Genomic DNA, 57,671 nt, shown 5'->3' with positions numbered 1-57,671 from the left:
CGATCTGCACGCCGAGAATCCGCCACCACGCCCCGCGAACCAGTTTCGCGCTCCGCCGCAGGGACGCGATGACGCCCTGCTTTTCCAGCATCAGGGCTGTCGGCGCCAGGCAGTAGCGGATCCAGAGCCATACCGCGCCGACCAGTCCCGCCAGTCCGCCGAGCAGTGCGAGGGCGGCGCCCATGGCCTCCACCCCGGCCACGTAGAGCAGCAGTCCGGGGGCGAGGCCCGCTACGAAGATGCCGAGCACCATCAGGGGGAGGAGGCAGAGCAGCCCTGCCATCCGGGTCAGTTGGGGGCGGGCGTTGTGCCAGGCCTCGCCGAGGGAGACGGGACGTCCGAGGACGGCGCGGCTGACGACGACGGTGAGCATTGACGTGGCGAGGATGGAGCCGATGAGGCCGACGATCATGGTGAGGCCCAGGGTTCCCAGGCTGTCGGCCATGGCGTCCAGCACCTGACGTGCGGAGGCGTTGTCCCGGAGCCTGTCGAGGGCCTCGCTGTCCTTCTGCCAGATCCCGGTGGCCGCTGTGGTCACGGCCTGCGTGCCGATGGCCACCCCGAGGGAGATGGGCAGGATCGTCCGCCAGTAGCTCAGCATGGTGGTGAGCGAGCCCTTGAGGATCTCTCCCAGGCCGAGCGGGCGCAGGGGGATCACGCCCGGCTGCGGGGCGCGCGGGGGCGGTGCCCAGGGGTGATGTCCCCAGCCCTGACCGGCCGGCCCGCCGTAGCCGGGCTGCGGGCCCGGGGGGTACTGCGGGCCGGGCGGGGAGGATCCGGGCGAGTGCCGGCCCGGAGAGTCGTTCATCGTGTGTCGCTCCTTCTGGGCCCGCTTGCCGGTCGGCGTCCGAGCCGTACCCGAACATCGTGTCACGGGGGCGTGAAGGGCCCTTGGCCGTTAAAGGCTCGTAAGGGGGAGAGAAGTGAGGGGACCTTCAATAGTCGCCCCGGGAGAGGGCAGACTGGGTGAATGGCCGATCAGTACGCGCGACCTTCGGATGCCGCTGCTTTTCCCGCCGCCTCAGCCCTGCGCTGGGAGGAACCGCCGGAAGGGCCCGTGATCGTCCTCCTGGACCAGCGGCGGCTCCCCGCCGAGGAAGTCGAGCTGGTCTGTACGGACGTCCCCGCCCTCGTCGACGCGATACACACGCTCGCCGTCCGTGGGGCCCCGCTGCTGGGTGTGGCGGGTGCGTACGGTGTGGCGCTCGCGGCGGTGCGCGGTTTCGATGTGGAGGAGGCGGCCGAGCTGCTGGCCCACGCCCGTCCGACCGCGGTGAACCTGGCCTACGGGGTCGGCCGGGTGCGGGACGCGTACCGTGCGGCGGCACGGAAGGGCACCGGTGACGGGCGGGCCGCCGCGGCGGCTCTCGCCGAGGCGCGTGCGGTCCATCGCGAGGACGCGGAGGCCAGCGCCCGGATGGCGGAGCACGGGGTGGCCCTGCTGGAGGAGCTCATGCCCGGGGGCGGGTACCAGATCCTCACGCACTGCAATACGGGAGCGCTGGTCTCGGGCGGTCAGGGGACGGCGTTCGCCGTGGCGGGCGCCGTGCACGCGGCGGGGCGCCTGAGGCGGCTGTGGGTGGACGAGACGCGTCCGCTGCTCCAGGGCGCCCGGCTGACCGCCTACGAGGCGGCCCGCGCCGGGATGGCGTACACGCTGCTGACCGACAACGCGGCCGGCTCACTCTTCGCCGCCGGGGAGGTGGACGCTGTCCTGGTCGGCGCCGACCGGATCGCGGCCGACGGTTCGGTGGCGAACAAGGTGGGCAGCTATCCGCTCGCCGTGCTGGCGCGCTACCACCACGTCCCCTTCGTCGTGGTGGCGCCGAGCACGACGGTGGACCCCGGCACGGAGGGCGGCGCGGAAATCGACGTGGAGCAGCGGCCCGGTCACGAGGTGACCGAAATCCCCGTTCCGCCCCAGTCGACGGGCGGGGGGACGGGGACGGGGGTGCCCGTGGCGCCGCTGGGAGCGCAGGCGTACAACCCTGCGTTCGACATCACACCGCCCGAGTTGGTGACCGCCATTGTCACGGAAAACGGGGTTGTTTCCCCCGTGACGAAGGCCGGTCTGGCGGAGCTGTGTGACAGGTCACGATCGGGTAATGGGATGATGTCGATATGAAGGGACGCGTCCTTGTCGTCGACGACGACACCGCACTGGCCGAGATGCTCGGAATTGTGCTTCGTGGTGAGGGTTTCGAGCCGTCGTTCGTAGCCGACGGTGACAAGGCACTCGCTGCTTTTCGCGAGGCCAAACCCGATCTTGTATTGCTTGATCTGATGCTGCCCGGCCGGGACGGTATCGAGGTGTGCCGGCTGATCCGTGCCGAATCCGGTGTGCCGATCGTGATGCTGACGGCGAAGAGCGACACCGTCGACGTGGTGGTCGGGCTGGAGTCCGGTGCGGACGACTACATCGTCAAGCCGTTCAAGCCGAAGGAGCTGGTGGCCCGGATCAGGGCCCGGCTGCGGAGATCGGAGGAGCCGGCTCCTGAGCAGCTGACCATTGGTGACCTGGTCATCGATGTGGCGGGGCACTCCGTGAAACGGGACGGTCAGGCGATCGCCCTGACGCCGCTGGAGTTCGACCTGCTCGTCGCGCTGGCCCGGAAACCGTGGCAGGTGTTCACGCGCGAGGTGCTCCTGGAGCAGGTGTGGGGCTACCGGCACGCGGCCGACACCAGGCTGGTCAATGTGCATGTGCAGCGGCTGCGCTCGAAGGTCGAGAAGGACCCGGAGCGCCCGGAGATCGTGGTGACCGTGCGGGGCGTCGGCTACAAGGCCGGGCCGAGCTGAGATGACGGACGGCGGTGCCGCTCCGGAGCGGGGCGCGGGGCGGCCCGCCGAGGTGGCGGGCGGGATATCTCTCTTCCGGCGGCTGTGGCGGGCGGGGCGGATGCTCCCCGACGGGGCGGCCACGGCGCCCGTCCATCCGGTCCTGCGGCTGTACGCGCGCTGGGTGCGGCGGCCGCTGTTGCCGGTGATGCGCCTGTGGCTGCGGAATATCCAGCTGCGGGTGGTGGCCACCACGCTGCTGATGTCCCTCGGTGTGGTGCTGCTGCTCGGGATCGTGGTGATCGGGCAGGTGCGCAACGGTCTGCTGGAGGCCAAGCGGAACGCCGCGCAGAGCCAGGCGGAGGGCGGGTTCAAGGCCGCCAGGGACGCCGCCGACGCGCAGGCGACCGGCGCGGACGGCCGCGGCCAGGACACGGCCCAGACGGGGGCCAGGACGCCGGATCCGGGGGCCTGGCTCACGGGGCTCGTGCAGCAGCTCGCCAGTGGTGGCCAGGGCGTCTACTACGTCGTGGCGCTGAGCGACGGCGGCTCCGACGGAGCCCATGTGGGGACGCGGGGGCCGCGTGCGTCGGGGGACATCGACCCCGAGCGCAGCGTGCCGGAGGAGCTGCGCAAGAGGCTGGAGAAACAGGGCGCCTTCGAGGAGCCGACGTCGATCCGGCGGAGCACGTCCGACGAGGGCGAGCCCGCGCTGGTCGTCGGCAAGCGCCTGTACGGCATCGGCGGCACGTCGTACCAGCTGTACTACCTCTTCCCGTTCACGCAGGAGGAGAAGTCGCTGAGCCTGGTGAAGGGCACGCTGGCGACGGCCGGGGTGTTCCTGGTGGTGCTGCTCGGGGCCATCGCCTGGCTGGTGGTGCGGCAGATCGTCACCCCCGTGCGGATGGCGGCCAGTATTTCGGAGCGGCTCGCGGCGGGTGTGCTCCAGGAGCGGATGAAGGTCACGGGCGAGGACGACATCGCCCGGCTGGGCGAATCGTTCAACAAGATGGCGCAGAACCTCCAGGTGAAGATCCAGCAGCTGGAGGAGCTGTCGCGGATGCAGCGGCGGTTCGTCTCCGATGTGTCGCACGAGCTGCGGACGCCGCTGACGACCGTGCGGATGGCGGCCGAGGTGATTCATGAGGCCCGCGACGGCTTCGACCCGGTCACGGCACGCTCGGCGGAGCTGCTGTTCGGGCAGCTGGACCGGTTCGAGTCGCTGCTGGCGGACCTGTTGGAGATCAGCCGGTTCGACGCGGGCGCCGCGGCCCTGGAGGCCGAGCCGATCGATCTGCGCGACGTGGTCAACCGGGTGATCGAGGGCGCGCTGCCGCTGGCGGAGCGCAAGGGCAGCCGGCTGCTCGTCGAGGGTGCCGAGAAGCCGGTGGTCGCGGAGGCGGACGCCCGGCGGATCGAGCGCGTGCTGCGGAATCTCGTCGTCAACGCGGTGGAGCACGGGGACGGGCGGGACGTGGTCGTACGGCTGGCGGTGGCCGGCGGGGCGGTCGCGGTGGCCGTCCGGGACTACGGCGTGGGGCTCAAGCCGGGCGAGGCGACGCGGGTGTTCAACCGTTTCTGGCGCGCCGACCCGGCGCGGGCCCGGACGACCGGCGGGACCGGTCTCGGGCTGTCCATCGCGGTGGAGGACGCGCGGCTGCACGGCGGCTGGCTCCAGGCGTGGGGCGAGCCGGGCGGCGGTTCGCAGTTCCGGCTGACGCTGCCGTGCACGGCGGGTGACCCGTTGCGCGGTTCGCCGATCCCGCTGGAACCGGCGGACTCGCGGCGCAACCGCGGGGTGAACGAGGCGGGGGTGCCGCTGGCGGCGTCCGGCCGGGGAGCGCCCGTACCGTCGCAGACGCGGCAGACGCCCCCGACCGTCGACCCGACGGCGCTGCCGGGCAGTGGGGCGCGGGTGGTGACCCGTCCGGGCGGTGCGCCGGTGGAGGAGTCCAGGGGCGGTATGCAGGAGCGGAGGCGGCCGTGAAGGGTGTGAAGAGCGGCGCGCGGCGCCGGCGTCCGGTGGCGCTGGTGGCGGCGGCCTTCGCCGGGGCGCTGCTGGCCGGCTGTGCGTCGATGCCGGACAGCGGCGAGGTGCACTCCGTGGATTCCTCGCAGCGCGCGGACGCGGACTCGCAGGTGCGGGTGTACGGTGTGCCGCCGCGCAAGAACGAGCAGCCCGCGGAGCTGGTGAAGGGCTTCCTGGAGGCGACGACGAGCGACGACCCGGACTACGGGACGGCGCGGATGTACCTCGCGAAGTCCGTCAAGCGGGGGTGGAACCCGGCTGCGTCGACGACGGTGCTCGCGGAGATGCCGCAGGTCGAGGTGGAGACGCTCACCGGCGGCGACCGGGACCCGGGGCGGACCGTGCGGCTGACCGGCAAGCAGGTCGCCCGGGTGGACGACAAGCACGCGTACAAGCCGGACGTGCAGAAGTACCAGGCGAGCGTGCACATGACGCGTGAGGACGGCCAGTGGCGCATCGACGCGCTGCCGCCCGGGCTGGTCGTGGGGGTGCCGGACTTCCAGCGCATCTACCGGTCGGTCAACAAGTACTACTTCGCCGAGCTGGGGCCCGGCGCGGACGGCAAGGCGCAGGACGTGCTCGTCGCCGACCCGGTGTACCTGCGCAAGCGCATAGACACGGTGACGTCCGCGGTGAAGGCACTGCTGGACGGGCCCACGACGTGGCTGGACCCGGTCACGGCGACGGCGTTCCCGCCGCACACCCGGCTGAAGGACGACCGTCTGTCGCTGGACGACTCCAACAACCTCAAGGTGCGGCTCAGCGAGCAGGCGGCGGGCACCGGGGAGCGGCAGTGCCTGCGGATGGCCGCGCAGCTCTTCCACACGGCGCAGGAGTCCGTCCGCGTCGACAGCGTGACGCTGCAGAGCGGTGACGAGACGCTCTGTTCGCTGAAGCGGGACAAGGCCCGTGAGTACGGCCCCGACCGGACGGCGGCGGGTCGGCCCGACCGGCAGTACTTCCTCGACGAACGGCACCGGGTGGCCGTGGCGGACGCCGAGGACGAGCCGCGGCGCGTGGGCGGTCCCTTCGGCGCGGACGGGCCGCAGCTGCGGGCCGTGGCCGTGGACCGCAGCGAGTACCGGGCCGCGGTGGTGAGCGGCAACGGACAGTCACTGTTCGTGGCGGGTCTGGAGACCGGGGCGCAGCCCGGGGAGGCGAGGCTGGTCTCGCACGGGGGCGCCAAGGCGGGGCTCACCACGCCCAGCTGGGACGGCCTGGGCGATCTGTGGGTGGCAGACCAGGACCCGGATCACCCGCGGCTGCTGCGGCTGCGCGGGGGCACCGGGAAGCCGGAGGAGGTTCCGGTGGCCGGTCTGGGTAACGGGCGGATCACCGGGGTCCGGGTGGCGGCGGACGGGGTGCGGATCGCCCTGGTGGTGACCGAGGGGGATCATTCGGCCCTCCAGCTGGGCCGGGTGGAACGGCGGAGCGGCGACGGGGGGCCGGGTCTCTCGGTGCGCGGTCTGCGTTCCGTGGCACCGAACTTCGTGCACGTCGACGCCGTGTCCTGGGCCGGCGGGAGCCGGCTGCTGGTCGCCGGCAACGAGAAGGGCGGCCTGCAGCAGCTGGAGTTCATAGAGACGGACGGTTCGCTGTCCAGCGTCTCGGCGCTGCCGGGGATCACCGGCGTCGGCGGGGTGGCGGCCTCGGAGGGGCAGGGGCGGGCGTCGGCGTTGCTCGCGGAGCGCGACGGCGAGATCGTGCGGCTGCTGCCGGACACCAACTGGAAGCCGTTGGGGAAGGGGTCGGCTCCGGTCTATCCGGGGTAGGGCCTTCGCTGTCCGGCTCTGTCCGGCTCTGTCCGGCGCTGTTCGGCGCTGTCCGGGGCGGGGTTTTCGCGGGGCCCTCTTCGGGTGAGTTGTCCGGATCCGTCGCGGAGTTGTCCACAGGGGTGGCGGCTCGGGTCGCCCGGCGGGAGAGTGGATTCTGTGCGGGGGTGGTGGCAGGAGATCGCCGGGCTGGTGCTGCCGGCCGAGTGCGCGGGGTGCGGGCTGGCGCGGAGCGTGCTGTGCGCGGAGTGCCGGGAGGAGCTGTCCGGACGGTCGTTCCGGCGTGCCCGGCCGGATCCGGTGCCTGTCGGACTGCCGCCCGTGTACGCCGCCGCCTGGTACGCGGACGCGGTGCGGTCCGTCCTGCTCGCGCACAAGGAGCGGGGAGCGCTGGTGCTGACGGAGGCCCTGGGCGGCGCGCTGGCGGGCGCGGTGCGCAGGGCGGGTGGTAGTGGTGCGCATGGGGGCGCGCGGGCCGGGGGCGAGCCTCTGCTGCTCGTGCCGGTGCCTTCCGCGCGGCATGCCGTGGCGCGGCGGGGGCACGATCCGGTGCGCCGGCTGGCGGTCGCGGCGGCCGGGGTGCTGCGGCGTTCCGGCGAGGCGGCCCGGGTGGCGCCCGTACTGCGGCAGCGGCGCGTGGTGGCGGACCAGGTGGGCCTGGACGGGCGGGGGCGCTCCGCGAACGTTTCGGGTGCCCTGACGGTGGTGGCCGGGGGCGCTGCGCTGTGGGCCGGAGGTGCGGCGGTGGTGCTCGTGGACGACCTGATGACGACCGGGGCGTCATTGGCCGAGGCGGCCCGTGCGCTCGCCGCGGCGGGCGGCCGGGTCGTCGGTGCGGCCGTGGTCGCGGTGCCGCCCAGGGAGGGTCGTCGGAGACGGGTGGCATAGCTGTGGCGGTGGCGGGAAGTCGCCGTAGGAGTGTCTGCGGGGAAGTAAGTGGCGCGCGAGGGCCGGGACACCGACCATGGAGTCAAGCGGAACTCGCAGGTAACGCCCGTCGTTCCTCAGGAAAACGGGTGGAGAACACCTGAATGGAGGTACGGCGGGGAAGGGGGTACCGACGGGCTTCCCGGCGAGATATGTTCGGTTGTGAGGAATGGCGGAAGCTATGACTCATATCTCCGAATGGCGCGTTTTGCGCGCTCTCGAAGAAGCTGGAACCGGGTGGGATGCAGGTCTTGCCGCCGGGGGAGGAGGAGGTGGAACCGCCGTGTCGGTGGCTCCGGTCAGCCCCGGGGCCTGATGCAAGAGGGATGCGCTCCGCACCTTCGGCGGGGCGATCCGGGAACGGAGTTCTGCGTGGACATCGTCGTCAAGGGCCGCAAGACAGAGGTGCCCGAGCGCTTTCGCAAGCACGTGGCCGAGAAGCTGAAGGTTGACAAGATCCAGAAGCTCGACGGCAAGGTGATCAGCCTCGACGTGGAGGTGTCCAAGGAGCCCAACCCCAGGCAGGCGGACCGTTCGGACCGAGTCGAGATCACCCTGCGTGGACGGGGGCCGGTGATCCGGGCGGAAGCCGCAGCGACAGATCCCTATGCCGCGCTGGACCTGGCCACGGCCAAGCTCGAAGCGCGGCTGCGCAAGCAGCACGACAAGCGTCTCGACCGAAGGGGCAACGGACGCATTCCGGCGAGCGCGGTCGGGGTCGCCGTCGACGGCGCCGCCCGGCTCGACGACAGCGGCCGGCTGGCCACGGAGGCCGCGGAGGAAGTGCCGGTCACCCGCATGGGATCGCTGGAGATCCGGGGCGAGGGCCCCGTCGTGGTCCGCGAGAAGACCCACACCGCCGCCGCGATGACGCTCGACCAGGCGCTCTACGAAATGGAGTTGGTCGGCCACGACTTCTATCTGTTCGTCGACTCCGAGACCAAGATGCCCAGTGTCGTCTACCGGCGGCACGCCTACGACTACGGCGTCATCCACCTGAACGCCGACCCCTTCGCCGAGGAGGCGCCCGGCGGCGCCGGCGGAGCGCTCGGCGGCTGACGCCGCCCCGCGGCGCGGCGCGCGCCGCCCGTGATCGCGACACGCCACGGTGACGCAGGGCCGCGGGAGTCACCCGAGACGGTGCCCCGGAGCTCCGAAGGGCTTCCGGGGCACCGTCGTGCGGCCGTGCGGTGACCGCGGCAGCAACGCGTCCCCGCCCGGCATGGAATCATGGGCGGGCGGCAACGGCTGGTCCACCGGGACCGGTTGGGCCGGCGGCAGTGCAACCGCGAGGGGCCATGGCCTTCAGGGGGAGGAACAATGGCGGACAGGTTCGGATCCGTGACCGGTACCGGCGAGGACGACGTCGAGGGTGCCCGCGCGGACCGGGTCGCGGGCACGGCCGCGAGGAGCGAGCCCATTCGGGTCCTGGTCGTGGACGACCACGCGCTCTTCCGGCGTGGTCTGGAGATCGTGCTGGCCCACGAGGAGGACATCCTCGTCGTGGGGGAGGCCGGTGACGGGGCCGAGGCCGTGGACAAGGCAGCCGATCTGCTGCCGGACATCGTGCTGATGGATGTGCGGATGCCCCGGCGCGGTGGCATCGAGGCGTGCACCTCCATCAAGGAGGTGGCCCCCAGCGCCAAGATCATCATGCTGACGATCAGCGACGAGGAGGCCGACCTCTACGACGCGATCAAGGCCGGTGCCACGGGCTACCTGCTCAAGGAGATCTCCACCGACGAGGTGGCCACCGCGATCCGGGCGGTCGCGGACGGCCAGTCGCAGATCAGCCCCTCCATGGCCTCCAAGCTCCTCACCGAGTTCAAGTCCATGATCCAGCGCACCGACGAGCGCCGGCTGGTGCCCGCGCCCCGGCTGACCGACCGAGAGCTGGAAGTGCTCAAGCTGGTCGCCACCGGCATGAACAACCGTGACATCGCCAAGGAGTTGTTCATCAGCGAGAACACCGTGAAGAACCATGTGCGGAACATCCTGGAGAAGTTGCAGTTGCACTCCAGGATGGAGGCCGTGGTCTACGCGATGCGGGAGAAGATCCTGGAGATCCGCTGACGGAGGCGGGCCGGCCGGGCCGGGGAGCGTCCGACGGGCGTCAGTCCGCGAGCGCCTTCCGCAGCGCCTCGCCCAGCCGCGCGTCGTCGCAGCGCTCCACGCGCACGTCGGCGCAGCCGACCCACTCGGCGGCCTCGCGCAGCGCCCGGGCCATGGGTGCCACCGTGCCGACCCCGGCGAGCGAGACCTGGCGGGCCACCAGCGTCCGCCCGTCCCGGGCCGGATCCACCCGGCCCACCAGCTGGCCGCCCGCCAGCAGCGGCATGGCGAAGTAGCCGTGGACCCGCTTCGCCTTGGGCGTGTACGCCTCCAGCCGGTGGGTGAAGCCGAAGATCCGTTCCGTGCGCGGCCGGTCCCAGATCAGCGAGTCGAAGGGGGACAGCAGCGTGGTGCGGTGCCGCTGGCCCTTGCCCGCCGACTCGGCCTCCAGCGCCGCGGGGTCCGCCCAGGCCGGTTTGGACCAGCCGGCCACCTCCACCGGGACCAGGCCGGACGCGTCGAGGGCGGCGTCCACCTGGTCGCCCTTGAGCCGGTGGTAGTCCGCCAGATCCGCCCGTGTGGCCACCCCCATGGCCGCTCCGGCCTGGGCGACCAGCCGTCGTATGCACGCCGCGTCGTCCAGGTCGTCGTGGAAGAGGGCGTCCGGCACCGCGCGCTCCGCCAGGTCGTACACCCGCTTCCAGCCGCGCCGTTCGGTGCAGACCACCTCGCCGGTGTCGAGCAGCCACTCGACGGCGATCTTCGTCTCGGACCAGTCCCACCACGGGCCGCCCTTCTTGGCGCCGCCCAACTCGGTCGCCGTCAGCGGCCCGTCGGCCTTGAGCCGCTCGCGGACGGACGCGCACGAGCCCTCCGCGTCCGCCATCACGTGCCAGCGGTGGCCGCGCGCCCGGAAGGCCCGTCGCCGGAACGCGAAGAGGGGCCACTCCTCGATCGGCAGGATGCACGCCGCGTGCGACCAGTACTCGAAGCTGTGCGGCGGCTCGGCCGCCGCTCCGGCCGTGCGCGGCGTCCAGTACGCGGCCTCCACCGCCTCCCGGCCCGTCGCCCCCAGCCGGGCGTAGGGGACCAGCTCGTGCGAGCGGGCCAGCACCGAGATGGTGTCCAGCTGGACGGCGCCGAGGTGCCGCAGCACGCCGCGCACCCCGGCCCGCCGGTCGGGGGCGCCGAGCAGGCCCTGGGCGCGCAGCGCGATACGGCGCGCCTCGTCGGCGGTGAGGCTGAGGTCGGGCCTACGGCCCTTCGCGGTGGCGGCGGTTGTCATGCGGTCACCCTAGAGCGAGGCACTGACAACGCCCCCTGGGGTCAGGCCCCGGCCGGCCGGTCCCGCCCGGGGTACGGCAGGTAGGGCGTCGCGGAGGGCATGCCCAGGTCCGAGGGGAGCAGCGTGCCCGTCCAGGCGTCGCGGCGCGTCCCGTTGTGCGGGATGAGGGCGCGGACCATGCCGTCCATCTTGAACCCGACCTTCGACGCGACCGCCCGGGAGCCCTCGTTCCCGGCCTCCGCGATCCACTCCAGCCGTTCGGCGCCGAGGTCCTCGAACGCCCACCGGACGATCTCGCGGGCCGCCTCGGCGGTGTAGCCGCGGCCGCGCTGTTCCTTGGCGGTCCAGTAGCCGATCTCGGCCTGCCGCTCGGGGGCGGGCAGTTTGAGCTGTATCAGGGACATCGAGCCGGTGAGCCGGCCCTCGTCCCGGGTGAAGACCCCGAACGTGTACGCGGTGTCGTCGCGCCAGCCGGCCGGGCAGCGCTCCTCCACGAAGAGCCGGGCGTCCTCGCGCGTGTACGGCGAGGGCACCGGGGTGTAGCGCGGGATCTCGGGGTCCTGGCAGGCGGCGTGCACGGCCGGGATGTCGGCCGGGGCGAAGGGGCGGAGCAGCAGGCGTTCGGTGGTGAGGGATGTCGGTTCCATGATCCGAGAGTCTGGTGTGTGGCCGCCCCCGGGCGCGAGGGTCCGGGAGCGTTCTTCGCGCACCAGAACTGGAAGGCAACATTCCGCATCGCGATTACCCCTGTCGGGCACCTCATGGGGGCGTCGTGCGTTTACCGTGCGGGTGATACCCGGCCTCCGCGATGACGGACCTCCCGGCGCGGCGGGGTCCTCGCTTACGATGGCCGTTGCGGCGGGGACTGTCCCGTCGTGCCCGCGCACCCTCCCCCCGCCGGTGGCGGGAGACAGCCAGTGCCAGGCCCGACCGGCAAGGAGTCAGCCTACGTGTCCGTCTTCGGCAAGATCATGCGTGCAGGAGAAGGCAAGATCCTGCGCAAGCTGCACCGCATCGCGGACCAGGTCAATTCCATCGAAGAGGACTTCCTCAACCTCTCCGACGCCGAGCTGCGCGCCCTGACCGAGGAGTACAAGCAGCGGTGCGCCGACGGCGAGAGCCTCGACGACCTGCTCCCCGAGGCGTTCGCGACCGTCCGTGAGGCGGCCAAGCGCGTGCTCGGCCAGCGCCACTACGACGTCCAGCTCATGGGCGGTGCCGCGCTGCACCTCGGCTACGTGGCGGAGATGAAGACCGGTGAGGGCAAGACCCTCGTGGGCACCCTCCCCGCGTATCTGAACGCGCTGTCCGGCGAGGGCGTGCACCTGATCACGGTCAACGACTACCTGGCCGAGCGCGACTCCGAAATGATGGGCCGCGTCCACAAGTTCCTGGGCCTCTCGGTCGGCTGCATCCTCGCCAACATGACTCCGGCCCAGCGCCGCGAGCAGTACGGCTGCGACATCACGTACGGCACGAACAACGAGTTCGGCTTCGACTACCTGCGCGACAACATGGCGTGGTCGCAGGACGAGCTCGTGCAGCGCGGTCACAACTTCGCGATCGTCGACGAGGTGGACTCCATCCTCGTCGACGAGGCCCGTACCCCGCTGATCATCTCGGGCCCCGCCGACCAGGCCACCAAGTGGTACGGCGACTTCGCCAAGCTGGTCGTCCGGCTGAAGCGCGGCGAGCCGGCCAACCTGCAGAAGGGCATCGAGGAGACCGGCGACTACGAGGTCGACGAGAAGAAGCGCACGGTCGGCATCCACGAGGCCGGTGTGGCCAAGGTCGAGGACTGGCTGGGTATCGACAACCTCTACGAATCGGTCAATACGCCGCTCGTCGGGTATCTCAACAACGCCATCAAGGCAAAGGAACTGTTCAAGAAGGACAAGGACTACGTCGTCATGGACGGCGAAGTCATGATCGTCGACGAGCACACCGGCCGTATCCTCGCCGGCCGCCGCTACAACGAGGGCATGCACCAGGCGATCGAGGCGAAGGAAGGGGTGGACATCAAGGACGAGAACCAGACGCTCGCCACGATCACCCTGCAGAACTTCTTCCGCCTCTACGGCAAACTGTCCGGAATGACCGGTACGGCCATGACCGAGGCCGCCGAGTTCCACCAGATCTACAAGCTCGGCGTGGTGCCGATCCCGACGAACCGGCCGATGCAGCGCATGGACCAGTCGGACCTGATCTACCGCACCGAGGTCGCGAAGTTCGACGCCGTCGTCGAGGACATCGCCGAGAAGCACGAGAAGGGGCAGCCGATCCTCGTCGGCACCACCTCCGTCGAGAAGTCGGAGTACCTCTCGCAGCAGCTCGCCAAGCGCGGCATCCCGCACGAGGTCCTCAACGCCAAGCACCACGAGCGCGAGGCGCAGATCGTCGCGCAGGCGGGCCGCAAGGGCGCCGTCACCGTGGCCACCAACATGGCCGGCCGCGGTACCGACATCAAGCTCGGCGGCAACCCCGACGACCTCGCCGAGGCGGAGCTGCGGCAGCGCGGCCTGGACCCGGTGGAGCACGTCGAGGAGTGGGCGGCCGCCCTGCCGGCCGCGCTGGAGAAGGCCGAGGCCGCGGTCAAGGCGGAGTTCGAGGAGGTCAAGTCGCTCGGCGGGCTCTACGTCCTGGGCACCGAGCGGCACGAGTCGCGCCGCATCGACAACCAGCTGCGCGGCCGTTCCGGCCGTCAGGGCGACCCGGGCGAGTCCCGCTTCTACCTGTCGCTGGGCGACGACCTGATGCGCCTCTTCAAGGCGCAGATGGTCGAGCGCGTGATGGCCATGGCCAACGTGCCCGACGACGTGCCGATCGAGAACAAGATGGTCACCCGGGCCATCGCGTCCGCCCAGTCGCAGGTCGAGCAGCAGAACTTCGAGACCCGTAAGAACGTCCTGAAGTACGACGAGGTGCTCAACCGCCAGCGCGAGGTCATCTACGGCGAGCGCCGGCGCGTCCTGGAGGGCGAGGACCTCCAGGAGCAGATCCAGCACTTCATGGACGACACCATCGACGACTACATCCGCCAGGAGACCGTCGAGGGCTTCGCGGAGGAGTGGGACCTGGAGCGGCTGTGGGGCGCGTTCAAGCAGCTCTACCCGGTGAAGGTCACCATCGAGGAGCTGGAGGACGCGGCGGGCGACCGCGCGGGCATCACCGCCGAGTTCATCGCCGAGTCCGTCAAGGACGACATCCACGAGCAGTACGCGGCCCGCGAGGAGCAGCTGGGCTCCGACATCATGCGCGAGCTGGAGCGCCGCGTGGTGCTGTCGGTCCTGGACCGCAAGTGGCGTGAGCACCTCTACGAGATGGACTACCTCCAGGAGGGCATCGGCCTCCGTGCCATGGCGCAGAAGGACCCGCTGGTCGAGTACCAGCGCGAGGGCTTCGACATGTTCCAGGCGATGATGGAGGGCATCAAGGAGGAGTCGGTCGGCTACCTCTTCAACCTGGAGGTCCAGGTCGACCAGCAGCTGGAGGAGGTCCCGGTCCAGGCCGGCGAGGCGCCGTCCCTGGAGAAGGCCCCGGCGGACGCGGTGCCGGCCGCCCGTCCGGAGATCCGCGCCAAGGGTCTGGACGCCCCGCAGCGGCCCGACCGGCTGCACTTCTCCGCCCCCACCGTGGACGGCGAGGGCGGTGTGGTCGAGGGCGACTTCACCAGCGACGAGACCCCGGTCCGGTCCGAGGCGGACGGGATGACCCGCGCCGAGCGCCGTAAGGCGCAGCGGAACGGCGGCGGGGGCCGTCGCCGCAAGAAGTGAGCTGAGGGCCCGGAGGGGCGGGACACCAGGTGTGTCCCGCCCCTCCGGCGTTCTCAGGCACGGGCGCCGCCCAGCTCGACGGCCGAGCAGCGCCAGCGCCGGTCCGTGCCCTGCTCCAGGCGGAAGGCCAGCGCCTGCAACCGGTCCCCGGAGACGATCCGCGCGTACGCCTCGATCACCCCCGGGCTTGGCTGGAACTGGTCGCAGCGGTGCACGGCGGGCGCGCTGCCGCCGGGAGCCGGCGGCCGCAGGGGCGCCCTCGGCGCGAGTTCGGCGAGCAGGTCGTAGGCCGCGGGCAGGGTGTGCCCGATCATCCGGTGCACCGGGCGCTGTCCGCTCAGGGTGAGCAGCAGCTGTTCGGCGAACCAGTAGCGCGGGATGCCCGCGCGGACGTGGCGCGCGGCCGGGCCGGCGCCCGGGCGCCGGGCGTCCGTCCGCCGCGGTGGTGCGGTGCGCCGGCCGGTGGTCCTGCCCGGCCCGGTGGTGCTCTTCAACGCTGATCGCCCCCTTCGTCGGGGGATCTTCTACCGGCGGGTCCGCGGGCCGGACAAGCGGTCCCGGGGATCGGCGCCGATTCACCTATCCGGGGGAGGGGCATCCGGTTTCCGCTGGTCGCGGGGGTGGGCCGGGTGCGGTCCCGGCCGCCGCCGGGGGGCTCCCGGCACTTCGAAGGGGGACGCGTCCCCGTATGCTGGCGGGACCATCCACAGGTACTCCGGAAAGCGGCGGACATGCGCGTCTACGTCCCTCTGACCCTCCCCGGTCTCGCCGAGGCGCACCGGGCGGGCGAGCTCGGCCCCGCCCCGCTCACCGCCTACGCCGTGACCCCCGCGCTGCGCGAGTGGTACCTCTCGGACGACGTGGAGGAGCTGGAGTACGCGGCGCTCGGCCGCGCCGCCCAGGCCTCGCTCCGCGGGCTCGCCACCGACCCCTCGGCGCCGCGCCGCCGCGTGGTCGTCGCGGTCGACGTGCCGGACCGCGAGGCGGCAATGGACCCGGACCGGGGGCTCGACGAGTCGGCGCTCGGCGAGGTGCGGCTGGCGCGGCCGGTCCCGCTGGCGAAGGCGGCCGCCGTGCACCTGGACGCGGACGACGCCGAGGCGGATGTCGCGGCGGCCGCCGCGGCGCTGGGCGCGGCCGACCAGGGGGACGACGACGCCCGGTTCACGGTGGACGGCGCGGAGGACCACGAGCTGATGTGGTTCGGTGTCCAGGAGATCCCCAACCTGATCTGACGCCCGGCGGGCACCGGCCCCCGGGGCGTTGTCAGTGGGGGTCGGTACGGTCTTTCCATGACACAGCACGGCGCTCACATCGTCTGGGACTGGAACGGCACGCTGCTGCACGACGTCGACGCGGTGATGGCCGCGGCGAACGCCTCGTTCGCCGAGGTCGGGCTGCCCCCCATGACCCTGGAGCGGTACCGGGACCTGTACTGCGTGCCCGTCCCGCGGTTCTACGAGCGCCTGATGGGCAGGCTGCCCACCGAGGCCGAGTGGCAGGTGATGGACGCGGCCTTCCACCGGCACTACGCGGCGTACGCGGTGGACGCGGGGCTGGCGGCCGGCGCCCGGGAGCTGCTCGCGGACCGGCAGGCCGCGGGGCACACGCAGTCGCTGTGCTCCCTCGCGCCGCACGACGAGCTGATACCCCTGGTGCGGACGCACGGCATCGAGCGCCACTTCGTCCGGGTCGACGGGCGGACCGGCAGGAGCGACCGGGGCAAGGCCGAGCAGATGGCCCGGCACCTGGCCGCCCTGCGGGGCATGGCGCCCGAGCGGGTGGTCGTCGTGGGGGACGCGGTGGACGACGCCCTCGCGGCGGCGCATGTGGGCGCGAAGGCCGTGCTGTACACCGGGGGGTCGCACAGCAGGGCGAGTCTCGCAACCGCCGGAGTGCCGGTTGTCGACACCTTGACGGAGGCAGTGGAGCTCGCTGAGCGTCTGGTGGAGTGAGGCGGTGCCGGTCGTCGGCCGGCCGCAGGGGAAACGCCGAGGTGGGCAGGGGGAGGACGGGGATGGGTGCGCCGGGATCGACTGCGGGGGTACGGCCGGGGGCGGGTCGCTGTCCAGACCGTCAAAGACACGGGCCGGGTTTTGTACACAATCGGCTCATGACGCGGTCCCCCGGAAGAGCGATAGCCTTACCGGGTGATCAGCGCGATATCCGGCAGGGGCGAGGACGCCTCTGTGCCGCGCCCGGAGCGCCACGGCGCCCGGGCCACCGCTGGTCCCCGGAACCGGACCCGTCCGACGCTCCTGACGTTTCTGACAGAGTTGTCCGAGAACGGCCCGGTCACCCCTCATCCCGGCATACCGTCGAAGTCGACCGGAGAACCGGCGTCGCGGCGTGATGCCTTCACCACCTATGTCACGCAACGGCGCGCGACAGGAGCCAGAGGACATGCAGACCAAGCTGGACGAAGCCAAGGCCGAGCTGCTAGCGCGGGCGGCCCGTGTCGCTGAGAACAGCCCGGCCGGGGGGCAACAACCGACTGGGCCGAACGGTGAGGGCGGGCTTGACCAGGAAACCCTGACCGCGTACCTCCAGCGCTACTACCTGCACACCGCACCGGAGGACCTGACGGGCCGCGACCCCGTCGACGTCTTCGGTGCCGCACTGTCGCACTACCGGCTCGCCGAGAACCGGCCGCAGGGCACCGCCAACGTGCGGGTGCACACCCCCACGGTCGAGGAGAACGGCTGGACCTGCAGCCACTCGGTCGTCGAGGTGGTCACCGACGACATGCCGTTCCTGGTCGACTCGGTCACCAACGAGCTCTCCCGGCAGAACCGCGGCATCCATGTCGTCATCCACCCACAGATGGTGGTCCGCCGTGACCTGACCGGCCGCCTGCTGGAGGTCCTCGGGTCAAGCTGCGACGCCCACGGCACCGGCAAGGACGCCGAGCTGCCGCACGACGCGCTCGTCGAGTCCTGGATCCACGTCGAGATCGACCGCGAGACCGACCGCGACGACCTCAAGCAGATCGGCGCCGACCTGCTCCGCGTGCTCTCCGACGTGCGAGAGGCCGTCGAGGACTGGGAGAAGATGCGCGAGGCCGCACTGCGCCTGGCCGACGGCCTGCAGGACGAGCCCGCCCCCTCCGACCTGCCCGTCACCGAGGTCGACGAGGCCCGTGAGCTGCTGCGCTGGCTCTCTGCCGACCACTTCACCTTCCTCGGCTACCGCGAGTACGAGCTGACGAAGGTCCCCTCCGACGGCGGGGAGGAGGACGCGCTGACCGCCGTCCCCGGCACCGGCCTCGGCATCCTCCGCTCCGACCCGGCGCACACCGTCGACGGACATCACGACGGCCCGCACGCTCCGCTGTCGCGCCCCGCGTCGCCGTCCTTCAGCCGGCTCCCGGCGGACGCCCGCGCCAAGGCCCGCGAGCACAAGCTGCTCGTGCTGACCAAGGCCAACAGCCGCGCCACCGTGCACCGTCCCTCGTACCTCGACTACGTGGGCGTCAAGAAGTTCGACGCCGACGGGAACGTCACCGGCGAGCGCCGCTTCCTGGGCCTGTTCTCCTCGGCCGCGTACACCGAGTCGGTGCGCCGGGTGCCGGTCATCCGCCGCAAGGTGGCCCAGGTCCTCTCCGACGCCGGGTTCACGCCCGACAGCCACGACGGGCGCGACCTGCTCCAGATCCTGGAGACCTACCCGCGCGACGAGCTGTTCCAGACGGCGCCCGACCAGCTGCGCTCCATCGCCACCAGCGTGCTCTACCTCCAGGAGCGCCGCCGGCTGCGGCTGTTCCTGCGCCGCGACGAGTACGGGCGCTACTACTCCGCCCTGGTCTACCTGCCGCGCGACCGGTACACCACCGGCGTCCGGCTGCGCCTGATCGATATCCTCAAGGAAGAGCTCAACGGCACCAGCGTCGACTTCACGGCCTGGAACACCGAGTCCGTCCTCTCCCGGCTGCACTTCGTCGTACGCGTCGAGCCCGGCTCCACGCTGCCCGAGCTGAGCGACGCCGACGAGGAGCGCATCGAGGCCCGCCTGGTGGAGGCCGCCCGCTCCTGGGCCGACGGCTTCGCCGAGACGCTCACCGCCGAGGTGGGCGAGGAGCGCGCCGCCGAGCTGCTGCGCCGCTACGCCCACGCCTTCTCCGAGGGCTACAAGGCCGACCACAGCCCGCGCGGCGCCGTCGCCGACCTCGGCCACCTGGAGAAGCTGGTCGAAGGCGGCCGCGACTTCGCGTTCAGCCTCTACGAGCCGGTCGGCGCGGGCCCCGGCGAGCGCCGCTTCAAGATCTACCGCACCGGTGACCCGGTCTCGCTCTCCGCCGTGCTGCCGCTGCTCAACCGGCTGGGCGTCGAGGTCATCGACGAGCGCCCGTACGAGCTGCGCTGCTCGGACCGGACGACCGCGTGGATCTACGACTTCGGTCTGCGGATGCCCGAGCACGTCGAGGGCGACGACGCCCGCGGCCGCTTCCAGGACGCGTTCGCCGCGGCGTGGACCGGCAGGGCGGAGAACGACAACTTCAACAAGCTCGTGCTGCGCGCCGGCCTCGACTGGCGGCAGGCGATGGTGCTCCGCGCCTACGCCAAGTACCTGCGGCAGGCCGGTACGACCTTCAGCCAGTCGTACATGGAGGACACCCTCAGCAACAACGTCCACACCACCCGCCTGCTGATCAACCTGTTCGAGGCGCGGATGTCCCCGGCGCTCCAGCGCGCGGGCCGCGAGCTGATCGACGGGCTGCTGGAGGAGCTGGACGGCGCGCTCGACCAGGTCGCCAGCCTGGACGAGGACCGCATCCTGCGGGCCTTCCTCACCGTCATCAAGGCCACCCTGCGGACCAACCACTTCCAGCGCGACGAGAACGGGCAGCCGCACGACTACCTGTCGATCAAGCTGGACCCCCAGGTCATCCCCGACCTGCCGGCCCCGCGCCCGGCCTTCGAGATCTGGGTCTACTCGCCGCGCGTCGAGGGTGTGCACCTGCGCTTCGGCAAGGTCGCCCGCGGCGGTCTGCGCTGGTCGGACCGGCGCGAGGACTTCCGCACCGAGGTCCTGGGCCTGGTCAAGGCGCAGATGGTGAAGAACACCGTCATCGTGCCGGTGGGCGCCAAGGGCGGCTTCGTCGGCAAGCGGCTGCCGGACCCGTCGGTGGACCGTGACGCATGGCTGGCCGAGGGCATCGCCTCGTACAAGACCTTCATCTCGGGCCTCCTCGACATCACCGACAACATGGTCGGCGGCGAGGTCGTCCCGCCCAAGGACGTCGTGCGCCACGACGAGGACGACACCTACCTGGTGGTCGCCGCCGACAAGGGCACCGCGACGTTCTCCGACATCGCCAACGAGGTCGCCCAGTCCTACGGCTTCTGGCTCGGCGACGCCTTCGCCTCCGGCGGCTCCGCGGGCTACGACCACAAGGGCATGGGCATCACCGCCCGCGGCGCCTGGGAGTCCGTCAAGCGCCACTTCGGCGAACTGGGCCACAACACCCAGACGCAGGACTTCACGGTCGTCGGCGTCGGTGACATGTCCGGTGACGTCTTCGGCAACGGCATGCTGCTCTCCGAGCACATCCGCCTGGTGGCCGCCTTCGACCACCGGCACATCTTCATCGACCCCAGCCCGGACGCCGCCACGTCGTACGCCGAGCGCCGGCGCCTGTTCGAGCTGCCGCGCTCGTCGTGGGCCGACTACGACACCTCGCTGCTGTCCAAGGGCGGCGGCGTGCACCCGCGGACGGCCAAGTCCATCCCGGTCAACGCGCACGTCCGCGAGGCCCTCGGCATCGAGCCGGGCATCACCAAGATGACCCCCGCCGAGCTGATGAAGGCCATCCTCCGGGCCCCGGTCGACCTGCTGTGGAACGGTGGCATCGGCACCTACGTCAAGGCGTCCACCGAGTCGCACGCCGACGTGGGCGACAAGGCGAACGACGCGATCCGCGTCGACGGCGGGGACCTGCGGGCCAAGGTCGTCGGCGAGGGCGGCAACCTGGGCCTCACCCAGCTCGGCCGCATCGAGTTCGCGCTCGCGGGCGGCCGGGTCAACACCGACGCCATCGACAACAGCGCCGGTGTGGACACCTCGGACCACGAGGTGAACATCAAGATCCTGCTCAACTCGCTGGTCACCGAGGGCGACATGACCGTCAAGCAGCGCAACAAGCTGCTGGCGGAGATGACCGACGAGGTCGGCGAGCTCGTCCTGCGCAACAACTACGCGCAGAACGTCGCCCTGGCCAACGCGGTGGCCCAGGCGCCCAGCCTGCTCCACGCCCACCAGCGGATCATGCGCCGCCTCAGCCGGGACGGCCACCTGGACCGCGCGCTGGAGTTCCTGCCCACCGACCGGCAGATCCGCGAGCGGCTCTCCGCCGGGCGCGGACTGAGCCAGCCGGAGCTGGCGGTCCTGCTCGCCTACATCAAGATCACCACCGCCGAGGAGCTGCTGGCTACCGAGCTGCCGGACGACCCGTACCTCCAGCGCCTGCTCTACGCCTACTTCCCGGGCGCCCTGCGCCAGTCGTTCGGCGAGCAGATCGACAGCCACGCGCTGCGCCGCGAGATCGTGACGACCGTGCTCGTCAACGACACGGTGAACTCGGGCGGTTCGACCTTCCTGCACCGCCTGCGGGAGGAGACCGGGGCCTCCCTGGAGGAGATCATCCGGGCGCAGACCGCCGCCCGCGAGATCTTCGGCCTGAGCGGGGTGTGGGACGCGGTCGAGGCGCTGGACAACGTGGTCGCGGCGGATGTGCAGACCCGAGTGCGGCTGCACTCGCGGCGGCTGGTCGAGCGCGGTACGCGCTGGCTGCTCAACAACCGGCCGCAGCCGCTCCAGCTCGCCGAGACCATCGCGTACTTCCGCGACGGCGTGTCGACGGTCTGGGCCGAGCTGCCCAAGCTGCTGCGCGGTGCCGACCTCGAGTGGTGGCAGTCCATCCACGACGAGCTGACGGAGGCCGGGATCCCCGGCGAGCTGGCCGTGCGGGTCGCGGGCTTCTCGTCCGTCTTCCCGGCGCTGGACGTCGTCGCCATCGCGGAGCGCACGGGCAAGGAGCCGCTGTTCGTGGCGGAGGTCTACTACGACCTCGGCGACCGGCTGCACATCACCCAGCTGATGGACAAGATCATCGACCTGCCGCGGTCCGACCGCTGGCAGTCCATGGCCCGCGCCTCGATCCGCGAGGACCTGTACGCGTGCCATGCCGCGCTGACCGCCGACATCCTCTCGGTGGGCAACGGGTCCTCGACGCCGGAGCAGCGCTTCGCGGCGTGGGAGGAGAAGAACGCCCCGATCCTCACCCGGGCGCGGACCACGCTCGACGAGATCCGCGGTTCGGACTCGTTCGACCTGGCCAATCTGTCGGTGGCCATGCGGACGATGCGCACCCTGCTGAGGACGCACAGCTGATCGGACACCGCTGAGGGGCGGCCCCGGGGACACCACCCCGGGGCCGCCCCTTTTCGTCCTTCTTCACCCTTCCGTTCCTGCCGGTTCCGCCGGCGTTGGCGGACCGGCCGCCCGGCCCTGCTGTGCTGGGCCCGGTGGTTCCCTACGGTGGAGGTGCGGTGGTCTCGGGGTGGTACGCGGCCGGGTCGTCCGGTGTCCCGGCGGGCGCGTCGTGAGGGCGGCCGTGCCGCGGCCCGCCGCCGGGGAGCGCCCGGAAGACCCACGCCCGGTACGCCCAGAAGCGGAACAGGGTGGCGGTCCCGATGCCCAGGAACTTGAAGACGTTGCTCTGGAAGGGCGACCCCCAGCCGAAGCCGTAGGTGGCGATGTAGAGCACGCCGTTCTCGATGACCAGGCCGAGGGCGCTGAAGGCGGCGAAGAGCACCACCTCCCGGCTGCGGCGGCCCTTGTCGCGGTCGCGGTAGGTGAAGTACCGCAGGCCCAGGTAGTTGAAGGCGATGGCGACGACGGTGGCGACCACGCTGCACCGGACGACGGGGAGCCGGGTGATGCCCCGGCACAGGTTGAAGACGCCGAAGTTGACGAGGATCCCCAGCGCGCCGACGGTGCCGAATTTGGCGAACTCCTGTCCGAGTGCCAGCAGCCTCGCCGTGCCGGGCAGGCGTCGCCGCCCCGGCCCGCTCGCCGTCATCTGTCGCAAGGGCATCTCCCGATACGGTCGCCACGCATAGCGGACATTGCACGCAGACAGCTGATTGTAGTGTAATTTCCCGCGAAAACTAACGCAGTGCGACGATGCGACGACGATGCGCGAGGACAGTGGCATGACAGAGGCGGTACTGCTCGTCGGCGGCAAGGGCACTCGGCTCCAGCCGCTCACGCTGAACACACCCAAGCCCATGGTCCCGGCCGCCGGGGTGCCCTTCCTCGCCCACCAGCTCGCCCGGGCGCGGGCGGCCGGCGTCGAGCACGTCGTCCTGGCCACGTCGTACCTCGCGGAGGTCTTCGAGCCGTACTTCGGCGACGGCTCCGCGTACGGCCTGCGGATCACCTACGTCACCGAGGGCGAGCCGCTCGGCACCGGCGGGGCGATCCGGGGGGCCGCCGACGCGCTGACCACCCGCCCGGGCGAGCCGGTGCTGGTCTTCAACGGCGACATCCTCACCGGTCTCGACATCCGGGGCCTGCTCCGGCACCACGAGCGGGTGCAGGCCGACGTCACCCTGCACCTGACCCGGGTGGCGGACCCCCGGGCCTACGGACTGGTCCCCACCGACGCCGCCGGCCGGGTGCTGGCCTTCACCGAGAAGCCGCGACACCCGGACGAGATCGTCACCGACCAGATCAACGCCGGCTGCTACGTCTTCCGGCGCGAGGTGATCGACTCCATCCCGGCCGGCCGGCCGGTCTCCGTCGAGCGCGACACCTTCCCCGGGCTGCTGGACGACGGCGCGCTGCTGCACGGCGTCGTCGACGCGTCGTACTGGCTGGACCTGGGCAGGCCCGCCTCCTTCATCCAGGCCTCCGCCGACCTCGTCCGCGGCATCGTCCGCTCCCCTGCCGTGCCCGGCGAGCCGGGGGAGCACCTGGTCCTGCCCGGCGCCCACGTCGAGCCCGGGGCCCGGCTGAGCGGCGGCACCGTCGTCGGCGCGGGGGCCCATGTCGCGGCCGGCGCCGAGGTCGCGGGGTCCGTCGTGCTGGACGGCGCGCGGATCGAGGCGGGCGCGCGGGTGCGGGCCTCCATGATCGGCACGGCCGCCCGGGTGGGGCAGCGCACCGTGCTGGACGGCGCCGTCATCGGCGACCACGCCGAGATCGGCGCCGACAACGAGCTGCGCGAGGGGGCCCGCATCTGGTGCGGCACCGCCATCCCCGACGCGGCGATCCGCTTCGGTGCCGCTTGAATGGGGACCTGTCGTCAGGACGACCTCTCCGCCCCCGCACCCCTACCGACGAGGACAGTTCAATGAACGCTCCGCACACGCCCGCCGTTCTGACCCCCCTGCCCGCCGAGTGGGGCCGCACCGTGACGACCGTGGTGATGCCCACGTACAACGAGGCGGAGAACCTGCCGATGATGGCGGAGGCGCTGATGGCGCTGCCGCTGGAGGGGCTGCGGCTGCTGGTCGTGGACGACAACAGCCCGGACGGCACCGGCACGGTCGCCGAGCAACTGGCCGAGAAATACCACGAGCCCGGGCGCCCGCGCGTCGCCGTGCTGCACCGCACCGCCAAGGAGGGGCTGGGTCGGGCGTACGCGGCCGGCATGGCGCGGGCGGTCGAGGACGGCGCCGCGTACGTCCTCCAGATGGACGCCGACGGCAGCCATCCGGTCGGCAAGGTCGCCGAGATGCTCGGCGTCGCCCTGTCCACCGGCGCGGACGTCGTCGTCGGCAGCCGGTACGTGCCCGGCGGCACGCTCTCCGCCGCCTGGGGCGCCCACCGCAGACTCCTCTCCCGCTGGGCCAACGCCTACGCGGGCACCATCCTCGGCACCCGGCTCCGCGACATCACCGGCGGCTTCAACCTCTGGAGCGCGGCGGCGCTGCGCTCCCTCGACCTGGACACGGTCGACAGCGCGGGCTACAGCTTCCAGGTCGAGACCAAGTACCGGGCGCTGCGGGCCGGTTTCACCGTCGTGGAGGTGCCGATCCACTTCGAGGACCGGACGGTGGGCGAGTCGAAGATGAGCCTGGGGGTGCAGCTCGAATCGGTCGCCATGCCCTGGCGGCTGCGCGCCAAGGAGGTCCGGCCGGGCGGTGGGCGGACCCACTGAGCCGCGCGCCGTGACGACCCGGACGGAGGCCCCGCCGGCCGCCGGCACCACCACCGGCCTGCCGTACCGCGCCCTGCTGGCGGCGGCCCTGGTTCCGGCGGTCCTGCTGCTGGCCGCCGTGGTGCGGCTGCCGTGGGCCGGGGACCTCGGGATGCACGCGGCCGTGGTGGAGCGGCTGCGCGCGGACCTGCTGCACCCGGGCCATCCGCTGGTGGACGCGGACGTCCCCAGCCCCTACTACTCGCCATGGATGGTCCTGCTGGCCCTGCTCGCCTCGGCGACCGGTGCGAGTGCGCCGGCCGTGCTGCACCTGGCCGCGTTCGCCGGCCTCGTCGCGTTCGGCACCGGCCTGCGCGCGTTCGTCCGTACGCTGACCGACCGGCGCGCGGCGGTGCCGCTCGCGCTGCTGTGCGTGCTTCTTCTCTACGGGACCCGGCTGTTCGCGTGGAGCGGCGTGCCCGGCCTCACCTCGCTCGCCCTGACCGTCGCGTATCCGAGCACGCTCGCGCTGGGGCTCGCGCTGCATCTGTGGGCCCTGCTGCGCCGGGCGGCCGCCGAGCGGTGGGGGACGGTCCGCTTCCTGGGGCTGGGGCTGCTGCTCGCCCTGGTGCTGCTGGTGCATCAATTCACCGGCGCGGTGGCGCTGTTGGGGGTGATGGCGGTGCTGCTGGGGGCGCGGCCGTGGCCTCCGCGCGCCGTGTGGGCGCGGGCGGGCGCGGGGGCGGTCCTGGCCGGGGCGGTCCTGGCGGCCTGGCCGTACTACTCCTTCTCCGCGCTGTCCGGCGCGGACGGTCTCGACGGGATCCACCGGCCGCTCTACGAGCATCTGGCGAGCAAGTTCTGCCTGGTGGGCCTGGGTGTCGTGGCGCTCGGCGCCCGCTGGTGGCGCGACCGCCGGGACCCGCTGGCCCTCCTCTTCGTCCTGGGCCTGGCGGTCTTCGCCGCGGGCGGTCTGAGCGCCCACTGGTCGTGGGGGCGGATCCTGCCCGCCGTCCTGCTCCCGGCCCAACTGGCCCTCGCCGTCGAGGCGGCCGGAGCGGCGGGCCGTCGGGCGGGGCCGGCCGTGGCCGCGGTGACGGCGTCGGCGCTGCTGGCGGGGGCCTGCGTGCAGGCCGGAGCGGTGGCCTACGCCCTGCCGGCCCGGGCCGCCCGGGCCGTACGGGCCCACGTCCCCTCGATCGCCCCGTGGCCGTCGTTCGCCTGGGCGGCCCGGCCGGTGCCGGCGGGGGCGACGGTGATGACCGACGACTACTACGCGCTGCGGATGCTGCCCGCCTACGGGCCGTACACCGTCGCCCCCGCCTACCCGGACGTGTTCCTGCCCGACGTACGGGAGCGCTGGGAGGCGACACGGCGCTACTACGCGCCCTCCGCAACCCGCGCACAACGGCTGGGCGCCCTCCGGGAGTACGGGGCGCGATGGGTGCTGCAGAAGGACGGCGGGCCCGGCCTGCCGTCGGACGACCCGGCTCTGCGGCGCGCCGCCCGGGGCCCCGGAGGACTGATGTTGCTGGAGGTGGAACGATGAGTGCGCCGGACGAAGGACCTCCGGGCCGGGACGGTTTCGCGCGCTGGATCACCGGCCGGGCCTCGTGGCCGGTGCTGTCGGCCGCGCTGCTGGTGTACGTGCTGAGCGCCGGCCGGATGCTGGGCGTCCACCGCGCGGGCATGGACAACGCGGTCGTCGTCCGGGCCGCCCGCGCACTGCTCGACGGCGGCTCGCCGTACGCGGACAAACGGTTCCTCTATCTGCCGGGCGCGGTCTTCGCGGCCCTGCCGCAGGCGCCGCTCTCCAACGCGACCCTGGGCCGCGTGGTGCCGTTCGCCACCGCGGCGCTCGTGCTGGCCGGGGTCCTGCTCGCCCTGCGGATCTTCGACGTCCGGGCGGACAGCCGGCTCGCCGCCGCCCTGACCGCCGGGCTCGGGCTGTTCCTGCCGTTCCAGAGCATCGTCCACCTCGGCAACTGGACGGCGGCCTCGGCCGTCGCCTTCCCCGCCGCGCTGCTGCTGGCCCGGCACGGCCGGTGGACCGCGGCCGGCGTGACCGTCGGCGCGGCCATCGCCCTCAAGCCGATGCTCGTGCCCCTGCTGCTGCTCTTCCTGCTCGCCCGCAGGTGGCGGGCGCTGGCCTGGGCGGCGGTGCTGCCCGCGCTGGTGTCCCTGGCGGCGGCGCTCGCCATGCCCCGGCCCGGGCTGTTCCTCACCAAGACCCTGCCGTTCCTGCTGCACGGGCAGGACGACTACGCGCGGCCCTTCGACGCCTCGTGGTCCGCCGTCCTGCCCCGGCTGGGCGTCCCCCGGCCCCTGGCGTTCACGCTCGCGGCCGCCGCGGCCGTGGCGGTGCTCGCCGTCGCGCGGCTGCGCTGGCGGCGCGGTGGCCACGAGGCGCTGCGGCTCGTGGAGTGCGGATCACTGCTGATGCTCGCCGCGTTCCTCGTGTCCCGGCCGTCGTTCCTGCACTACGCCCTGGTGATCGTGCCGGCGCTCGTCGCGTCGGTGGTGGTGCGCGGGGCGGCCGTGCGCTCCGTGTGGTTCTGGATGGCCCTGCTGCCCCAGCTCGCCGATGTGGCCTGGCCGGAGCTGGGGAGCGCGCGGCGGCACGCCTTCAAGGACGTCATGATGTTCACCGGCATGGCGGCGGTGCTCGCCCTCGCCGCCTGGCGGAGGGCGCCGGAGACCGCTCGGGGGGTGACTGTCAGTGGTGTCACCTACTCTCTGAGTAGTGATCCGGGTCCCCGGAATCCTTCCGGGATGCCACGGGATCCTTCCGAGATGAGGTGACTTGTGCCCGCCGCGCCCCCGCGTCCCGTCCCCGACGTCAGTGTCGTCGTCATCGTCCACAACGACGCCGACCGGCTGCCGCGCGCCGTGCGGTCCGTCCTGACCCAGTCCCTGCGCAACCTCGAAGTGATCGTCGTGGACGACTGCTCCACCGACGCCACTCCGGACGCGGTCCGCCGGCTGGCCGCCTCCGACCCCCGGGTACGTGGCCTCCGGCTGCCGGTGAACAGCGGCGGCTGCGGGACGCCGCGGAACGCGGGCATCGACGCCGCCCGCGCACCGCACCTGATGTTCCTCGACAGCGACGACGAACTGCCGTACCACGCCTGCAAGTCCCTGCTGCTCACCGCGGAACGGACCGGTGCCGACCTGGTGGCCGGCGAGGTCACCCGGCTCTTCGAGGCGAGCGGCACCACCGGCCTCTGGTACCCGCGGCTGTTCACCGAACCCCGCGTCGTGGACGGCATCGAGGCCGCCCCCGAGTACTTCCTCGACCACCTCTCCACCAACAAGCTCTACCGCGCCGACTTCCTCGCCCGGCACCGGCTGCGCTTCCCCGAGGGCATCCACTACGAGGACCAGTACTTCAGCGCCCGCGCCTACGTCCTCGCCGAGCGCTTCGCCGTCGTCCCCTGGTCCGTCTACACCTGGCGGCTGGCCGCCGACCCCGACACCCTCTCCATCACCTCCAGCCGGCACCGCATCCGGAACGTCGCCGACCGCGTCGCCGTCTCCCGGCTGACCGACACCTTCCTGGAGGAGACCGGCCGCACCGCCCTCAGACCGGCCAAGGACGAGGCGTTCCTCCGCCACGACCTGCGCCTCTACCTCGGCGACCTGCCGTTCCGCGACCGGCGGTGGACCGAGGAGTTCGCCGCGGTCGTCACGCCCTGCCTGGAGGACGCCGACCCCCGCGCGCTCGACGCCCTGACCCGGGAACAGCGGATCTGCCAGTACCTGCTGCGCGCCGGACGGTACGACGAGGCCGCCGACTGCGCCCGCACCCTCGACCGGCCCAGGATCGCCCCGCGCAGTACCGTCCGCCACGAGGGGCGCACCTACTGGGGGGCCACCGCGCCGGCCGACGCCCACGAGGCCGAAGAACTCGACATCAGCGACTGGCACTTGGAGGACCAGCCCTTCGCCACCGGTCCGCTGCGCCACGAGGTGGCCCGCGTCGAACCGCACGGGACCCGGCTGCGGATCACCCTGCGCACCTACGACCCGGGCGGGCTCCTCGCGGGCCCCGCCGACGTCACCGCCGAACTGCGCGTCGCCGCCCGGGCCGCACCGCTCGTCGTCCCCTTCGGCTACGCCCCGGCGCCCGACGACGCCGCCGTCCGTACCGCGGACCTCGTCCTCGACCTGGCCCGGGTCCCCCTCGGGCCCAAGGGCTTCGGGGGCCGCCGCCACCCCGTGGTGGCCCTCGGCCGGCTGGGCCTGCACCGCACCGACCCCGTTCTCGCCCCCGCCGGTCACCCCGTGCTGCGGGCCCGGATCGGCGGGCACGACGTGCGCGTCGGCTGCGAGGACCGCGGCGCGGGACGGCTGGAGATCCACTGGGAGCGCACCGGACCCCGCGCCCGGGCAGAGGCCCTCGCGCCGCACCTGGAGCCCGTCCGCGCCCGCTTCGGACGGCTCACCCGCCGTGTCACCGGGCCGGGCGCCAAGGCCCTGGTCTCCCACGAGCTCCACCGCCTGCCCGTCGACGAGGAGCTCGTCGTCTTCGAGGCCCTGGAGGGCCGCGGCTACGCCGACAGCCCCCGCTACATCCACGAGGAACTCCTCCGCCGCGACCTCCCGCTGTACGCCGTCTGGTCGTACACCGGCAGCCGCGCCGGCTACCCCCGGGGCGTGCCGCTGGTCCGGCGGGGCAGCTGGGAGTACGTCCGGACGGTCGCCCGCGCCCGCTACTGGGTCGACTCGCACGGCTTCCCCGCCCACATCCCCAAACGCCCCGGCACCCGCTACCTCCAGACCTGGCACGGCCAGGCGCTCAAGCACATGGGCTTCGACACCCCCGAACTCCGGCTCGCCGGGCCCGCACGGCGCCGGCGGCACCGGGCCATGGTGGACCGCTGGGACGCGCTCATCGCCCCCAGCGAGGAGTTCGAACGCACCTTCGTCCGCGGTAACGAGTACACCGGGGAACTGCTGCGCGCCGGGCTCCCGCGCAACGACGTGCTGGTCCGGTGGAACGAGCCCGCCCAGCGCGAACGGGCCGTCGCCGCCCGCGAGCGGCTCCAGATCCCCGACGGGAAGAAGGTGCTGCTGTACGCGCCCACGTTCCGCGACGGGGCGCGCGCCAGCGGCGAGTCGATCCGCGTCGACCTGGAGGACCTGGTGCGCCGGGTGGGCGACGCCTGGACGGTGGTGGTCCGGCCGCACTACTACGAGCGCTTCACCGTGGCGCGGGAGATCGGCCACGCGGTGCGCGACGGACGGGAGTTCACCGACCTCAACGACCTGCTGCTGGCCTCGGACGCGCTGCTCACCGACTACTCGTCCGTCGTGTTCGACTACGTCAACCTGGGCCGCCCGGTGCTCCTCTACACCGACGACTACCCGGCCTACCGGTCCACCCTCCGCGGCACCTACTACGACCTGGCGGACATCGCCCCCGGCCCGCTGCTCACCGGGACCGGGGAACTCGCCGCCGCGCTGGGGGACCTGGGCGCGGTGCGGGAGGAGTGGGCGGGGGCGTACGAGCGGTTCCGGACGCGGTTCAACCCTTACGAGACCGGACACGCCGCCAAGGCCGTGGTCGACCTCTTCTTCACGGGAGGCGCGCGATGAACCGGCCCCCCGGGACCCGGCGCTCCTCCGGCGCCCGGCGCAACCTCTTCCTCGTCGGCGTCGACGTGGACTCGATGGGCGGCTCCCAGCGGGTCCTGCACACCCTCGCCCAGGGGTTCGCGGAACGTGGGCACCGGGTGGAGCTGATCGGTATCCGGCCGAGCCCCGAGCCGCACACGTACCACGCCCGTCCGGCGTACCGGCAGGCCACGCTCCACCGCGCGCCCGCGGCGCCCGCCCCGGCCGCCGCGACTCCGGCGGAGCGGCTGCGCCCGGCCCGGCTGCGGGCCGTGCGGGCCGCGCGGCGGGACGGGGAACGGGCCCGCGAGCGGCTCGCCCGGCGGTTCGCCGCGGTGCGGCACGGTTACGTCATCGTCGGCTCGCCGTGGGCGGTGGACTGGCTGCGGACCGTGGACCGGCCGCATCTGAAGGACATCGGCCAGTACCACGAGTCGTTCGCGCAGGCCGCCGCGTCCGCCAACCTCCGGCTGATCCTGCGGCACTACCCGGCGCTGGAGAAGGCGGTCTTCCTCAGCGAGCCGGACGCCGAGGAGTTCCGCCGCCGGCGGTTGCCCAACGCGGTGGTGGTGCCGAACCCGCTGCCCTTCACGCCCGGACCGCCCGCGCCGCTGGACACCCGGTGCGTCGGCGCGGTCGGCCGGCTGGAGCCCGTCAAGCGGCTCGACCGGCTCGTCGACGCGTTCGCCACGGCCTGCGCCGGACAGCCGGCCTGGGAGCTGCACTTCTTCGGCGACGGCCCGGAGGAGACCGCGCTGCGCGAACGGGCCGTGCGGCACGGGATCGGGGACCGGGTCCGCTTCCGGGGCACCGTGCGGGACATGGCCGCCGCCTACCGGGAGCTGTCCGTGGTGGCGCTCACCAGCGAGTGCGAGGGGCGGCCCATGGCTCTGGCGGAGGCGTCCGCCTGTGGGGTGCCGTGCGTGAGTCTCGATCTGTCGGGCGGGGTACGGGAGTTGGTCGACCACGGGCGGACAGGGCTGCTCGTGCCGCCGGGGGACGAGGACGCCCTCGCGGCCGCGCTGGAGGAGCTGATGCGGGACGCGGTGCTGCGGGAGCGGTACGGGCGGGCCGCGCGGGAGCACGTGGCGCCGTTGGCGCTGCCGGGGGTGCTGGACCGGTGGGAGGAGCTGTTCGAGGAGGTGGACCGGTGAGGTGGGGGTGGGGTGGGCGGTTGATGCGGGGCGTGGGGGTGGGAGGTGATCGGAGCCGGTGGGTGGGGCGGGTACTTCGGGCACGGCGAGTGCTTCGGGTGCTCCGGGTGCGAATGGCGGGGCGGCGGGTGCGGGCGTGTCGTGGGCCGGTGCGGCTGGTGCTGGTGCGGGTGCGGGGAGTGCTGAGGCTCAGCGGGCCGGTGTCGATCCGGGGATCGCTGGGGCGGCCTCTAGTTCCGCTGGTTCCGCCGGAGCCTTCGGGCGGCGATGAGCAGTGCGCTCCGCACCCCGGTGGCGATCCGCAGGGCGAGGGATCCGCTCGCCGACGCGTACGGGCGTACCAGCAGGACCCCGTGGCGCGCGCTCGGCAGGGCTCGGCGCCGCAGGCCGCCGCCGGTGGCGCGGACGGCGGTGCGGATGGCTCCGCCGTGCGTGCAGCGCAGCCGTACGCGCAGGTCCCAGGTGCACGGACCGCGGCCGCTCCCGGGGGTGGCCAGGAGGCCCAGGTCGATCCGCGGCCGGGCGGTCCAGGACGGGCCCTCGGCGGTCAGGCGAGCGCTGAACTCCAGCGTCGGGCCGCCGTCGCGCGGGCGCAGTTCGACGTCCACGGTGTGCGGCCGGGCCGCGGCGAGCCGTCCGTAGAGCTCGTGGGCGCGGAGGTGGAGTTCCGCCCGGGGAGGGCCGGTGAGCAGGCGGAGGGTCGCGTCGACGGTCACCGGCAGTCGGCGGGCCGGTGCGGCGCCGGGGCCGACGAGGCCGTCGAGGGCGACGGCGGGCAGGTCGTCCGCCCAGACGGGCCCGACCGGGCCATGGGCGTAGGGCGGCAGCAGCCGGGCCGGGCGGGCGGCGAGCTGGGCGAGGCGGTCCAGGTCGCGCGGGGCGGCCGCGGCCAGCACGACCCGGGCGATCCAGCGGGCGGGGGCGCGCGCGGCGGCCAGTTCGGCCTCGGCGTAGCCGGCCAGGCAGTCGCGGGTCGCGCGCCACCAGGCGTGCCGGTAGCCGTCGCTGCGGGCGGGCAACTCCCGGATGTACATGCGCAGATCGTGGTCGAGGAACTTCACGCGGGCCGCCCGCGCCAGCGGTTCGCGGCCGGCGGCCCGGTAGATCTCCACCCCCCTGCGGTGGGCGCGGAGCCTGGACTGCCAGTTGCCGATCCGGTCCCGGTCGAGCGAGATCGACGGCCGGCGGGCGCCGCGCCGTACGTGCCAGACGTAGACGGTGTCGGGGACGGTCGCGATGCGCGGACCGGCGGCGAGGAGGCGGGCGCTGAAGACGAAGTCCTCGTAGGGATAGGGACCTTCGGGGAACGCGATGCCGTACTCGGTGAGGAAGCGGCGGTCGTAGAGCTTGTTGACGCAGAGGGTGTCGTGGAGGAGCGCGGGATGGAGCTCGGGGGAGTCGTGGAGCGCGGCGGTGCGGTAGAGGCCTGGCTGCCAGCGGGTGTCGAGCCGCTGGGGGAGTTCGCGGCGGACGCACAGACCGGCGGCGACAGGTGCGTCGTGGCGCAGGGCGGCGGCCAGGAGCGCGGCGACCGCGCCCTGGGGGAGGACGTCGTCGCTGTCGAGGAACATCACGTACGGGGCCCCGGCGGCCCGTACGCCGTCGTTGCGCGGGGTGCCGCAGCCGCCGCTGTTGACGGTGCGGTGGATGACGCGCAGCCGTGGATGGCGGGCGGCCAGCCGGTCGAGGACGGCGCCGGTGCCGTCCGTGGAGGCGTCGTCGACGGCGATGACCTCGGCGACGACGGTGCCCTGGGCGAGGGCCGAGCACACGGCGGCGGCGATGTGCGCGGCGTCGTCGAAGCCGATGACGACCACGCTGACGAGGCCGGTGGGCAGGGTGTCGGGAACGTGCGGCCGGGCAGGGGTTCCGCTCTCGTTCACTGTCACGAAAGACATTTTTATCCGCTGAGCAGAACAAATGTGGTGATTCTGGGCCCGGGTGTGCCGGGGCAGGGGCCGGATGGCCGGGCCTGGACTTATAGGAGGGGGCAACAGTGGGGCGGACTCCTCTGCGGGCGGTACTGACGGGGCGGGGCGCCGGGACCCTCGACGGGACCACGGCGGGCCGGGCGACCGGAGACGGCGCCGACGGTGAGGGCGCGAGAGGCGCGGACGGGCGGACTGATCGCGGGGGCCGCTCCGGTGCGGCGGCGCGCGCCGCCGTCCTGCTGTCGGCCGGGCTGATGCTGGTCATCGGTCTGTGGGGGCTGGACCGAGGGACGGTGTGGCGCGACGAGGGCGCCACCCTCCAGGTGGCCCGCCGGTCGCTGCCCGAGATCGTCCACATGCTCGGCACCGTCGACGCGGTGCACGGCCTGTACTACGTGCTGATGCACGCCGTCGTCGCCGTGCACGACGACGAGGTGACCCTGCGGCTGCCCTCCGTCGTGGCGGCGGCCGTCACGGCCGGTCTCGTCGCCGCGCTCGGGTGCCGCCTGGCCCGGCCCCGGGTCGGGCTGTGGGCCGGGCTGCTGTACGCGGCCACTCCGTTCGTGAGCCACCACGCCCAGGAGGCGCGGTCGTACGCCCTGGTCGCGGCGGGCGCGGCGCTGGCGACCTGGCTGCTCGTCAGGGCCGTCGAGCGGGGCTCCGCGGCCCGGTGGGCCGGTTACGGCGCCACCGTCGCGGTCACCGCCCTGTTGCACGAGTTCGCGATCCTGCTGCTCGCGGCGCACGGCCTGACGCTGCTCGCCGCCCGGGTGCCGTGGCGGACCTGGCGCGGCTGGGCGGGCGCGGCCCTCGCCGCCTGTGCTGCACTGGCCCCGCTGGTGGTCCTCTCCCGGGGGCAGAGCGAGCAGGTCTCGTGGATCCGGACGCCGGGGTACGCGGAGGCGAAGGGGCTGGTGCTCACCTTCGCGGGCTCCGGCGACCTCGTCGCCGGCGTGACCCTGACGCTGGCCGCGTTCGCCCTCGCGGCCCCCCTGCCGCGGACCGGTCCACCGGAGGTGCGACGGCTCCCGCTGAACGCGGTGGCGCTGCCGCTGGCGCTGGTCCCGCCCGTCCTCCTGTACGCCGCGTCCCAGAGCCGGCCCCTGTTCCTCGACCGCTACCTGCTGTTCAGCCTGGCGGGCGTCCCGCTGCTGGCCGCCGCCGGGCTGGAGCGGGTGCTGAGGTTCCTGCCCGGACGGCGGGCCGTGGCGGCGGCCGGGGCCTTGGCGGTGGCGGCGGGGTTCCTGTGGCAGCTCCCCCAGCAGCAGCGCGAGCGGCTGCCCGCCGGCCGGGGGGACGAGCCGGCCCGGGTGGCCGCGGCGCTGGGCCGGCAGGCGCGGCCGGGCGACGCCGTGCTGTTCCTCCCGCTCCACGAACGGCGGATAGCCCTTTTCTACCCGCGCCCCTTCACCGGACTCCGCGACCTCACCCTGAAGCGCAGCCCTGCCGCCTCCGGCACGCTCTACGGCGTGGAGGCCGGGGAGGCGGAGCTGCGCCGTCGGCTGGCCGGGCTCCCGGACGGCGGGCGGGTCTGGGTGGTGGGGGACACCACCGTCGGCAGCCGCTGGCTCCGGGGCCAACGTGCCGAGTACGCCAAGATACGGGTGCTCCGGGAGCTGTGCCGCGAGGAGTCGGCGGTGTTCGTACGCGGGGGCGCCGTCTCGCGGTACTCCTGCCGGCCGCCGGGGCGCGCTGCCGGGGGACGGGCCGCCGAGCGTCCGTCCGCCGGCGGCCCGGCCGTCGTGGGTGGGACTTCGACGGCGGCCGTACCCCGGGGGAAGGATCCCCGGCATCCGTCCGCCGCCTCGTCGCCTCTGCTGTCGGTTACTCCGTCGCCTACTTCACCGCCCCCGCCATCACGCCGCTGACGAACTGCCGTTGGAAGGCGAAGAACACCGCCAGCGGGATGATCATGGAGACGAAGGCGCCCGACGCGAGGATGTCCACGTTGTCGCCGAACTGGCGGACCTGCTGCTGGAGGGCGACGGTGATCGGGGGGTTGCCGCTGTCCGCGAAGATCAGCCCGACCAGCATGTCGTTCCACACCCAGAGGAACTGGAAGATCCCCAGGGAGGCGATCGCCGGTCCGCCCAGCGGCAGCACCACCCGGAAGAACAGCCGGAATTCGCCCGCGCCGTCCAGCCGGGCCGCCTCCAGGAGTTCGCGGGGGATCTCGGCGAAGAAGTTGCGCAGCAGGAAGACGGCGAAGGGCAGCCCGAACGCCGTGTGGAAGAGCACCACGCCCACGGTCGACTCGAAGATGCCGAGGGTGTTGAACAGCTTCGCCACCGGAATGAGGGCGACCTGCACGGGCACCACGAGAAGAGCCACGACGCCCATGAACCACCAGTCCCGGCCCGGGAATTCGAGCCAGGCGAAGGCGTAGCCCGCGAACGCCCCGACGAGGATCACCAGCGCCGTCGCGGGCACGGTGATGAAGGTGGTGGTGAGCAGCGAGTGCATCACCTTCTCGTTGTGGAACAGCGTGTCGTAGCTCGACATCGTCAGCTGCCCCGGGTGGCTGAAGACCTTCCACCAGCCGGAGGCCGCGATGTCCGACCGGTCCCGCAGCGAGGAGAGCAGCAGTCCGACCGTCGGCATCAGCCAGAACAGCCCGACCGCGACGAGGAAGAACCGCATGATCCCCCCGCCGAGGCGGGAGGTCAGGCGCGCCGGCCACGGCTGCCGGGCCCGCACGGGGGCGGGGGCGGGTGTGCCGGTGAGAGTGTCCGCAGTGGTCATCGCCGCCGCTCCTTACGCATGCGCCGGATGTTCACGATCACCACCGGCAGGACCAGCAACAGCAGAAGTACGGCGATGGCGCTGCCCAGCCCCTGGTTGACCGCCGTGCCGAAGGAGGACTGGTAGAGCTGGAGCGCCAGCACGTTGGCGTCCGGGAGGCTGGAGCCCGGCGCGATGATGTAGACGAGGTCGAAGATCTTCAGCACGTTGATCATCAGGGTGATGACGACGACGCCGAGCACGGGTGCCAGCAGCGGCACGGTGACCCGGCGGAAGACCTGCCATTCGTTCGCGCCGTCCACCCGGGCGGCCTCCAGCAGTTCGCGGGGGACGCTCGCCAGGCCCGCCGCGATGAGCACCATCGCGAACCCGGCCCACATCCAGATGTACGCGCCGATGATGGACGGGGTGACCAGCGTCGGGCCGAGCCATTCGACGCCGCGGTAGCGCTCGGCGAAGTTCCCCTCGGGGAGCCGTAGTCGGGCGCCGTCGGCCGCCTCGGGGAGGGCGAACGTCCCGTCGGCGGCGGTCGTCGCGGACGCCACCGTCCGGCCGTCGCGCACGGCCTCGACCGTGACGCCCGACAGGGCCTTCTCGCCCTTGTCGACGCGTCCCGCAGTGCCGCCGCCGCCCCGGACGAAGTCCAGCCAGACCGTGCCCGTGACCTTCCCGGGCTCGGGCCGGGCGGTTACGGCGTCCCGCGCGCCGCTCGCGTCCTCCGGCTTCACCGCCACCAGCGGCACCGCCGCCGGAGTGCCCGCCTTCAGCGTGGCCCCGGAGGTGAAGGAGCCGTCGGACGCCGCCTTCAGGTCGCCGTTCGGCCGGGGGTGCGCGCCCGGGTACGGCGCCGATTCCGCGAAGGTGTCGTGGATGCCCACCCACACGGCGTTGGCGACCCCGCGGTCCGGGTCCTGCTCGTACACCAGGCGGAAGATGATGCCCGCCGCGAGCATGGAGATCGCCATCGGCATAAAGATGATCAGCTTGAACGCGGTGCCCCAGCGCACCCGTTCGGTCAGCACGGCGAAGATCAGGCCGAGGACCGTGGCGATGCTCGGGGCGACGATCACCCAGATGATGTTGTTCTTGAGGGCGGTGCGGATCCGGTCGTCGGAGAAGACCTCGTGGTAGTTGTCCAGCCCCACGAAGCCGTTGCCCGAGGAGTCGAAGAAGCTGCGGTGGACGGACCAGCCGATCGGATAGACGACCAGCGCGCCCAGCAGGGCCAGGGCGGGCAGCAGGAACAGCGCGGCCACCCAGGGGCGGGTGCCCAGGACGTTCCGCTGCTTCCGCCCTTTCCGTGCCGGCGGCACGGTACCGGGGCCCGGTGGGACCCCTGTTGTCACGGTGCTCATGGACCGGGCCCGTCAGTTCTTGAACGCCTTGGCCGCGTCGGCCTCCAGCTTCTGCTGGGTGCCCTCCACGTCCTTCGGGTTCCGCAGGAAGTCCTGGAGGTCCTTCCACTCGCCCTGGCCCGGCTTGCCGCCGAAGGCCGCGGGCGCCTGGTCGGACATGTCGAACCGGAAGTCGTCACCGGCCGCCACCAGCGCCTTGGCGATGGTCCGCTGCACGTCGTCGGGGTAGGCGGCGGGAGCGAGGTTCTTGTTGGCCGAGATGAAACCGCCCTGCTGCGCCCAGATCTTCGCGGCGTCGGGCGAGGCCAGGAAGGTCAGCAGCGCCTGCGCGGCCGGCCCGTCCTTGAGGGCCACGCCCACGTCGCCGCCGGTCACCACCGGCGCCCGGTCGCCCACCTTGGGGAACGGGAAGACCTTGGCATCCGTACCGATCTTGGCGTTGGCGCCGGTGATGTTGGCGGCGGCGAAGTCCCCCTCGTAGACCATGGCGGCCTTCGCCTTGTCGCCGCCGGTGAACGTCTGGGTGACGGAGGTGGGGAACTGCGTCTGGAGCGCGCCGTCGTTGCCGCCCGCCAGCAGCTCCTTCTTCCCGAAGAGCTGCGCCAGCGTGGTGAGCGCGTCCTTGACGGACGGGTCCGTCCACTTGATCTTGTGGGCGGCCAGCTGGTCGTACTTCTCCGGGCCGGCCTGGGAGAGGTAGATGTTCTCGAACCAGTCGGTGAGCGTCCAGCCGTCCGCGCCGCCAACCGACACCGGGGACACGCCGTAGTCGGCTATGGCCTGGGCCGTCTTCAGCATCTCCGGCCAGGAGGCCGGCTCCTTGACGCCGGCGGCTTCGAAGACCTTGGTGTTGTACCAGACCAGCGACTTGTTGCTGGTCTTGAAGTAGACGCCGTACGGCTTGCCTTCGTGGGAGCCGAGGTCCTGCCAGCCCTTGGCGAAGTTCTTCCGCAGCTCCGCCGTGGCCTCGGCGGCGAGCGGCTTGATCCAGCCCTTCTGGGCGAACTCGCGCAGCACGCCCGGCTGTTGCAGCATCGCGACGTCCGGCGGGTCGCCGCCCGCCACCTTCGAACCGACGAACGCCGACATGTCGTCGCCGCTGGGGACGAACGACACCTCGGCGCCGGTGCGCTTGGCGAACTCGTCCAGGACCTTGGTGAAGTTGGCCTGCTCGGCGCCGGTCCAGACGGCGGTCACCTTGATCTTCTGGCCGTTGAGCTTGGGGAGCTTGACGGTGTTCGGTATGACGTCCGAGGAACCCGATGCGGAGGCGTTCGGTGTGCCGTCGGACTTCCCCCCGTCGTCATCCCCGCCGCAGGCCGTCGCCGACAGGGCCAGAGCCCCCGAGGCCAGTACCGCCAGCGCGCCGCGCGCCGCACGGTTCCTCCACAACGTTGTACGCATTGCCGTCCCTTTCCGTGCCCGGTCGTAGCGGACGGCCGCTCCGTACGTCGTCTCCCGTACGACCGCACTCCCGTGCGACAGTCCTACGCTGCCACGGAGGTGCCCGCAATAGCGGTCCCGGTGTCAACTCCCTGATCGTGACCGGGATGTGATGTCGCACCGGGAGTGAGCGGGAAAGATCGGGAGCTGTGGGGCAACAGGGCGCGGAAGGTGTCGTTGACGTCGTAATTCGCCGTTGGTCCCGGTGAGTTGCCCGTGGCTCCGGAGGTCCCGGCGGCACCCCCGCGCGCTGTGCGCGGACGGTGCCGCCGCGATCACAGCAGGGGCGGCGCCGGCTGCGCGCCCGCCGACTGGGCGGCCCGCTGCAGGGCGCTGGCGAGCAGCGCCAGATCCGTCGGGCCGTTGCCCAGCTCGCGCACCGGCCGGCGGGCCGGCGGGTCGCCCATGCGCTGCCAGTCCAGTGGGACGACGGTCGGGCGGAGCGTCGCCGTCCGCGGGATGCGGCCGGTGACGCGGCCCGCCTGGAACGGGGTGGCCGCCTCGTCGCCGGCGCGGTGCAGCCGGCCCCGGCCGGGGGCCGGCCCGTTCGCGCCGCCGTCCCCCGGGGCGCCCGCCTCGCCCGGTGCGATCTCCAACTGCACGCGCAGCGTGGCCCGTTCGGCGGCCTCCGTGCCGTCCGTGCGGTCCGGGCGGCCGGACGCGGCGACCAGGTGCACGCCGAGCCGGTCGCCGTCCCGGGCGACGGCCTCCAGCGCCCGGACCACCGAACCGGCGGCCGGCCGGCCGGTGCTGCCCAGCGCCGGGGCGACCAGGGCGTCGTAGTCGTCGACCAGGACGACGAGCCGGGGCAGCGCGGTCTCCGCGGTGCGGGAGGGACCGTCGTGACGCGGGGCGCGCAGCCTGAGAGTGCCCGTGGGGGGCGAGTCGAGTTCCCCGGACGACGGGTCCGCGGACCGCCGCGGGGGCACCGCCTGCGCCGGGGGCGGCGCGTGCCGTTCGTGCCAGGCGGTGAAGCCGAGCGTGCCGAGCAGCTCGGCGCGGCGTTTCAGCTCGGCGCCGAGGGCCTGCGCGAACTCCCGCATTCGGACCGGGTCGGAGGCCGCGAGATAGGTCGACACGTGGGGCAGATCGGTGCACACGCGCAGGCCCTCGCCGCGCTCGGCCGCCGCGCCGTCCACCAGGACGAGCGAGAGCCGGTCGGGGCGGTCGTCCGCCGCGAGCGAGGCGGCCAGCGAGCGCAGCAGCTCCGTCCTGCCGCTCCCCGGGCCGCCCTCCACCAGCAGGTGCGGCCCGTCCGTCGCGAGGTCGACGGTGAGCGGGCCGTGCGGGCCCGCGCCGAGGACGGCGACGGCGCGGCCGCCCGGGCGGCTGCCCGGATCGGTCGCCGAGGCCCAGCGCGCGGTCAGTGAGGCGGGAGTGGCCCGGGCGAGGCCCAGTTCGTCCAGCAGCCGCGCGGTGCGGGGCAGGGCGGCGACCCGCGCCGACCGGCCCGTGCCGTCGGCGGCGTCCGCCACCCGCAGCGGCGCGAGCGCCCGCGCGAACCGCTCGGCCCAGGCCCCGGACACCGCGTCGACGGCCGCCACGACCGTGCTCCCGGGCGGCGGGGGCGCGGCCCCGCCACCGGCCGCCGCCCGTTCGATGACCTGGACCACCGTGGCCACGTCACCGCTGAGCAGCGCCACCGCCCCGCAGTGCGGGAACGCGGGCGAGGCGGCACCGGCGGTCGCCAGCGCCGCGGAGACCGGGGAACTCGCGGTCGTCGACGGGGCCTCCGCGAGGCACACGAGGTGGATGCCCGCGGCGGCGCCGCGGGCCGCCAGCCGGGCGACGGTCTCGCGCAGCGCGGGGGTGCCCGGGTCGCCGTCCACGACCACCACCGTGTACGGGCCGGGGTGGCGTCCGGCCGCCGCCGCGACCTCCTCGGGGGGTGCCGTCGGCCAGCCGGGGCCGAGCGGCCCGTCGTCCAGACGGCGGACCAGCTCGGCGGTGCGCGCCGCCGCCTGCTCGCGGTCGTAGGCGACCAGCAGCCGGCAGTCCTGGCCGTGCGTCGGCCGGAGGTGCGGGAGCCAGCCGAACCAGGCCCACTCCGCCTGCCGTTCCTCCGCGGGGCGCGCCGGGTCGGCGGCGATCAGGACGTACTCCAGCACCGACGGCGAGTGCAGGGCCGCGAGGTGCGCGAGGACGGACCGGGCCAGCCCCGCCAGCCGCGCCCGGGGCCCGGCCAGGCCGAGCGAACCGGCCTGTCGCAGGCCGACGGTCACGGGGACGGCGGGCAGCAGGGTGCCGCCGTCGGCGGCGGGGGAGTAGCGGTCGGCCGTGCCCAGGCGGACGGTGAGCAGGTCCGCGTGGTCCGGCCCGCGCTCCCACAGGCGTGGCCCGGGGCCGAGCGCGGTCAGCAGCACGGCGGCCGGGTCCGGCCAGCGCTCCCGCAGGGCGGCGGAAGTCCCGGCCGTGCCCCGCTCCTCCCGCACCCCGGAGCCGGTGGCCGCGGGGCGGGCGTCCGCCTCGGCGGGCTGCGGCTGCCGGTCGCCCCGGCCGCCTCCGGTGAGACGGCGGGCCCAGGCCGCTATGCCGCGGTTGCGGGGGCGTTTGCCCGACGGGGGAGCGGGCGCCGTGTCGGGCGGCGTGCTCTCGTCGGGGGTGGCGGGGCCGTGGTGGTCGGAGGGCGTGCATCCCGCTGCCGCGGGGGTGCCGTCGGCGTCGGGCGTCGCGTCGGGGGACGGTGCCGAGACGTGCTCCCGGTCCCTGCGGTTCCCGCGGAGGCGGCCCGTCCCGGTGGCCGTGGAGGTGTCGGCCGACCGCGCGGGGCGGTCGGCGGCCGTGCCGGAGGGGGTCTCCTCCGAAGGGGAGGCGGGCGTCCGCGACTCGATCCCCTGCCTGCCGACAGGTGTCGAGCGAGGGGTGTCGTCACCCTCCGGGAGGGGATTCACCCGGGCGGACAGGACCGGTTGACGGCCGTCCGCCCCGTACGTGGCGGGACGGGCCGGACCGGCGGAGTCGGCCGCGTCCGCCGGTCCGGCGGTGCCGGGCGCGGTGGAACGGCGGTGCGTCTCCGTCGGCGACGGGGTCCGGGGGTGCGCCGGTCCCGCTCCCCGCTCGTCGTCCGGCGCGCCCGCCGGGGCGTTCCGCGGGTCCTGGAGCCGGGCGCTGCCGGACGCCCACGAAGGCCGCGCGGCTCCCGCCGGATCCGGTGCCCCGGGGGCGGTGTCGCGGTGCTCCGTGGCGGGCTGCTGGGGGACGTGCGGGGTCATCGCCTGTCCGGCCGGGACGGACAGTCCCGCGGTCCGGGGGCCGTCCACCGTGCGTGTGAGACGGGCCGTGCCGGCTCCGGCCGCACCCGCGCCCCTGCCGCCCTCCGCGCGCTGCCCGGCCCCGCCGTGCCCGGGCTCCTCCGGGGCCGCGCCGAAGGCCGACGGGTGTGCCGGGTCGTCGGAGGTCCGGGTGTTGTTCTGTACGGGGCTTCCGTGGCCCGAGTCGTCCCTGCGGCCCGGCCGGAGGTGTTCCCCGGCGTTCGTCGCGGGTGTGCCGGCGGTCCGGGAGGCGCCGTGGACGGCCCCTGGGTGTCGGCCGTCCCGCGCCTGCCCCGGAAGGCCGGTGCCGGGCCGGCGGCGTTCTCCGTCGTCCGCCGGGGCGCCGCCGGTGGGCCAGGGGCCGCCGTCAGCCGTTTCCGCGGTCGCTGTGTGCCCCGGCCCTGCCTGCCCCGGAACGTTCGTACCGGTGCGGTGGGAATCTCCGTGGCCCGGCGCGGCGTTGCCGGGTGTCCGGTGCCCAAGCGCTGTCTGTTCAGGGCCGCTTGTTCCGGCGCGGAGGTGGCCTCCGCCGTTCGCCGCCGCGGTGTCGCGGGCGGGGGCCGGAGTTGCTACGTGCTCCCGGCCGGGGGTGCCGCCGGACATTCCGGGGAACTGCCCGCGCGGGGGTTCCCCACCGGCGCCGCGGCCGAGGCCCGGGGCGCCGCCGGGTGTCCGGGAGCGCTGCCCCGGGGCGGTCGGCTCCTGGGCGTTCGGGCCGGGAGGGAACGGGGACGCGTCGTTCGTCGGCGCGTCGACCGGGGGACGGGAGGCGGTGGGAGCCGTCGCCCGGTCGTGTCCGCCCGGCTGCTGCGGAACGTTCGCCCTGTGCCGGACGCGGTCGCCGTCCGTTGCCGCGTCGCTGAACGGAGTCGCAGCCCCTTCCGGCACGGAGCCGCCGCCGGACTGCGGGAAGACTCCCTGTCTGTGGTCGGCCGTGGCCTGAACGCCCGCAGCGTCCCAGGCCGTTGCCGGCTCCGCCTCGGAGGCGCCACCGGGGACCCGGGTGCTCCAGGAGGAACCGCCCTGCTGGCCCTGCCCCGGGGCGCCGGTCCCACCGGCCCCGGCCCGGAACCCGCGTGCGTGCGTACCGTCGCCGGAGGCCTGAACGCCCGTTCCCCGCGCGGGCAGGGAGGCGCCCCGGCCGGGGGCGCCGGCCGGATCCGGGTCGGCGGGGCGGGAGGGGCGCGCGGCCGACGGTGCGTGGGGAACGCCGGTGTCGCGACCGCCCCCGGCCGCCCCCGTCGTACGGGACGTGCCTGCGGCCTGCGGGCGCTCGGTCGGCACGGCGGATTCCCGGCCGTCGGATCCCGTCGCCCTGGAGGCATGCCCTGGTGCCGGGGCGGCTCCCGCCGTCCGGCTGTCGTGAAGGGTGCTGTCCCGCCCGGGGGTTCGGCGCGGTTCGGCCGCGGTGCTCTCGGTCCGTTGTCGGGCCTCGGGGTGTCCCGGTGCCGGGGCTGCCGTCCGGGCGCCCGGGAGTGAGCTGTCCGGCCAGGGGGTTCGGTTCGGTTCGGCTGCGGTGGTCCCGGCGCGTTGTCCTGTGTCGGAACGTCCCGGTGGCGGGGTGGCTCCTGCCGTCCGGGCGTCGTGAAGCGTGCTGTTCTGCCCGGGGACTTGACGTGGTTCGGCGCCGGTGTTCCCGGCGCGGTGTCCGGCCTCGGGGTGTCCCGGTGCCGGGGCTGCCGTCCGGGCGCCCGGAAGCGCACCGTCCGGCCCGGAAGCCCGACGCGGCCCGGCCGCGGTGTTCTCGGCCCATTGCCCTGCGTCGGCACGCCCCCGTGCCGGGGCGGCTCCCGCCGACTGGTCCGCGTGAAGCGCGCTGTCCGGCCCGGGGGCTCGACGCGGCTGGGCTCCGGTGTTCCCGGCGCGCTGTCCTGCGTCGGCACGCCCCGGTGCCGGGGCGCCTCCCGCCGTCCGGGCGTCGTAAAGTTCGCCGTCCGGCCCGGGCGTTCGACGTGGCTCGGCCGCGGTGGTCCCGGCCCATTGCCCGGCCTCGGCACGCCCCGGCGGCGCTTCCGCCGCCCGGGCGCCCGGAATTGCGCTGTCTGGCTCGGGGGCTCGACGCGGCGCGGCGGTGTCGGTCCTGGCCCATTGCGCGGCCTCGGAATGCCCCGATGCCGCTTCCGCCGTCCGGGCGCCCGGAAGCGCACCGTCCGGCCCGGAAGTCCGACGCGGCCCGGCCGCGGTGTTCTCGGCCCATTGCCCGGCCTCGGAACGCCTCGATGCGGCCCCCGCCGCCCGGGCGCCCGGAAGCCCACCGCTCGGCCCGGGAGCCCGACGCGGTTCGGCCGCGACAGCCCCTGCCTGTCGGGCGGCGTCGGAACGCCCGGGGGCGTCGGCCTCCGGTCCGGCGGGCAGCGCGTCCCGTGAGGCCCCGGAGCCCGCCCCCTGCGGGCCCGGAATGTTCGCCCGCGCGGTGGACGGGGTGCCGGGCCGGTGTGCCCGGGGCGTCACCCGAAGGTGTCCCTCGCCGTCGGGCGAGGTGGGGAGGAGGGAGGAGCCGGGCTCTTGACGGCCGTGCGCCGCGTCGGCGTCGGCGATGTCCGGCGGACCTCCCGCGTCCGGCCGGGCTCCGGCCCCGTCGGGCCCGTGCAGTTCGAGCGTCGATTCCCCCGCGCGCAGCAGCGAGCCGGGGCGGAACGGCACCGGCCGACCGTCGACCGGTGTGGCGTCCAGGGTGGTGCCGTTGGTGGAACCGAGGTCGTGGAGGGTCACGCGGCCGTCGTCGCCGAGGGTGACCGCGCAGTGGAGGCGGGAGACGTCGGGGTCGTCCACCGGGATGTCGGCGGCGGAGGAGCGGCCGACGCGGACCTCGCCGCCGTGCAGCAGGTGGACCCCGCCCGCGTCGGGGCCGGAGACCACGTGCAGCCGGGCGGTCGTCTCCGCCAGGCGTGCCAGGGGCGCGGCGGAGTGCTGGTCGGGATCGGCCGGGGCGCCGAGCGAGAGCACGGCGCCGTCGATCAATGGGGGTTCGCCCAGCGCACAGCGCTGGGCGTCCAGCCGCTCGGTGCCCGCGTAGACGACGACGGCCCCGGTACCGAGGTCGGAGCCGGCCGCGGCCAGGGCGGCGGCCAGCCCGCTCGTCACACCGGCGAGGGCGGTGCCCACCGGAGCGGTCACCAGAACGTCGCAGGCGTGCGCGGCGTGGCCGCCGAGCGGTGGCCCGAGGACGGTCAGCCGGATCTGCATCGACGTCCACAGTCCCTTCCTGCCCCTGGTGCGCGACAGGGGCAGGACGTCCCCCACCGGCCGCACGGGCACTTCGGCACGTACAGGTCACCACGGAGCGCGGGGCCTCGGCTCCGCCCCCACCGCACCGTGCTGCGAGCATCCTCGCACCTGCCACCGACAGCGCGCCCGGCGACAGCCGTTTCGTGATCTTGGAAGTCCGGCCGCCCGCACACTGTGGTGGGGAAAACGATCGATCGTGCACGAGGAGCGATCGGGCCTCCGGGGATTTCTCCGCGATTCCTTCCGGTGGGTAACCGCTGTTCGGGCCTTTTTGTCCGTTTATTTATCCATGGTGATCGTCCCGCCCAGGCCCCCGCCGCCCGCCCCGGCCCCGGCCCCGAACTCCGGGTACTCCGGAATCCCCGCAGCACCCCGTGGCAACCAACGGTCCGGAACACGCGTCTTTCCCCTGTGCCCCACGGATTCGTCACGACGACGGTGCGTGGGACGGCACTACAGTGGGCCGGAGGGCCGGGCCCGGGAGACCGGGAGCCCAGGAGGACCGGCGAGAAGAAGCGAGAAGCGACATGAGGCGGTCCGCCACCCGGCCCGCCCCACGACCGCGGACCACGGGTCCGGATCACACGACCAGGGAGCGCATGACGTGCGGCCGGTAGGCAGCAAATACCTGCTCGAAGAGCCGCTCGGACGCGGAGCGACGGGCACCGTCTGGCGGGCAAGCCAGCGGGAGGCGGCGGGTGCCGAGGCGGCCGTGGCCGGGCAGCCCGGCGAGACCGTCGCCATCAAGGTGCTCAAGGAGGAGCTGGCCAACGACGCGGACGTCGTGATGCGCTTCCTGCGTGAGCGCTCCGTCCTGCTGCGGCTCACCCACCCGAACATCGTCCGTACCCGTGACCTCGTCGTCGAGGGCGATCTGCTGGCCCTGGTGATGGACCTGGTCGACGGCCCGGACCTGCACCGCTACCTGCGGGAGAACGGCCCGTTCACCCCGGTCGCGGCGGCCCTGCTGACCGCCCAGATCGCCGACGCGCTGGCGGCCAGCCACGCCGACGGCATCGTGCACCGCGACCTCAAGCCCGCCAACGTCCTCCTGAAGGACGAGGACGGCCGGATGCACCCGATGCTGACGGACTTCGGTATCGCGCGCCTCGCGGACTCGCCCGGCCTGACCCGCACCCACGAGTTCGTCGGCACGCCCGCGTACGTCGCGCCGGAGTCCGCCGAGGGCCGCCCGCAGACCTCCGCCGTCGATATCTACGGCGCCGGAATCCTGCTGTACGAGCTGGTCACCGGCCGTCCGCCGTTCGCCGGGGCGACCGCCCTGGAGGTGCTGCACCAGCACCTCAGCGCCGAACCGCGCCGCCCCACCACCGTCCCCGAACCCCTGTGGACGGTCATCGAGCGCTGCCTGCGCAAGCGCCCCGAGGAGCGGCCGAGCGCCGAGAACCTGGCCCGCGCCCTGCGCGTGGTCGCGGCCGGCGTCGGCGTGCACGCCACCCCCGCCCAGGCCGAGGCGGCGCTCGGCGTCGCCGCCCTGCTCGCCCCCGACCCGGAGCCCGCCCCGGTGCCCGGTACGGGCCTGGCGGGCCAGACCGGCGCCGGTTTCGGTGACGCGGACCCCACCCAGGTCCTGCCCCCCACCGTGAACCCGTCGGCAGGACACGGAGCGGGCGCCTACGACCCGAACGCGGCGACCAGCCTGCTGCCCAGCACCCCGCCCGGCCCCGACGCGGGCCCGACGCAGGTCATGCCCACCGGCTCCGCCCCCGGCCCGGACGGGACCCGGGTCATGCCCACCGGCCCCGGCGGCTACGGCGGGGCGGACCCGACGCGCGCGATGCCGCCCGTCGGCCCCGACGAGCCGCCGCAGGCCGACGGCCCGCACCCGTGGCAGACGCAGCTGCGCGCGGCCCGCGACCGGAACGACCAGACCCAGGTCCAGTACCTGGACCCGAGCGAGGACCCGCTGCGCAGGCGCCCCACGCGGCGTCAGGCCTCGCAGCAGCAGTACCCCCAACAGCAGCAGCAGGGCTACCCGCAGCAGCAGCCGTATCCACAGCAGGGCTACCCCCAGCAGCCCCAGCAGTACGGCGCTCCCCAGGGGCAGCAGCCGCAGCCTTACCAGCAGCCGCAGCAGCAGTACCCACCGCAGCAGCCGCCCCAGCAGCAGTACGCGCCCCAGCGGTCCGGCCGCCGTCGCCCCGAGCCGCGCCAGCAGCAGGCGGCACCCCCGCAGCCGCAGCAGCCACAGCAGCCGCAGGCACCGGAGCCCGCGCCCCGCCGCGAGCCCCGTCAGCCCCGGCAGCGCAGCGCCAACCCCATGCGCATCCCCGGCCTCGGCTGCCTCAAGGGCTGTCTGCTGGTGATCGTCATCCTGGTCATCGGCTCCTGGGCCGTGTGGGAGTTCACCCCGCTCAAGGACTGGGTCTCCGACGGCAGGAACTTCTGGGACGCCGCCTGGGACTGGGTCACCAAGGCGAAGGACTGGGTCTCCGGCCTGGCGTCCAAGAACTGACGGGCTGACGGGGGACAGCCGGGAACGGCGGCCGCCCGGCCACCCGTAGGGTGGCTTGTGCCGCGGAAGTGAGGACCGGAACCGGCCGATGCCCCTAGCATCCCCTCAGCCGCGTAGGTTGTCCGGTGACGGCCTGTCGGATGTCGGAGGAGTCGGGGAACAGTCTTGGCACGGAAGATCGGCAGCCGGTACACCGCCCACCAGGTCCTCGGCCGGGGCAGCGCCGGAACGGTGTGGCTCGGCGAAGGGCCCGAGGGCCCGGTCGCCATCAAGCTCCTGCGCGAGGACCTCGCGTCCGACCAGGAGCTCGTCGGCCGGTTCGTCCAGGAGCGCGCGGCCCTCCTCGGCCTCGACCACCCGCATGTGGTCGGCGTCCGCGACCTCGTCGTGGACGGCGCCGACCTCGCCCTGGTCATGGACCTGGTCCGGGGCACGGACCTGCGCACCCGGCTCGACCACGAGCGCCGGCTGGCCCCCGAGGCGGCCGTCGCCGTCGTCGCGGACGTCGCCGACGCCCTGGCCGCCGCGCACAAGGCGGGGATCGTCCACCGCGACGTCAAACCGGAGAACGTCCTCCTCGACATGCAGGGCCCGCTCGGCCCCGGCGGCGCCCACCCCGCGCTGCTGACGGACTTCGGCATCGCCCGCCTCGTCGACGCCCCGCGCCCCGCCCGGGACCGGCAGCCCGGGACCGGCGGCGGCCGCGCGGCGGGACAGCGCAGCGTCATCGGCACGCCCGACTACCTCGCGCCCGAGATCATCGAAGGGCTGCCGCCGCGCGCGTCCGTCGACGTGTACGCGCTGGCCACCGTCCTCTACGAGCTGCTCGCCGGCTTCACGCCGTTCGGCGGCGGCCACCCCGGGGCCGTCCTGCGGCGGCACGTCACCGAGACGGTGGCACCGCTGCCCGGCATCCCCGACGAGCTGTGGCAGCTGGTCGTCCAGTGCCTGGCCAAGGCCCCCGCCTCCCGGCTGCGCGCCTCCGAGCTGGCCTCCCGGCTGCGCGAGCTGCTGCCCGGCCTGGCCGGACTGCCGCCGCTCGACATCGACGAGCCGGGTGACGAGCACGACGGGCCCGGCGAGCCGTCCGCCGAGGACGCGGGGGCGCCCGGGGCGGCGTACGACGCGTCGGGCGCGCCGTCCGGCACGGCGCCCGGGACGCGCCGCCGGGGCGCGGTCCCGCTGGTGCCGACCCCCGCCTTCGACTCCACCCGGGACACCCACACCAGCATGCGGGTGCCCGGCCCCGAGGAACTGGCCGGCGGGGCGCACGGCACGGCCCGCGCCCCCCGCGCGGTGGGCGAACCCCGGGCCGGATCCGCCCGGCACCGCACCCCGGCCGAGGCCCTGCGGCGGCGCCGGATCAAGCTGGGCGCGGCGGCGGTGGCCCTGGCAGCGGCGGCGGGCGTGGGCGGCTGGCTGGCCACGGCCGATCACGACTCGGGCGACGCGAAGCCGGGCGTGCACCGGACGGACGCGCCGCAGGGCCAGCTCCCGTAGACCGCGGGGCCGGCTCCCGTAGACCGCGGGGTGGGCTCCCGTAGGGGTCTCCCCGGAGGACACCCCCGGTCCCGTCACAGCGTCCCCCGCCGCCCCGCGCACCGGTTAGGCTGGTTGCGTGGCAGTCGTTGATGTATCCGAAGAGCTCAAGTCCCTCTCCTCCACCATGGGGTCGATCGAGGCCGTTCTGGACCTCGACAGGATGAGGGCCGACATCGCCGTGCTCGAGGAGCAGGCGGCGGCCCCGTCGCTGTGGGACGACCCGGAGGCGGCGCAGAAGATCACCAGCCAGCTGTCGCACCTCCAGGCCGAACTGCGCAAGACCGAGACGCTGCGCGGCCGCATCGACGACCTCGGGGTGCTCTTCGAGCTCGCCGAGACCGAGGACGACGCCGACGCCCTCGCCGAGGCGCAGGCCGAGCTCGACTCCGTGCGCAAGGCGCTGGACGAGATGGAGGTCCGCACCCTCCTCTCCGGCGAGTACGACGCCCGTGAGGCGCTCGTCAACATCCGGGCCGAGGCCGGCGGCGTGGACGCCTCCGACTTCGCCGAGCGGCTCCAGCGGATGTATCTGCGCTGGGCCGAGCGCCACGGCTACAAGACCGAGATCTACGAGACCTCGTACGCCGAAGAGGCGGGCATCAAGTCCACCACCTTCGCCGTCCAGGCGCCCTACGCCTACGGCACCCTCTCCGTCGAGCAGGGCACGCACCGGCTGGTGCGCATCTCGCCCTTCGACAACCAGGGCCGCCGCCAGACGTCCTTCGCGGGCGTCGAGGTGCTGCCCGTCGTCGAGCAGACCGACCACGTCGAGATCGACGAGTCCGACCTCCGCGTCGACGTCTACCGCTCCTCCGGCCCCGGCGGCCAGGGCGTCAACACCACCGACTCGGCGGTGCGCCTGACGCACATCCCGACCGGCATCGTCGTCTCCTGCCAGAACGAGCGCTCGCAGATCCAGAACAAGGCGACCGCGATGAACGTCCTCCAGGCCAAGCTGCTGGAGCGGCGCCGCCAGGAGGAGCAGGCCAAGATGGACGCCCTCAAGGGCGACGGCGGCAACTCCTGGGGCAACCAGATGCGTTCGTACGTCCTGCACCCCTACCAGATGGTCAAGGACCTGCGGACGGAGTTCGAGGTCGGCAACCCGCAGTCCGTCCTCGACGGTGACATCGACGGCTTCCTGGAGGCCGGCATCCGCTGGCGCAAGCAGCAGGAGAAGTAACAAGAAGAAGTGGGACCAACCACGGCGGATTCGGGCATACGGCCCGGATCCGCCTTGACGCTGCCCCGAAAACTCGCAAGGGTGACGAGCGGCATGCGTATCACTGGGGTGCGTGTGGTGGGGGGCGTGATCCGGCCGTCAAGGCCACGGCTGTTGTACGCCGGTCCCCGGGTGCCACGTCCCTGTGCATAGCTGCTCCACTGACGACCAGCTACTGGGGGTAGCAGGCATATGACGAAAAGAACGCGGCTGCGCGTGGCGCGCATCACCGCGGGTGCGGTGATCGCCGCCGGTGCTTCGCTGACCGCCGCGGGTGCGGCGTCGGCCGCCGGTGTGGACGTCCCGCTGGGCGGACTGTCGAAGACGACGAAGTCCGTGGCCGTCCCTGACGACCCGGGCGGTCCGAACACTCCGCCGCCGACCACCATTCCGCAGCCGACGACGGACCCGCAGCCGCCTACGACGGATCCGAAGCCGCCGACCACGGATCCGAAGCCGCCCACGACCGATCCGAAGCCTCCGACGACGGACCCGAAGCCCCGGACCACGGACCCCAAGCCGCCGACCACGGATCCGAAGCCGCCGACGACGGACCCGAAGCCGCCGACCACGGACCCCAAGCCGCCGACGACGGATCCGAAGCCGCCCACGACGGACCCCAAGCCGCCGACCACGGATCCGAAGCCGCCGACGACGGACCCGAAGCCGCCCACGACGGATCCGAAGCCTCCGACCACGGACCCCAAGCCGCCGACCACGGATCCGAAGCCGCCCACGACGGATCCGAAGCCTCCGACCACGGACCCCAAGCCGCCGACCACGGATCCGAAGCCGCCCACCACGCCCACGACCCCCGGGTCGACCACGCCGCCCTCGACCGGCAGCGGCGGCACCGACGGTGACAAGGCGTGCCCGGTGGACACCGGCAGCGGCAACTGCAACACCGGCGCGGACGGCGCGGCCGTCAAGCCCGTGCAGCAGGCCAAGCCGAAGGAGGAGCTGGCGCAGACCGGTGCGGGTCAGACCGGGTTCCTGGTGGCCGGCGCCGCGACGATGATCGCGGGAGGTATCGGCTTCCGGCTGCTGCCGCGGGCGATCAACCGCAACACCGTCGCCTGACCCTCGGTGAACGGGTGACCGCCGCGCGTCACACCCGTACGTGAAGAGGCCCGGGGCGCCATCGCACCCCGGGCCTCCACGTCTGTTCCCCGTCCGTCCGGACCACCGGACCGGAATCCACCCGTGACCGTGCGCTCACGCGGCGAAGCTGCGGGCGACGACGGCCACCGCGATCAGCGCCACCAGCAGCGCGACGAGCGTCGCCGGGGTCAGCCCGGCGAAGGCGCCCTCCTGCTGCTGGAGCCGCTCCCGGCTCGCCCGGCACACCGGGCACCGTCCCTCGCTGACCGGAGCTGCACAGTTGGCGCACACCAGTCGGTCGCATGTCATGCGAATTCCTCCTCCGGTACGTCCAACGCGAGAGAGAGCCGTGCGGTTCCCCCTACCACTGTGCCAGCTTTCCCGCCCTTCGGCGCGGCCGGTGTCCCGGACCGGCCCCGAACGGTACCCGGGGTTGCCCCCGTGGCCCGATTGTCCTGATTTTGTCCGCCCGGCCGCCGGCGACAAACGCGTCGACACAGGATGCCGACTGCGCGTACACGGGTCGTTCGCGTATGGTCACGCTCACCGACGGGCGCCACGGCCGTGGCGTTCCGTGCCGCTCTCCAGGTCGCACGTGGTGCACTCGTGATTCGATTCGACAACGTCTCCAAGTCCTACCCGAAGCAGAACCGCCCGGCGCTCCGCGACGTCTCGCTGGAGATCGAGAAGGGCGAGTTCGTCTTCCTGGTCGGTTCCTCGGGCTCGGGCAAGTCCACCTTCCTCAGACTGCTGCTGCGCGAGGAGCGGGCCAGCCACGGCCAGGTGCATGTGCTGGGCAAGGACCTCGCCCGGCTCTCCAACTGGAAAGTGCCCCAGATGCGCCGCCAGTTGGGCACGGTCTTCCAGGATTTCCGGCTGCTGCCGAGCAAGACGGTCGCCGAGAACGTGGCCTTCGCCCTGGAGGTCATCGGCAAGCCGCGCGGCGAGATCCGCAAGGCCGTCCCGCAGGTCCTGGAGCTGGTCGGGCTCGGCGGCAAGGAGGGCCGGATGCCCGGCGAGCTCTCCGGCGGCGAGCAGCAGCGGGTGGCCATCGCCCGCGCGTTCGTCAACCGGCCGATGCTGCTGATCGCCGACGAGCCGACGGGCAACCTCGACCCGCAGACCTCCGTCGGCATCATGAAGCTGCTCGACCGGATCAACCGGACCGGCACGACCGTCATCATGGCCACCCACGACCAGCAGATCGTGGACCAGATGCGCAAGCGCGTCATCGAGCTCGACCAGGGCCGTCTCGTGCGCGACCAGTCGCGCGGCGTCTACGGCTATCAGCACTGAAAGGCAGTGAAAGGACGCCATGCGCGCCCAGTTCGTTCTGTCGGAGATCGGCGTCGGTCTCCGTCGCAACCTCACGATGACCTTCGCGGTCATCGTGTCGGTCGCCCTCTCGCTCGCCCTGTTCGGCGGTTCGCTGCTGATGAACGAACAGGTCAACTCGATGAAGGGCTACTGGTACGACAAGGCCAACGTCTCGATCTACCTCTGCAACAAGACCGACAAGGCGAACTTCCCGTCCTGCGCCAAGGGTGCGGTCACCGATGAGCAGAAGAAGCAGATCAAGGCCGATCTGGAGAAGATGCCGATCGTCCAGAACATCCAGTTCGAGACGACGGACGAGGCCTACAAGCACTACAAGGAGCAGTTCGGCAACCAGCCGCTGGCCACCGTGGTGACGGCCGACCAGATGCAGGAGTCCTTCCGCGTCAAGCTCAAGGACCCCACCAAGTACGAGGTCATCTCCAGCGCGTTCCAGAAGCGTCCCGGCGTGCAGACCGTGGAGGACCAGAAGGACACCCTCAAGAGTCTCTTCAACCTCCTGAAGTACATGAACTGGGGCGCCCTGGGCGTGATGTTCCTCATGCTCGTCGTGGCGCTGCTGCTGATCGTCAACACGGTCCGGGTCTCCGCGTTCAGCCGCCGCCGGGAGACCGGGATCATGCGGCTCGTCGGGGCGTCCAGCTTCTACATCCAGGTGCCGTTCATCATGGAGGCGGCCGTCGCCGGGCTGCTGGGGGGCATGCTCGCCTGCGTCCTGCTGGTCTCCGGCCAGCAGTTCCTGGTCAACGACCTGCTCGCCACCCACATCGACGTCATCCAGTTCATCGGCTGGAGCGCGGTGCTGACCAAGCTGCCGCTCGTCCTGGCGACCGGTCTGCTGATGCCGGCGCTGGCGGCCTTCGCGGCGCTGTGGAAGTACCTCAAGGTGTAGGGCCGGGGCAGGGTCCCACGGCGTCGCCCCATGGTGCCGCCGGGCCGTCAACTTCCCGTACGGTGCCCGGCGGTGTCCTAGACTCTCGCGCATGCCCGGCCCGTCGATGTTCGTACCGCACCGCCGCCGCCGGCGCGGCGCGGCCCTGACGCTGGTCTTCGCCGGGGTGCTGGCGACCGGCGCGGCCACCGGCTCCTGGGAGGCCGACGCCCGCGGCGGCCCGCTGCCGGGGGCGGCCCGCGCCGCGCACACCGCCGGGCGGACCGCCGCCGCGAAGACCGACGACCGGCCGTCCGCGAGCACCACCCGCTCCGGGGACCGCTGGGGCGGGGTGTACAGCGCCCGCGAGTACGAGGGCTTCCAGCGGGCCCTGCACGGCGAGTACATCGGCGTCGGGCTGTCCGTCCGGCGCGCCGCCGACGGGCGGATGGAGGTCGAGGGCGTCGAACGGGACAGCCCCGCGGCCCGGGCCGGGATCGCCCCCGGCGACCGGCTGCGCTCGGTGGACGGCACGGAGGTGACCGGACGGCCGGTCACCGACGTCGTCGCCCGGCTGCGCGGCGAGACCTCCGGGACCGGTACGGCCGTCCGCCTCGGCCTGGCGCGGGACGGCGGGCAGGAGTGGGAGCGGACGCTCCGCCGGGAGCGGCTGCGCACCCGGAGCGTCGTCGCGGACCGCTTCCGGGACGGGTCCGCCGCCGGCACCCGGATCAAGGTGGAGTCGTTCACCCGCGGCACCGGGCGGCAGGTCCGGGCCGCCGTGCGGGGCACCGGGCCCCGCGAGGGCGTCCTCCTCGACCTGCGCGGCAACTCCGGCGGCCTGGTCACCGAGGCCGTCACCAGCGCCTCGGCCTTCCTCGACGGCGGCCTCGTCGCCACCTACGACGTGCACGGCCGGCAGCGGGTCCTGGAGGCCCGTCCGGGCGGTGACGTGAGACGGCCGCTCGTCGTCCTCGTCGACGGCGGCACCATGAGCGCCGGCGAGCTGCTGGCCGGCGCCCTCCAGGACCGCGGCCGCGCCGTCGTCGTCGGCTCCAGGACCTTTGGCAAGGGCTCGGTGCAGATGCCCCGGCCGCTGCCCGACGGCTCGGTCGCCGAGCTGACCGTGGGCCACTGGCGCACCCCCTCGGGGCGCACCGTCGACGGCCGCGGCATCACGCCCGACCTCGTCGTGCACGGGGACGCCGAGCCCCGGGCCCGCTCAGTATTGGGTGGCCTCGGCCCGGGGGCGTAGTGCGAGAATGACGGCACTATGGGAAAGCAGCCTAAGCAGCCCAAGGAACCCGGGCGCAAGCTTGTCGCGCAGAACAAGAAGGCGCGGCACGACTATCACATCATCACCACGTACGAGTGCGGCATGGTGCTGACCGGCACCGAGGTCAAGTCGCTGCGCCAGGGCCGGTCCTCGCTGGTGGACGGCTTTGTGCAGATCGACGGCGGCGAGGCGTGGCTGCACAACGTCCACATCCCCGAGTACACCCAGGGCACGTGGACGAACCACAGCGCGCGCCGCAAGCGCAAGCTGCTGCTGCACCGGGCCGAGATCGACAAGCTGTCGTCGAAGGCGGACGAGACCGGGCACACCATCGTGCCGCTGGCGCTGTACTTCAAGGAAGGCCGCGCCAAGGTCGAGATCGCCCTGGCCAGGGGCAAGAAGGAGTACGACAAGCGGCAGACCCTGCGCGAGAAGCAGGACCGCCGGGAGTCCGACCGCGCGATCTCCGCGGCGCGCAGGCGTCAGCGCGCCCAGGCCGCCCGGTAGCTCCCCCGGGGGACCACCGGGTAATCCGCTGGCACGGCTCCTCGTCGGTCACGTACGATGGGCAGCGCACCCCACCGCGGGTCGCACTTTGAAAAAACAACATGGGGATGATCGGTTTCGACAGCGGATGTCGAAGCAGGGGAAGCGAGCCGAGGAAGCGGCAATGATCTCGTAAACCATATGTCGCAACCAATAATCGCCAACACCAAGCGCGATTCCTTCGCCCTCGCTGCCTAAGTAGCGACTTGCGAAGTGTCAGCCCGGGGCTGTTCCCGACCCGGATCCTGGCATCAGCTAGGGAACTAAACCACCGGTCCCGGCCACGGGGGCCGGTGGGAAACCAAACAGTGGCTGGGCCCGTCGGAGACTTGTCCGTGTGATCTCCGGGGCCGAGAAAATCGCAGCGGACTGCGCTCGGAGAAGCCCTGTTTCCGCACCGTTGGACGCGGGTTCGATTCCCGCCATCTCCACGGGCGGACGGGCGGACCGTGCTCGCAGACAGCGCGAGCACGGTCCCGCCCGTCGCATTTACGGGGGCGTGACCCCCGTACCCCCTCATCCCATGTGAGGCAAAGGCCCCACCGCCCCAGGCGGTGGGGCCTTTGTCGTTCCCAAGTGGTTCGATGGCGGGAACGCGCGCAACCGGAGGGCCCCGCGGGCCCTCTTCCAGAGAACAGAGGGGGGTGGCGCCATGAAGGGAATCGTCCGAGCGGCCGCCACGATCGTGGCCGGTGCGGGTGCGGTGCTGTTCATGGGGGGCGCCGGTGCCTCGGCCGCCGACGGCCCGGTGCCGCCGGTGCACGTGCTGGTCAACGGCGCCTTCGAGAACCGGCCGGGGGAACTGGTCGACATCGATGTGCAGGGCGTCCGCCCGGGCGCCGCGGTGACCGCCCACTCGCCGGTCTTCCCCCGGGCCGTGCGCCTGGCGCCGTACGGCGGCCGGTCGGCGGACGCCGGGCACGGCCACCACGCGCGGCCGGCGGTCGCCATGACGGCCCGGCCGGGCGCGTACCCGCTGACCGTCCGGGTCGGCGGCCGGACGGTGGCCCGGGACCTGGTGCGGGTGCGGCCGCAGAAGCGGCCGTCGTTCCAGGTGACCGACGGGGGAGGGGTGTTGCGGCCGGGGGAGCGGGTCGGCGTCTGGTACGACGACCTGTACCCGGGGGAGCGGGGCGGCTCCTTCACGGCGCGTTCACCGGTCTTCGCGGCGCCCGTGCGGCTGGTCCACGACCCGAAGGGCAGCCACTGGAACAACCCCCGGATGTTCGGCGCCTCCGTGACGCTCCCGCTCGGCGCCAAGGACGGGACGTACAAGGTCACGCTCACCGGCCCGCGGGGCCGGGCGCTCCACGAGACGCGGCTGGAGGTGCGGTCGGCCCGGCCCGGTGACGGCGACTACCTGGGCCGGGCGCACGGGCCCGCGTTCTTCACGGTGCCCGGCCGCCCCGAGCTGGCCCGGACGGACGGGCACCGGGTGGGCGCCGGCGGGACCGTCAACGTGCTGTGGCGGGACGCGTCCCCCGACCCCGGCGAGGACGGTCGGCTGACGGCGACCTCGCCCGCCTTCGAGACGCCGGTCCGGCTCCGCCGCGACGAGAGCAGGGCCGGGGACGGGGACAGCCCCCGCTACTACGGCCCCGCGCGCATCCGCCGGGCGCTGGGACCCGGCGCGTACCCGGTGACGGTCGTCAGCCACCACGGCCGGGTGCGCAGGACCGGGCACCTGCTGGTCACCCATGCCGCCGCGGCGTCGCGGGCCGCAGTCCGGGCCGACGTGCCCCCGGCGGGCGGCGGGGGCGGCGGGTCGGGCGGGGACGGTGTCCCGGTGGCCGCGCTCGCCGGTGCCGGCGGGGGCGCGGCG

The 57,671-nt window shown here is 73.4% G+C and carries 37 protein-coding genes, 1 other RNA gene and 2 pseudogenes (1 of these 40 running past the window's edge); 28 read left to right on the top strand and 12 right to left on the bottom strand.

The genetic code is table 11. From position 1 onward, the window contains the following. On the bottom strand, window positions 1-808 hold the 5' portion of the coding sequence (locus HN013_RS26410) for a hypothetical protein (RefSeq protein WP_249375414.1). Its footprint begins 284 nt before the window's first position; the window shows 808 of its 1,092 coding nt (coding positions 1-808); it begins with the start codon at window positions 806-808; the stop codon falls past the left edge of the window. 162 nt (window positions 809-970) lie between these two features. Between HN013_RS26410 and mtnA the strand changes: the two genes are divergently transcribed. The 7 genes from mtnA (at window position 971) to HN013_RS26375 (ending at window position 9,579) form a co-directional block, all read left to right on the top strand. Further along, window positions 971-2,125 (top strand): S-methyl-5-thioribose-1-phosphate isomerase, encoded by a 1,155-nt coding sequence (mtnA, locus tag HN013_RS26405; protein ID WP_171170483.1) that lies wholly within the window; start codon window positions 971-973, stop codon window positions 2,123-2,125. Then, window positions 2,122-2,799, top strand: a complete 678-nt coding sequence (mtrA, locus tag HN013_RS26400) for a two-component system response regulator MtrA (RefSeq protein ID WP_004946863.1) — start codon at window positions 2,122-2,124, stop codon at window positions 2,797-2,799. Before mtnA ends, mtrA begins: the two co-directional genes overlap by 4 nt. Window position 2,800: 1 nt before the next feature. Continuing rightward, a complete protein-coding gene (gene mtrB / locus HN013_RS26395; RefSeq protein ID WP_171170481.1) occupies window positions 2,801-4,765 on the top strand; it encodes an MtrAB system histidine kinase MtrB in 1,965 nt (654 codons plus the stop codon). Continuing rightward, entirely contained in the window at window positions 4,762-6,579 is a 1,818-nt protein-coding gene (locus HN013_RS26390) for an LpqB family beta-propeller domain-containing protein (protein WP_312018719.1), read from the top strand. The genes mtrB and HN013_RS26390 overlap by 4 nt, the downstream gene beginning before the upstream one ends. 159 nt (window positions 6,580-6,738) lie before the next feature. Continuing rightward, window positions 6,739-7,467, top strand: coding sequence for a phosphoribosyltransferase family protein (locus HN013_RS26385; protein ID WP_171170479.1), 729 nt, complete (start codon window positions 6,739-6,741; stop codon window positions 7,465-7,467). Window positions 7,468-7,878: 411 nt separating this feature from the next. Continuing rightward, window positions 7,879-8,565 (top strand): ribosome hibernation-promoting factor, HPF/YfiA family, encoded by a 687-nt coding sequence (gene hpf / locus HN013_RS26380; protein ID WP_312018718.1) that lies wholly within the window; start codon window positions 7,879-7,881, stop codon window positions 8,563-8,565. A gap of 261 nt (window positions 8,566-8,826) precedes the next feature. Next, window positions 8,827-9,579: a response regulator transcription factor gene (locus tag HN013_RS26375; protein WP_171170475.1), complete on the top strand. Its 753-nt coding sequence runs from the start codon at window positions 8,827-8,829 to the stop codon at window positions 9,577-9,579. A gap of 40 nt (window positions 9,580-9,619) precedes the next feature. Here the strand turns inward: HN013_RS26375 and HN013_RS26370 are convergent, their stop codons facing one another. Together HN013_RS26370 and HN013_RS26365 are read right to left on the bottom strand one after the other, a co-directional pair. Beyond that, complete coding sequence (locus HN013_RS26370) at window positions 9,620-10,843, bottom strand: winged helix-turn-helix domain-containing protein (protein WP_171170472.1); 1,224 nt, start codon at window positions 10,841-10,843, stop codon at window positions 9,620-9,622. A gap of 41 nt (window positions 10,844-10,884) precedes the next feature. Further along, on the bottom strand, window positions 10,885-11,490 hold the full coding sequence (locus HN013_RS26365; protein WP_171170470.1) for a GNAT family N-acetyltransferase: 606 nt from the start codon (window positions 11,488-11,490) through the stop codon (window positions 10,885-10,887). Window positions 11,491-11,793: 303 nt separating this feature from the next. Between HN013_RS26365 and secA the strand changes: the two genes are divergently transcribed. Next, a complete protein-coding gene (gene secA / locus HN013_RS26360) occupies window positions 11,794-14,616 on the top strand; it encodes a preprotein translocase subunit SecA (protein ID WP_171170468.1) in 2,823 nt (940 codons plus the stop codon). Window positions 14,617-14,669: 53 nt separating this feature from the next. On the opposite strand, the gene HN013_RS26355 is transcribed toward secA, so the two are convergent. After that, the gene (locus HN013_RS26355) at window positions 14,670-15,110 is read right to left on the bottom strand and encodes an Rv3235 family protein (RefSeq protein ID WP_171170466.1); all 441 of its coding nucleotides are present in this window, start codon (window positions 15,108-15,110) and stop codon (window positions 14,670-14,672) included. 237 nt (window positions 15,111-15,347) lie between these two features. Between HN013_RS26355 and HN013_RS26350 the strand changes: the two genes are divergently transcribed. The 3 genes from HN013_RS26350 to HN013_RS26340 all read left to right on the top strand — a co-directional run bounded on the left by HN013_RS26350 (window position 15,348) and on the right by HN013_RS26340 (window position 22,005). Continuing rightward, window positions 15,348-15,851, top strand: a complete 504-nt coding sequence (locus HN013_RS26350) for a DUF6912 family protein (RefSeq protein WP_171170464.1) — start codon at window positions 15,348-15,350, stop codon at window positions 15,849-15,851. Window positions 15,852-15,908: 57 nt separating this feature from the next. After that, complete coding sequence (locus HN013_RS26345; RefSeq protein ID WP_171170462.1) at window positions 15,909-16,571, top strand: HAD family hydrolase; 663 nt, start codon at window positions 15,909-15,911, stop codon at window positions 16,569-16,571. Between the two features lie 448 nt (window positions 16,572-17,019). Beyond that, complete coding sequence (locus HN013_RS26340; protein ID WP_171170460.1) at window positions 17,020-22,005, top strand: NAD-glutamate dehydrogenase; 4,986 nt, start codon at window positions 17,020-17,022, stop codon at window positions 22,003-22,005. 142 nt (window positions 22,006-22,147) lie between these two features. Here the strand turns inward: HN013_RS26340 and HN013_RS26335 are convergent, their stop codons facing one another. Continuing rightward, window positions 22,148-22,711 (bottom strand): GtrA family protein, encoded by a 564-nt coding sequence (locus HN013_RS26335; RefSeq protein WP_398980770.1) that lies wholly within the window; start codon window positions 22,709-22,711, stop codon window positions 22,148-22,150. Between the two features lie 118 nt (window positions 22,712-22,829). Here HN013_RS26335 and HN013_RS26330 point away from each other — a divergent pair, with 118 nt between their 5' ends. From HN013_RS26330 to HN013_RS26305, 6 genes are all read left to right on the top strand, one after another. Beyond that, complete coding sequence (locus HN013_RS26330) at window positions 22,830-23,909, top strand: sugar phosphate nucleotidyltransferase (RefSeq protein ID WP_171170458.1); 1,080 nt, start codon at window positions 22,830-22,832, stop codon at window positions 23,907-23,909. 62 nt (window positions 23,910-23,971) lie between these two features. After that, the gene (locus tag HN013_RS26325) at window positions 23,972-24,781 is read left to right on the top strand and encodes a polyprenol monophosphomannose synthase (protein WP_171170455.1); all 810 of its coding nucleotides are present in this window, start codon (window positions 23,972-23,974) and stop codon (window positions 24,779-24,781) included. Further along, window positions 24,765-26,309 (top strand): hypothetical protein, encoded by a 1,545-nt coding sequence (locus HN013_RS26320; RefSeq protein WP_171170453.1) that lies wholly within the window; start codon window positions 24,765-24,767, stop codon window positions 26,307-26,309. Before HN013_RS26325 ends, HN013_RS26320 begins: the two co-directional genes overlap by 17 nt. Then, the gene (locus HN013_RS26315; RefSeq protein ID WP_171170451.1) at window positions 26,306-27,562 is read left to right on the top strand and encodes a glycosyltransferase 87 family protein; all 1,257 of its coding nucleotides are present in this window, start codon (window positions 26,306-26,308) and stop codon (window positions 27,560-27,562) included. The genes HN013_RS26320 and HN013_RS26315 overlap by 4 nt, the downstream gene beginning before the upstream one ends. A 3-nt stretch (window positions 27,563-27,565) precedes the next feature. Beyond that, window positions 27,566-30,358 (top strand): CDP-glycerol glycerophosphotransferase family protein, encoded by a 2,793-nt coding sequence (locus HN013_RS34015; protein ID WP_171170449.1) that lies wholly within the window; start codon window positions 27,566-27,568, stop codon window positions 30,356-30,358. Beyond that, the gene (locus HN013_RS26305) at window positions 30,355-31,530 is read left to right on the top strand and encodes a glycosyltransferase (RefSeq protein ID WP_171170447.1); all 1,176 of its coding nucleotides are present in this window, start codon (window positions 30,355-30,357) and stop codon (window positions 31,528-31,530) included. Before HN013_RS34015 ends, HN013_RS26305 begins: the two co-directional genes overlap by 4 nt. 230 nt (window positions 31,531-31,760) lie before the next feature. Here the strand turns inward: HN013_RS26305 and HN013_RS26300 are convergent, their stop codons facing one another. Further along, window positions 31,761-33,413, bottom strand: a complete 1,653-nt coding sequence (locus HN013_RS26300; RefSeq protein WP_312018720.1) for a glycosyltransferase family 2 protein — start codon at window positions 33,411-33,413, stop codon at window positions 31,761-31,763. Between the two features lie 113 nt (window positions 33,414-33,526). On the opposite strand from HN013_RS26300, the gene HN013_RS26295 reads away from it, so the two are divergent. After that, window positions 33,527-35,329, top strand: coding sequence for a glycosyltransferase family 39 protein (locus tag HN013_RS26295; RefSeq protein WP_171170443.1), 1,803 nt, complete (start codon window positions 33,527-33,529; stop codon window positions 35,327-35,329). On the opposite strand, the gene HN013_RS26290 is transcribed toward HN013_RS26295, so the two are convergent. The 5 genes and pseudogenes from HN013_RS26290 to HN013_RS34005 form a co-directional block, all read right to left on the bottom strand. After that, a complete protein-coding gene (locus tag HN013_RS26290) occupies window positions 35,298-36,203 on the bottom strand; it encodes a carbohydrate ABC transporter permease (RefSeq protein ID WP_171170441.1) in 906 nt (301 codons plus the stop codon). The two genes, HN013_RS26295 and HN013_RS26290, sit on opposite strands and share 32 nt — an antisense overlap. Next, window positions 36,200-37,558, bottom strand: a complete 1,359-nt coding sequence (locus tag HN013_RS26285) for a carbohydrate ABC transporter permease (protein ID WP_171170440.1) — start codon at window positions 37,556-37,558, stop codon at window positions 36,200-36,202. The genes HN013_RS26290 and HN013_RS26285 overlap by 4 nt, the downstream gene beginning before the upstream one ends. A 12-nt stretch (window positions 37,559-37,570) precedes the next feature. After that, window positions 37,571-38,962 (bottom strand): ABC transporter substrate-binding protein, encoded by a 1,392-nt coding sequence (locus HN013_RS26280; RefSeq protein ID WP_171170438.1) that lies wholly within the window; start codon window positions 38,960-38,962, stop codon window positions 37,571-37,573. 314 nt (window positions 38,963-39,276) lie between these two features. Then, window positions 39,277-41,034, bottom strand: a pseudogene (locus HN013_RS34010) (FtsK/SpoIIIE domain-containing protein); the annotation flags it as partial. 3,819 nt (window positions 41,035-44,853) lie between these two features. After that, window positions 44,854-45,438, bottom strand: a pseudogene (locus tag HN013_RS34005) (FHA domain-containing protein); the annotation flags it as partial. A 646-nt stretch (window positions 45,439-46,084) separates the two neighbouring features. Between HN013_RS34005 and HN013_RS26265 the strand changes: the two are divergent. The 4 genes from HN013_RS26265 (at window position 46,085) to HN013_RS26250 (ending at window position 51,800) form a co-directional block, all read left to right on the top strand. Then, window positions 46,085-47,956: a serine/threonine-protein kinase gene (locus HN013_RS26265; protein WP_171170436.1), complete on the top strand. Its 1,872-nt coding sequence runs from the start codon at window positions 46,085-46,087 to the stop codon at window positions 47,954-47,956. A 165-nt stretch (window positions 47,957-48,121) separates the two neighbouring features. Then, complete coding sequence (locus HN013_RS26260; protein ID WP_171170434.1) at window positions 48,122-49,456, top strand: serine/threonine-protein kinase; 1,335 nt, start codon at window positions 48,122-48,124, stop codon at window positions 49,454-49,456. Window positions 49,457-49,574: 118 nt separating this feature from the next. After that, complete coding sequence (prfB, locus tag HN013_RS26255) at window positions 49,575-50,681, top strand: peptide chain release factor 2 (RefSeq protein ID WP_171170432.1); 1,107 nt, start codon at window positions 49,575-49,577, stop codon at window positions 50,679-50,681. A gap of 231 nt (window positions 50,682-50,912) precedes the next feature. Next, entirely contained in the window at window positions 50,913-51,800 is an 888-nt protein-coding gene (locus HN013_RS26250; RefSeq protein WP_171170430.1) for a hypothetical protein, read from the top strand. Between the two features lie 135 nt (window positions 51,801-51,935). Here the strand turns inward: HN013_RS26250 and HN013_RS26245 are convergent, their stop codons facing one another. Continuing rightward, window positions 51,936-52,130, bottom strand: a complete 195-nt coding sequence (locus HN013_RS26245; protein WP_171170428.1) for a hypothetical protein — start codon at window positions 52,128-52,130, stop codon at window positions 51,936-51,938. Window positions 52,131-52,427: 297 nt separating this feature from the next. Here HN013_RS26245 and ftsE point away from each other — a divergent pair, with 297 nt between their 5' ends. The 6 genes from ftsE to HN013_RS26215 all read left to right on the top strand — a co-directional run. Continuing rightward, window positions 52,428-53,117, top strand: coding sequence for a cell division ATP-binding protein FtsE (ftsE, locus tag HN013_RS26240; protein ID WP_171170425.1), 690 nt, complete (start codon window positions 52,428-52,430; stop codon window positions 53,115-53,117). Between the two features lie 19 nt (window positions 53,118-53,136). After that, window positions 53,137-54,048, top strand: coding sequence for a permease-like cell division protein FtsX (ftsX, locus tag HN013_RS26235; protein ID WP_171170423.1), 912 nt, complete (start codon window positions 53,137-53,139; stop codon window positions 54,046-54,048). Window positions 54,049-54,139: 91 nt separating this feature from the next. Then, window positions 54,140-55,282, top strand: a complete 1,143-nt coding sequence (locus tag HN013_RS26230; protein WP_171170421.1) for a S41 family peptidase — start codon at window positions 54,140-54,142, stop codon at window positions 55,280-55,282. Window positions 55,283-55,300: 18 nt separating this feature from the next. Further along, window positions 55,301-55,810 carry an SsrA-binding protein SmpB gene (gene smpB / locus HN013_RS26225; RefSeq protein WP_171170420.1) on the top strand — a complete coding sequence of 170 codons (510 nt, stop codon included), beginning with the start codon at window positions 55,301-55,303 and terminating at the stop codon, window positions 55,808-55,810. Window positions 55,811-55,913: 103 nt separating this feature from the next. Continuing rightward, window positions 55,914-56,283, top strand: a transfer-messenger RNA (tmRNA) gene (gene ssrA / locus HN013_RS26220). A 218-nt stretch (window positions 56,284-56,501) separates the two neighbouring features. Next, on the top strand, window positions 56,502-57,671 hold a 1,170-nt coding region (locus HN013_RS26215; RefSeq protein WP_171170413.1), incomplete at its 3' end, for a hypothetical protein.

Origin of the sequence: Streptomyces sp. I05A-00742, from assembly GCF_013055795.1 — a bacterium.
In the GTDB taxonomy this organism is placed as follows: Bacteria; Actinomycetota; Actinomycetes; order Streptomycetales; family Streptomycetaceae; genus Streptomyces.
The sequence above is the reverse complement of the archived record's forward strand: the minus strand, read 5'-3'. Positions and strand labels throughout refer to the sequence as shown.

What these genes read in the sequence shown, in the direction of transcription:
- mtnA (WP_171170483.1), top strand. Translation starts at nt 971, where the DNA reads ATGGCCGATCAGTACGCGCGACCTTCGGATGCCGCTGCTTTTCCCGCC.
- mtrA (WP_004946863.1), top strand. Translation starts at nt 2,122, where the DNA reads ATGAAGGGACGCGTCCTTGTCGTCGACGACGACACCGCACTGGCCGAG.
- mtrB (WP_171170481.1), top strand. Translation starts at nt 2,801, where the DNA reads ATGACGGACGGCGGTGCCGCTCCGGAGCGGGGCGCGGGGCGGCCCGCC.
- HN013_RS26375 (WP_171170475.1), top strand. Translation starts at nt 8,827, where the DNA reads ATGGCGGACAGGTTCGGATCCGTGACCGGTACCGGCGAGGACGACGTC.
- HN013_RS26370 (WP_171170472.1), bottom strand. Translation starts at nt 10,843, where the DNA reads ATGACAACCGCCGCCACCGCGAAGGGCCGTAGGCCCGACCTCAGCCTC.
- HN013_RS26365 (WP_171170470.1), bottom strand. Translation starts at nt 11,490, where the DNA reads ATGGAACCGACATCCCTCACCACCGAACGCCTGCTGCTCCGCCCCTTC.
- HN013_RS26350 (WP_171170464.1), top strand. Translation starts at nt 15,348, where the DNA reads ATGCGCGTCTACGTCCCTCTGACCCTCCCCGGTCTCGCCGAGGCGCAC.
- HN013_RS26345 (WP_171170462.1), top strand. Translation starts at nt 15,909, where the DNA reads ATGACACAGCACGGCGCTCACATCGTCTGGGACTGGAACGGCACGCTG.
- HN013_RS26340 (WP_171170460.1), top strand. Translation starts at nt 17,020, where the DNA reads ATGCAGACCAAGCTGGACGAAGCCAAGGCCGAGCTGCTAGCGCGGGCG.
- HN013_RS26335 (WP_398980770.1), bottom strand. Translation starts at nt 22,711, where the DNA reads ATGCCCTTGCGACAGATGACGGCGAGCGGGCCGGGGCGGCGACGCCTG.
- HN013_RS26330 (WP_171170458.1), top strand. Translation starts at nt 22,830, where the DNA reads ATGACAGAGGCGGTACTGCTCGTCGGCGGCAAGGGCACTCGGCTCCAG.
- HN013_RS26325 (WP_171170455.1), top strand. Translation starts at nt 23,972, where the DNA reads ATGAACGCTCCGCACACGCCCGCCGTTCTGACCCCCCTGCCCGCCGAG.
- HN013_RS26315 (WP_171170451.1), top strand. Translation starts at nt 26,306, where the DNA reads ATGAGTGCGCCGGACGAAGGACCTCCGGGCCGGGACGGTTTCGCGCGC.
- HN013_RS26305 (WP_171170447.1), top strand. Translation starts at nt 30,355, where the DNA reads ATGAACCGGCCCCCCGGGACCCGGCGCTCCTCCGGCGCCCGGCGCAAC.
- HN013_RS26290 (WP_171170441.1), bottom strand. Translation starts at nt 36,203, where the DNA reads ATGACCACTGCGGACACTCTCACCGGCACACCCGCCCCCGCCCCCGTG.
- HN013_RS26285 (WP_171170440.1), bottom strand. Translation starts at nt 37,558, where the DNA reads ATGAGCACCGTGACAACAGGGGTCCCACCGGGCCCCGGTACCGTGCCG.
- HN013_RS26280 (WP_171170438.1), bottom strand. Translation starts at nt 38,962, where the DNA reads ATGCGTACAACGTTGTGGAGGAACCGTGCGGCGCGCGGCGCGCTGGCG.
- HN013_RS26250 (WP_171170430.1), top strand. Translation starts at nt 50,913, where the DNA reads ATGACGAAAAGAACGCGGCTGCGCGTGGCGCGCATCACCGCGGGTGCG.
- HN013_RS26245 (WP_171170428.1), bottom strand. Translation starts at nt 52,130, where the DNA reads ATGACATGCGACCGACTGGTGTGCGCCAACTGTGCAGCTCCGGTCAGC.
- ftsX (WP_171170423.1), top strand. Translation starts at nt 53,137, where the DNA reads ATGCGCGCCCAGTTCGTTCTGTCGGAGATCGGCGTCGGTCTCCGTCGC.
- HN013_RS26230 (WP_171170421.1), top strand. Translation starts at nt 54,140, where the DNA reads ATGCCCGGCCCGTCGATGTTCGTACCGCACCGCCGCCGCCGGCGCGGC.
- smpB (WP_171170420.1), top strand. Translation starts at nt 55,301, where the DNA reads ATGGGAAAGCAGCCTAAGCAGCCCAAGGAACCCGGGCGCAAGCTTGTC.